We start from the raw sequence: 54,260 nt of genomic DNA on the forward strand, positions 1-54,260 counted from the left end.
GAGCCCACCGACCGGATAGGCACCGGCTACAGGCGATGCCTGCGCATCGATGAAGAAGGGGGCGACCCGCTGGAGCCCGCGCGCCTGGGCGATCGCGGTGACATCGCGGGAATACCAGCGATCGGCGGCAGGGTCGTTGCTGCGCAGGAAGCCGCCGCCCGGCTCGCTCATCCGCAGCAGCCCGGTCACGGTGGTCGGGCCAGCGGGGCCGGAGCGCGCGGCATCGCGTTTTTCGGGGGGGACGAAGCCACGATTGACGAGCGTGATGGCGTCTCCGGTATCGAGCGGCGTCATCACCCAATAGCCCGCACCGAGATCGGTCGTCGCGCGGACCAGCGTGGCGCGGTCGTGCAGGAAGCGGCCGGTCACGCGTATCCGGCGATAGGCGTCGTCCGTGGCGTTGACGCTGGCCCAGCGCGCGGGCGAGGGGGCCGGCACCGGCGCGGCGTGGACGCGGCTCTCGACCGCCGCGATCAGGGCATGCTTCCAGCTGCGCCGCTCGACCTGCCAGATGCCGAGCGCCAGGAACAGCGCCACGAACACCAATGCGCCGGACGCCATGATCGCCCGTGCCGCCCCGGATCGGGCGCGGCGCCGGGCGACCGGATGTCCGGCTGGGTTCAAGGCATCTGGCTCATGTCATGCATCGTCGGCATCATATTGGTGTTCAGATGATACATGACCCAGATCGATCCGGTAAGCATGATCGCGACAAGGATGATCGTGAAGATCAGCGCCATCGCCGTCCAGCCATTCTCCACCTTGCCGCTCATGTGCAGGAAGTAGATGACATGGACGATCATCTGCACCGCAGCCAGCGCCACGACGATGGCGATGGTCGGGCCGACGGCGATCGGCCGCGCCATCACCAGCCAGAAGGGGATGGCGGTCAGGATCACCGACAGGATGAAACCGATCGCATAGTCGCGTAGGGACCCGTGATGGCTTTCTTCGCCATGGTGCGCGCCGGTGCCATGCGTGCCGATGCCGTGCGTATCAGTGCTCATCGCAGCATTCCCATCAGATAGACGAAAGTGAAGACGCCGATCCAGATGACGTCCAGAAAGTGCCAGAACAGGCTGAGGCACATCAGGCGGCGCTGGTTGGCCGCGATCAGCCCCTTGCGCGCGACCTGCACCATCAGCGTCACCAGCCAGATGGACCCGAAGGTGACGTGCAGGCCGTGGGTGCCGACCAAGGTGAAGAAGGCGGAGAGGAAGGCGCTGCGCTGCGGCGTTGCGCCTTCATGGATCAGATGCACGAATTCGTACATTTCCACCGAGAGGAAGGCGAGGCCGAACAGGCCGGTGATCGCCAGCCAGCCCAGCGTCTGCCCCTTGTTCCCGCGATGCATGGCCAGCATCGCAAAGCCATAGGTGATCGACGAGAACAGCAGGAACGAAGTGTTGAGCGCCACCAGCGGCAGCTCGAACAGTTCGCGTGGGCCGGGCCCCGCGGCATAATTGCCGCCCAGCACCGCATAGCAGGCGAACAGGATCGCGAAGATGAGGCAATCGCTCATCAGGTAGATCCAGAAGCCCAGCATGGTGCTGCCCCCTTCGGGGTGGTCATGCTCGTCCAGGTCGTAGAAACGCAGCGTGTCTGCGCTTGCTGTCATGGCGGTGCCCATGCTCATGCTCCTGCCGCCGCGAGTGTCCGCGTCCGCTCGGCCTCGGTGGCCGTCACCGTTTCGGCGGGGATGTGGAAGTCGCGCTTGTAGTTGAAGGTGTGGCCGATCGCGACGGCGATCAGGCCGAACAGGCTGAGGCCCGCGAGCCACCAGATGTACCAGATCAGGGCGAAGCCGCAGACCGTGGCAAGACCCGCCAGGATGATGCCGGTGCCGGTGTTGCTCGGCATGTGGATCGGGCGGAAGCCGGAGAGGGGGCGTTCGGCGCCGTTCGTCTTCATGTCATGCCACGCATCCAGCGAATGGATGACCGGCGTGAAGGCGAAATTATACTCCGGCGGGGGCGAGGATGTCGCCCATTCCAGCGTGCGCCCGCCCCACGGATCGCCCGTGGTGTCGCGCAGTTCCTCACGCTTCCAGATGCTGACCGCAAACTGCACCAGCATGGCCCCGATGCCCGCCGCGATGATCGCGGCGCCGACGCCGGCGACGATGAACCAGATCTGCAGCGAGGGATCGTCGAACACCCGCATGCGCCGGGTCACGCCCATCAGGCCCAGGACGTAGAGCGGCATGAAGGCGAGCCAGAAGCCCACGACCCAGCACCAGAAGCTGACCTTGCCCCAGAATTCGTTGAGCTTGAAGCCGAACGCCTTGGGCCACCAGTAGTTGATCGCCGCGAACAGGCCGAACAGCACGCCGCCGATGATCACATTGTGGAAGTGCGCGATCAGGAACAGCGAATTGTGCAGCACGAAGTCGGCAGGCGGCACGGCCAGCAGCACGCCGGTCATGCCGCCGATGGTGAAGGTCATCATGAAGGCGACCGTCCACATCATCGGCAGTTCGAAGCGGATGCGGCCGCGATACATGGTGAACAGCCAGTTGAACAGCTTGGCGCCCGTCGGGATGGAGATGACCATCGTCGTGATGCCGAAGAAGCTGTTGACGCTGGCGCCCGATCCCATGGTGAAGAAGTGGTGCAGCCACACGAGGTAGGACAGGATGGTGATGCACACCGTGGCGTAGACCATCGAGGTGTAGCCGAACAGCTTCTTGCCCGAGAAGGTCGAGGTGACTTCGGAGAAGACGCCGAACAGCGGCAGGATGAGGATGTAGACCTCTGGGTGGCCCCAGATCCAGATCAGGTTCACGTACATCATCGGGTTGCCGCCCGCCGTGTTCGTGAAGAAGTTGGTGCCGATGTAGCGATCGGCGCTGAGCAGGGCGAGCACCGCCGTCAGCACCGGGAAGGATGCGACGATCAGCACGTTGGTGCAGAGCGACGTCCAGGTGAAGACCGGCATCCTCATCATCGACATGCCCGGCGCGCGCATCTTCAGGATGGTCACGATCAGGTTGATGCCCGACAATGTTGTGCCGACACCGGCGATCTGCAGCGCCCAGATATAATAGTCGACACCCGAGGCCGGACTATAGGCGATGCCGGACAGCGGCGGATAGGCGAGCCAGCCGGTCTGCGCGAATTCGCCGACGAACAGCGACGCCATCACCAGCACCGCGCCCGATGTCGTCATCCAGAAGCTGAAATTGTTGAGGAAGGGGAAGGACACGTCGCGCGCGCCGATCTGCAGCGGCACGACATAGTTCATCAGGCCGGTGACGAACGGCATCGCCACGAAGAAGATCATGATCACGCCATGGGCGGTGAAGACCTGGTCGTAATGATGGGCGTTCAGATAGCCTTCGGAGCCGTTGAAGGCCATCGCCTGCTGCAGGCGCATCATCACCGCGTCGGCAAAACCGCGCAGGAACATGATGAGGCCCAGGATCATGTACATGATGCCGATCTTCTTGTGATCGACGCTGGTGAACCATTCGGTCCACAGATAGCCCCAGAGCCTGAATTTCGTGATCAGTCCGACGACGGCGAGGCCGCCGAGCACGACGGCGCAGAAGGTGGCGACGACGATCGGTTCGTGCAGCGGCAGCGCATCGAGCGTGAGCCGCCCGAAGATCGGGCTTATCGGGGTGGGCGTATAGGCGGACATGACGGTCTGTGCCTCTTAGGAACGGGGGCGCTGCGGCAGGTCGTCTGCGGCGGCGATTGCAAGCGACGGCGACTGCGCATCGGGGCGCAGCAGCCCTGCGCCGATCAGCGGCGCGGGATTGGGGGCGTGCAGCAGCGGCGGCCGGGCGGCCCGGCCCGCCTTGGGCGCGCACAGCGCGGCGACCATCTTTTGCGCCGCGTCCGGACTGACGCCGCGCGCCATGGCCTTGTCATAGGCAAGCTGGCTGGCGTCACGCGACGGCATCATGGACATTTCGCCCTGTTTGCCGTCATGTTCGCCGCTGTGCCCGCCGCCCTGCTGGTCGATCGCCATCATGTCCTTCATGCACATCGCACCCGGTGCGACGCACATGTTGACCACGGCATCGAACAGGCCGGCATCCACATTGGCAAAGCGCCGCACGGGCTCCTTCTCGCTGGGCTTTTCCAGCTTCAGATAGGCGGCACGGTCCAGCGTCGCGCTGCTGGTGCGCGCAGTGTCGATCCAGGTGGCGAAATCGGTGTCGGACAGGCCCTTCGCCTGGAAGCGCATGTGCGAGAAGCCGGCGCCGCTGAAGTTCGCGGAGAAGCCTTCATAGGTGCCGGGGCGGTTCAGCACCGCATGCAGCTTCGTTTCCATGCCGGGCATGGCGTAGACTTGGCCGGCGAGCGCGGGGATATAGAAGGAGTTCATCACCGAGGAGGCGGAGATGCTGAACCGGATCGGCCGGCCGACGGGCGTTGCCAGCTCGTTGACGGTCGCGATGCCATATTCGGGGTAGATGAACAGCCATTTCCAGTCGAGCGCGACGACCTTCACGTCCAACGGCCGGGCGGCGGCCGTCACCGGCTGGCCGGGCGCGGTGCGCGCGATGGGGCGGTAGGGATCGAGCAGATGGGTGCTGACCCAGGTCAATGCGCCCAGGCAGATGACGATGATGAGCGGGGCGGCCCAGATCACCAGTTCCAGCTGGGTCGAATGGTCCCAGTCGGGCTCGTAGCGCGCATCCCTGTTCGCGGCGCGATAACGCCAGGCGAACAGCAATGTCAGCACCATGACCGGCACGATGATGAGCAGCATCAGCAGGGTGGACATGACCACCAGATCGCCTTGCTGCTGGGCCACGTCGCCCGCTGGATGAAGGACCACCATGTTGCATCCGCTAACAAGCGGAAGTGCAGCCAGTGAGGCGACAAGCCGCTTGAGCGGCCGGATTCGGCGTGCGATCTGAAGCATGGCGCACCGCTAGTCCCGCACCTGCGAAGCGGACATAGGACATTTTGTCCAATCCCTTTGTGCTGGATCAATGACAAAGGGGAAAGATCACCCGTGACCCAAGGTCGCGGGTCGCCTATCCTATGGACAGGAGCCGCAGGGCTCCGGGAGCCGAGACAAATGAGTGCGCAGCTGGTGAGTTCAACGACAGCCCAACGGGACGCCCGCAACCTTCACGGCGGCGGGCATGATGGCGGGCACAAGGTGCATCCCGGCGAGATCGCCATTGGCGTGATCATCGGCCGCACGTCGGAATTTTTCGACTTCTTCGTCTATGCCATCGCTTCGGTGCTGGTGTTTCCCAAGCTGGTCTTCCCCTATGTCGATCCGCTGACAGGCACGCTCTATTGCTTCGGCATCTTCGCGCTGGCCTTTCTGGCGCGGCCGGTGGGGACGTTGGCGTTCACGACGATCGACCGGCTCTATGGCCGGGGTGCCAAGCTCACCATCGCGCTGTTCCTGCTGGGCGGATCGACGGCGGCCATCGCCTTCCTGCCCGGCTATGCGACGATCGGCACCACCTCCGCGCTGCTGCTCGCGCTGTTCCGCATGGGGCAGGGCGTGGCGCTTGGCGGGTCGTGGGACGGCCTTGCCTCTCTGCTCGCGCTGAACGCGCCGGACAAGCAGCGCGGCTGGTATGCGATGATCCCCCAACTGGGCGCGCCGCTGGGCCTGATCGTCGCCAGCCTGCTCTTCACCTTCCTGATTTCCGTGATGCCGGCGGAGGATTTCCTCGACTGGGGCTGGCGCTATCCCTTCTTCGTGGCGTTCGCGATCAACGTGGTCGCCCTGTTCGCCCGCCTGCGCATCGTCGTGACGCCCGAATATGCCCAGCTGTTCGAAAGCCGCGAGCTGCAGCCGGCGCCCGTCACCGACACGGTGCGGTCGGAATGGCAGACGATTGCGATGGGCGCCTTCGCCCCGCTTGCCAGCTTCGCCATGTTCCATATGGTGACGGTGTTTCCGCTGTCCTGGGTGTTCCTGTTCACAAAGGAAAGCCCGACGAGCTTCCTGGTGATCGAGGCGGTCGCCGCGGTGTTCGGCATCGGCGCGATCATCGCTTCGGGCTATCTGGCCGATCGCTTCGGCCGCCGCACCCTGCTGGGCAGCCTGGCCGCAGCCATCGCCGTGTTCAGCGGTTTCGCGCCGCAGCTGTTGGATGGCGGCGCCGTGGGCGAAGTCGTGTTCATGCTGATCGGCTTCGTGCTTCTGGGCCTGTCTTTCGGCCAGTCGTCCGGCGCGCTTTCCTCCAGCTTCTCGTTGCGGCATCGGTATACGGGGTCGGCGTTGACATCCGATCTCGCCTGGCTGTTCGGCGCCGGTTTCGCGCCCTTTGCCGCGCTGCTGCTGTCGAGCCATTTCGGGCTGATTTCGGCCGGTGCCTATCTGCTCTCGGGCGCCTGCGGTACGCTGCTCGCGCTCTGGCTCAACCGTGAGCTGGCCCGCGCCATCGAGTGACATCCGCCCGCCGCGCCCTCTTCCGGGGGCGAGGGGTGCCTTATATCTATGCTTCGCCTGCCGCGCCGGAACATCCTTCCGGCGCGGCATTGTTTTTGGGCGTTTCCCGCCGATTTTGGCAGATGGGCAGCCATGCGCTATGGGAGGGCGCGAAAGGCCGGGGCAGTTGTCGTGCGGCGTGGGAGTGTTCGGGCGGTGTGGTTTGGAAGGTCGGCGAAGCGCGTGCTGGAATGTCCGGCAACCCAGCCGGGCATGCGCGTCTATGCGATTGGCGACATTCACGGGCGATTCGATCTGCTGACCGACCTGCTCGAACGCATCGAGCAGCATGCGTTCGCGCAGCCCGATCCCGCCGATACCCGCATCGTCATCCTGGGCGACATGATCGACCGCGGGCCGGATTCGGCGGCAGTGGTCGCACATCTCCATGCCATGCAGCAGCAGGACGACCGGTTGGTCGTGCTGCTGGGCAATCATGAAGAGCTGATGTTGCGGGCGATGACGGACGAACCGGGGGTGATGCGCGCCTGGGTGCGGGCCGGCGGCGATGCCACGCTGCTCAGCTTCGGGGTCGCGCCGCCGCATGATGCCGACGATATCGACCGCTGTGCCGCCGATCTTCGTCAGGCGGTGCCGATGGACCGGATCGAATGGATGGGCGGCCTGCCGCTCACGGCGCGATCGGGCGACTATCTCTTCTGCCATGCGGGTATCAGGCCGGGGGTTGCGATCAAACGGCAGCGGCGCGGCGACCTGCTGTGGATTCGCGACGAGTTCCTGGAGGACGAGCGGGACCATGGCGTCGTCGTCGTCCATGGCCACAGCATCTCGGAAGGCGTCGAGGACAGGGGCAACCGCATCGGCATCGATACCGGCGCCTATCGCAGCGGGATGTTGACCGGCCTTTATCTTGAAGGCGGGACGCGGGAAGTGTTGACGGTCAATGGACCGGGCGAAAGCGACGTGATGCCGGGCATCCGCCGGGCATGAATCACGGGGGCTGGCGATTGGTCGCATGGCGTTTGCGCCGCCTGTCCTCTACAGCGATGCCATGACGTCACAGCATGCCCATGATTTTCAACCCCGCGTCCGGATGACCCTCGAGTCGCTTGCGGATTTTCTCGACAGCGCCTTTCCGGTGGAGGCGCGCGCCACCCTGGGGCAACTGGTCAGCATCGGCGATGGCCATGCCCATATGCGGCTGGACCCGCTGCCGTCCATGATCCGGCCCGGTGGCATCATTTCGGGGCCGACGCAGATGGGGTTCATCGATGTCGCCGCCTATGCCGTGGTGCTGGCGCATATCGGGCCGGTCGGCATGGCGGTGACGAACAGCCTGTCCGTCAGCTTCCTTCGCCCCTGCCGGCAGGAGCCTCTTTTTGCCGACGCGCGGCTGCTCAAGCTGGGGCGGAAACTGGCGAGCGTGGACGTGCGGCTGTGGCAGTCGGACGAGAGCCGCCTGATCGCGCAATCGACAGTGGGATATGCGCTGCCCGCCTGATCAGCGCGGGTGGGGGTTCGCCAGCGACGACAGCACGCCGCGCAGGGTGCGCACTTCCAGATGGTTCCAGCCCGGCTTCGTCAGCAGGTTGCGCAGGGTGCGGCGGGTCGCCGTCGCGCGGTCCGGCGGATGGAAATAGCCGGCCTCTTCCAGCATCCCGTCCAGCTGGGCGATCATGCCATCCAGCTCTTCCTGCGGCGCGGGCACGCCCAGGTCGGTGATGGTGGGGGATGTGAGCGCGTCGCTCTCGTCCCCGGACGGTGCGCCCTTTTTCGACCATTCATAGGCGCACAGGATCACCGCCTGCGCCAGGTTGAGCGATCCGAATTCCGGGTTGATCGGCACGGTGATGATGGTGCGCGCCACGGCGACGTCGTCGGTTTCCAGCCCGGATCGTTCCGGCCCGAAGATGATGGCGCTGCGGCCCGGCGCGCGGACGATCTGGGTCGCGGCTTCCTCCGGCGTCATCACCGGCTTGGTCACGCCGCGCTTGCGCACCGTGGTTGCATAGACATGGGAGCAGTCGGCAATCGCGTCGGCCAGCGTGTCGAACACCACCGCCTTTTCTAGCACGATGTCGGCGCCTGCCGCCGCCGGCCCGGCACCGGGATTGGGCCAGCCGTCGCGCGGCGACACCATGCGCATTTCGGTCAGCCCGAAATTCAGCATCGCCCGCGCGGCCTTGCCGATATTCTCACCCAGTTGCGGACGGACGAGGACGATCAGCGGCGGCGCCCCGCGCCCCTCACTCACGCCCCACTTCCTTCACCGTGCTCGCGAAATCCTCGAAATCGCGGGCCTCGCCGAAATCCTTGTAGACGCTGGCGAAGCGGATATAGGCGACGCTGTCGAGCCCTTTCAGGCCCTCCATCACCAGCTCGCCGATCTGCTTGGCGGTCACTTCCGTCTCGCCGCTGGTTTCCAGCTGGCGCTGGATGCCGGAAATCAGCTTTTCCAGGCGCACGGAATCCACCGGCCGCTTGCGACAGGCAAGGGCGAGCGAGCGGGCCAGCTTGTCCCGCTCGAACGCCTCGCGCCGCCCCTCGCTCTTGAGCACCCAGACCTCGCGAAGCTGGATGCGCTCGAACGTCGTGAAGCGCGCGCCGCAAGCCTCGCACTGCCGGCGGCGGCGGATCGCCGCGCCGTCGTCCGTCGGGCGGCTATCCTTGACCTGGCTGTCTTCGTGGCTGCAAAAGGGGCACCGCAATCCGGCTTATCCCTCGTAGATCGGGAAACGGGCGCACAGGGCGGTCACGCGCTCACGCACATTGGCCTCGACCGCCGCGTCGCCTTCCGGGCCGTTGTCGCGCACTGCGGCCAACACGTCGGCGATCATGTCGCCGATCGCCTGGAACTCCGCGATGCCGAAGCCGCGTGTCGTGCCGGCGGGCGAGCCCACGCGGATGCCGCTGGTCTTGGTCGGCGGCAGCGGGTCGCCCGGCACGCCATTCTTGTTGCAGGTGATGAAGCTGCGCTCCAGCGCCTCGTCCGCGTCCTTGCCCGAAATGCCATAGGGGCGCAGGTCGATGAGGGCGAGATGCGTGTCCGTGCCGCCGGAGACGACGGCAAGGCCGCGCTGCTCCAGCTTTGCGGCCAGCGCCTGCGCATTGACGACGACGGCCTTGGCATAGGCCTTGAACTCGGGCGTCAGCGCTTCGCCGAAGGCCACGGCCTTGGCGGCGATGACATGCATCAGCGGGCCGCCCTGAAGGCCGGGGAACACTGCCGAATTGATCTTCTTCGCGATCGCCTCGTCATCGGTTAGGATCATGCCGCCGCGCGGGCCGCGCAGGGTCTTGTGCGTGGTGGTGGTCACGACATGGGCGTGGCCGAAGGGGGTGGGGTGGACGCCGCCGGCGACGAGGCCGGCGAAATGTGCCATGTCGACCATGAAGATCGCGCCGACCTGATCCGCGATCGCGCGGAAGCGGGCGAAATCGATATGGCGGGGATAGGCGCTGCCGCCCGCGATGATCAGGGTGGGCTTGTGCTCTTTCGCCAGCGCCTCGACCTGATCGTAATCGATCAGGTGGGTGTCTTCGCGCACGCCATATTGCACGGCGTTGAACCATTTGCCCGACATGGCGGGCTTGGCGCCATGGGTCAGGTGGCCGCCGGCATCGAGGCTGAGGCCCATGATCGTGTCGCCCGGCTTGGTCAGCGCCAGCATCACGCCGCCATTGGCCTGCGCGCCCGAATGCGGCTGGACGTTGACGAAGCCGCAACCGAAGAGCTGCTTGGCGCGGTCGATGGCGATCTGCTCCACCTCGTCCGACGGCGCGCAGCCCTGATAATAGCGCTTGCCCGGATAGCCTTCGGCATATTTGTTGGTGAAGACGCTGCCCTGCGCCTCCAGCACGGCCTGGCTGACGATGTTTTCAGAAGCGATCAGCTCGATCTGGTTCTGCTCGCGCTTCAGCTCATGGCCGATGGCGGCGGCGACGGCCGGGTCGGCTTCGCCCACGCCGCGGGTGAAGAAACCGTCGGAACGGATGTCATTTGCGGCGGAGACTGCGGGGCTGCTGGTCATGGGCGGTCCTTTCAGCAGGAGGGGTTGGAGAGCTTGTCGACACGGCCGGCATGGCGCCCGCCTTCGAATTGCGTGGCAAGGAAGGCGTCGAGCGTGGCCTTGGCCATGTCCTCGCCGATCAGGCGGGCGCCCATGGCGATGACATTGGCGTCATTATGCTCGCGCGAAAGCTGCGCCGTGAAAGGATTGTCGACCAGCGCGCAGCGGCAGGCCGGGTTGCGGTTCACCGCGATGGAAATGCCGATGCCCGATCCGCACAGCGCCACGCCGCGTTCGGCGGTGCCATCGGCAATGGCGGCGGCCAGCTTATAGCCATAATCGGGATAATCGACACGGTCGGCGGTGGCCGGGCCAAGGTCGTTCACCTCATGCCCCTGCGCGCGCAGCCAGTCGGCAAGGAGCGCCTTCAGCGCGACGGCGGCATGGTCGGAGGCGATGGCGATACGCATGGTCGGTGGCGGTTCCCTGGCCGATTCGGGGTCAGCGCCTCTCTAGGCGCGATGTCACATAATTGCCACCGGCCAAATCGCCGGGTAAGCCACGCATCGCAAAGTGGACCGGGGCGATATGAGCGGAATGAGTGGAACGATATTGTCGCTGCTGATGCTGGCGGGCCTGGCTCTGGGCGCGGGGGGCACCTACCTGATCGTGCGGCGTGGCGAGCGGAAGCAGGGCTGGCTGATGATCGTCGCGGCGGCGGTGATGTTCGGCAATGTCGCGATCTGGGCGATCCCGGTCAACTGAACGCAGGACGGGAGGGAGGTTGCCATGGCCGTGATGTCTTATGCCACGGTCGGTTCGAACCGGCTGGAGGGGGCGAAGGCCTTTTACGACGCCCTGCTGGGCGGCGTGGGCATGACACCCATGTTCGAGCATCCCTCCGGCGGCCGGGTCTATGGCCGCGAGGGCACGATCAACTTTGCCGTGCTCGGGCCGTTTGACAGGGCACCGGCCACCGTGGGCAACGGCGCCATGTTCGCCTTTGGTTGCGACACGCGGGCGGAGGTCGATGCCTTTCATGCGCACGCCCTGCAACTGGGCGGCACGGATGAAGGGGCGCCGGGCGCGCGCGGCCCGGACTGGTATTTCTGCTATGTCCGCGATCTGGACGGCAACAAGCTCTGCGCCTTCTGCATGGGCTGAAGGGGGCAGGGCAGACTACCGTCCCGTACGATCCCGTCCGCTCAGCGAATGGGCGAATCCGGCGCGAGGCGCATGTCGAGATAATTGTCGACCGACTTCATCAGCTGATCCAGCTCATGCTCGAAAAAGTGGTTGGCGCCACGGATTTCGTCATGATGGATGGTGATGCCCTTCTGCGTGCGCAGCTTGTCCACCAGCTTCTGTACGGCGCTGGCCGTCACCACATCGTCATTCGTGCCCTGGACGAAGATGCCCGATGACGGGCAGGGCGCGAGGAACGAGAAGTCGTACATATTGGCCGGCGGGGCCACCGAGATGAAGCCGCGGATTTCCGGACGGCGCATCAGCAGCTGCATGCCGATCCACGCGCCGAAGCTGAAGCCGGCGATCCAGGTGGTCTGCGCCTCGGGATGGAAGCTCTGCACCCAGTCGAGCGCGGCGGCGGCGTCGGACAGTTCGCCCACGCCATTGTCGAACGTGCCCTGGCTGCGGCCCACGCCGCGGAAGTTGAAGCGCAAGGTCGCGAAGCCGCGCTTCACGAAGGTCTTGTAGAGCGCCTGGGTGATGCGGTCGTTCATGGTGCCGCCGCTCGCGGGATGCGGGTGCAGGATCATGGCGACAGGTGCGCGGGGGCGCGGCGGCGGGCTGAAACGACCTTCGAGGCGGCCTTCGGGTCCGGGGAAAATGACGTCTGGCATGGCGCGGCGAAATGCTTTCTGGTCTGGTCGGTCGACACATGCGATCTGAGGGAAAGCATGGCCGGCGCTTTCGCGATGGCGATGGATGATGGGAGGGCTATATAGAAGCCGGTGCCCTTTTCGCAATCTTTGTGAGTGATCATCCCATTTTGGCCGTTTTAGACCGTCTCTATCTGGACCATGCGGCAACCACGCCGATGCTGCCGCAGGCATGCGCGGCGATGATGCGGGAGATGGCGCACTGGGCCAATCCATCCTCTCCCCATGCCGAAGGCCGCGCGGCGCGCGCCCGGCTGGAGGAGGCGCGCGCACGGATCGCGGCGGCGCTCGGCTGGGGCGGCGAGATATTGTTCACATCGGGCGCGAGCGAGGCGATTGCCATCGCGCTGGGCCGCGCCAAGGCGGAGCGCATCATGACATCGCCGGTCGAGCATGACGCGGTGCTGCGGGTGACGCCCGGCCGGCCGCGGCTGGCGGTGAACGCGCAGGGCGTGCTTGTCCTTCAAGGGCATGAACAGCAGGGCGAGGGGCGGCTCCTCCTCGCCATCCAGCATGTGAACAATGAGACCGGCGTCATCCAGCCGCTCGAAACGCTCGTGCCGGAAGGCGCGATCCTGTTCGCCGATTGCGCGCAGAGCGCCGGCAAGCTGGCGCTGCCGCAGGCCGATCTGATCGCGGTGAGCGCCCATAAATTCGGCGGGCCGCCCGGTGTCGGCGCGCTGCTGGTGCGCGATCTGGCGTTGTTGGAAGCGACCGGCGGGCAGGAACGGGGCTATCGCGCGGGCACGGAAAATGCCCCCGCCATCCTCGCCATGGCCGCCGCGCTGGAGGCGCCGCGCGACTGGCTGGACCATGCCGCCGAACTGCGCGGCTGGCTGGATGCCGCCATCGTGCAGGAAGGGGGAGAGGTGGTCGCCGCCGGCGCCGCGCGCATCCCGACCATCGCCTCCTATCGCATGCCCGGCGTGTCCGCGCGGGCGCAGCTGATCCGGTTCGACATGGCCGGCATCGCCGTTTCCGCCGGCAGCGCCTGCTCGTCGGGCACGCTGAAGGCCAGCCATGTGCTGACTGCCATGGGCTGGGACGAGGCGGTGGCGGGCGAGGTCGTGCGGGTGAGCTTCGGCCCGTCCACCGCCCGCGCCGATCTGGAACGCTTCCTTGCGGCATGGCGGGATATCGCCAAAGGCGCGGCGCGGTGAAGAAGACGGCGATCTATCTCGACTATCAGGCGACGACGCCGCTCGCGCCCGAAGCCTTCGACGCGATGCTGCCATGGCTGCGCGACCAGTTCGCCAACCCGCACAGCGCCCATGCCCCGGGTCGCGCGGCGGCGGCGGCGGTCGAGGTCGCGCGGGCCGATGTGGTGCGCGCGCTTGGGCTGGAGGGCGGCCGGCTGGTCTTCACCTCCGGCGCGACGGAGGCGCTCAACATCGCGATCCAGGGCGCGCCGCCGGGCGGCATCGTCACCATCGCGACCGAGCATGCCGCCGTTCTCGATACTGTGGAGGCGTTGCACAGGGCGGGCCGTTCCGTGACCGTCCTGCCGGTGGCATCCGACGGGCTGGTGGACATGGGCGCGGCGGCGCGGGCGATCGTGCCCGGCGTGTCGCTGGTGGTCGCCATGCTGGTGAATAATGAAATCGGCGTGATCCAGCCGATCGATCGCCTGATCGCGCTCGCTCATGCGGCGGGCGCGACCTTCCTGTGCGACGCCGTGCAGGGCTATGGCCGCGTGCCGATCCCGGCGGGATGCGATATGGTCGCGATCAGCGGGCACAAGGTCCATGGCCCCAAGGGTATAGGGGCGCTGTGGGTGCGCGATGGCGTCACGCTCTCCCCCGTCATCCATGGCGGCGGGCAGGAAGGGGGGCTTCGGTCCGGCACCCTGTCGCCGGCGCTGTGCGCGGGCTTTGGCGCGGCGGCGCGGTTGCTGGTCGCCCGGCGCGAGGCCGATGCCGCCCATGTCGTGGCGCTCCGGGCGCAGGCGGCACGGCTGTTTTCCGGCTGGACGCTCAATGGCAGCGAAACGCAGCGCTATCAGGGCAATCTCAACATCCGGCGCGAGGGGCTGGACGGTGCGCGGCTGTTGTCGGAATGCCGCAATGTGGCTTTTTCGCTCGGCAGTGCTTGCGCCAGTGGCTCGGGTCGGCCTAGCCATGTGTTGAGGGCGCTGGGGCTGACGGAAGCACAGGCGCGCGGATCGGTGCGAATCGGCTTTGGCCGGTACACGACGCCGGACGAACTGGAAGAGGCTGCCAGGGCGATCAACGAAGCGGCAAGCCGGCAGGGCCTGTCGTGACCGCAATGTCGTGACTGAAAACCGTGACTGGGAGCCTCGCATCATGATCCGCGTCACCTTCATCAGCGCCGATGGCGAGACCAGGCGGGAGGTCACGGCCCCGGCGGGGACGACCCTGCTCGATATCGCGCAGGCCGACGGCCAGCCGCTGGAAGGGACATGCGAGGGGCAGATGGCCTGTTCCACCTGCCATGTGATCGTGTGCGCGGACGATTTCGCCAGGCTGCCCAGGGCGAGCGAGAGCGAGGAGGACATGCTGGACCTGGCCGCCTTCGCCACGCGCACCAGCCGTCTCGCCTGCCAGATCGTGCTCGACGAGTCGCTGGATTCGCTGACCGTGCGCATCCCGGCGGGCGCGCATAATATGCAGGGCATGTAGGGGAAGACGATGCGTTTGATCGGGGCGGGACCGATGGCGGCGGGGTTGATGGCGGCTGGGCTGATGGTGGCTGGGCTGGCGCTTTTGCCGGGCGCGTCCGCCGCGCAGGACGCCATGCAGGATGGGGCGCGGCCACGCCTGCGGCTCGATTATCTGGAAGCGCCGGTGAAGGCGAGCGGGCGGAACCCGGCCGCCATCGAGCAGGATTCGGGCGGGCGGCTGGGCATCGCGCTGGTCGATGCGCAGGGCAAGCTGCTGCTGGGCTTCAACCGCGAGGAACGCTTCGCGATGTGCTCGACGTTCAAGGCGCCGCTGGCCGCCGCTGTGCTGATGGGGGCCGAGAAGGGACGCTACGGGCTGGAGGGCACTCTGCCGATCCGCAAGGAAGATGTGCTGGACTATGCGCCGGCGGTGAAGGCGAACCTGAAGGCAGGCCGCATGGCGATCGGCGACCTTGCCAAGGCGGCGGTGCAGCTGAGCGACAACAGCGCGGCCAACATGCTGCTGCCGCTGACCGGCGGGCCGGAAGGGCTGACCGGCTTCATCCGCGCCCATGGCGACGAGGTGACGCGGCTGGATCGCACCGAACCTATGCTCAATGAAAATGCGCAGGGCGATCCGCGCGACACCACCAGTCCGCAGGCGATGGCGATCCTGATGGCGCGGCTGCTGTTCCAGGACATGCCACAGGGCGCGGCGGCGACGCTGCGCGGTTGGATGGACGGCACCACCATGGGCAACCGCCGCATCCGCGCCGGCCTGCCCGACGGGTGGAGCGCGGGGCACAAGATGGGCACCTGTACCAATGCCTGGAACGATGTCGCGGTGCTGCGTTCGCCGGAGGGGCAGGATTATGTGCTGGCCATCTATCTCGACCGGCCGAAGGCGACGGGCGAGGCGGCCGAAGCGGTGATCGCCGAGGCCGCCTCCGCCGCCATCGGCACCCTGGCCAATATCCACAACCGCCCGGCGCAATAGCCCGCCCCTTGCGCTGGCGGGGATGATCCGCCATATGCCCGCCCGGGAGTCGGGCGGACGTGGTCGTCGCCAACTTGGTCAGGTCCTGACGGAAGCAGCCACAACGATTTTGCCGCGGGTCGTTCCGGCTCCCACCTTGTCTCTTCCCGCCTTCGACATGTTCGGGCGGAACGGCGAGAGCATTTTCGGCAATGACTGTGGAGCGGTCATTCGGTTCGAAAATGCGACCACAAAAGAAAGAGCGTTTCCGCTCGATGTGGAAAGGCTCTAGACCGGCTCCATGTCCGATTCACCGCAGCCCTATCGCGTCCTTGCGCGCAAATATCGCCCGCAGACCTTCGCCGAACTGATCGGCCAGGATGCGATGGTGCGCACGCTGGGCAACGCCATCCAGCGCGGCCGGCTGGCCCATGCCTTCCTGATGACCGGCGTGCGCGGGGTGGGCAAGACATCGACCGCGCGGCTGATCGCCAAGGCGCTGAACTGCATCGGCCCGGACGGGCAGGGCGGGCCGACCATCGACCCCTGCGGCGTCTGCGAGCCCTGCCGCGCGATCGCCGAGGGCCGCCATATCGACGTGATCGAGATGGACGCCGCCAGCCATACCGGCGTGGACGATGTGCGCGAGATCATCGAGGCGGTGCGCTATGCCGCGGTGTCGGCGCGCTATAAGGTCTACATCATCGACGAAGTCCACATGCTGTCGAAGAATGCGTTCAATGCGCTTCTCAAGACCCTGGAAGAACCCCCTGAACATGTGAAGTTCCTGTTCGCCACGACAGAGGTGAACAAGGTGCCGGTGACGGTGCTGTCCCGCTGCCAGCGCTTCGACCTGCGACGCATTTCGGCCGAGCAGCTTGCCGCGCATTTCGCCCATGTGGTGGGGGCCGAGGGTGTGCAGGCGGAGGAGGAGGCGCTGGCGCTGATCGCGCAGGCGGCCGAAGGCTCCGCGCGCGATGGCCTGTCGATCCTGGACCAGGCCATCGCCCATGCCGAAGGCGGCGGCGAGGCCGCTTTGGTGACGGCGGCGCAGGTGCGCGAGATGCTGGGCCTGTCGGATCGCGGCGCGGTGCGGCGGCTGATGGGGCTGATCCTGGAAGGGCAGGCCGGGCCGGTGCTGGCGGCGGTGCGCGACCATCATGACCTGGGCGTGGAGCCGCTGGCGTTGATGCGCGGGCTGCTGGAAATGGTCCATGCGATCACCGTGGCCAAGGCCGGGCGGACCGACAGCAATCCCGCCCAGTCCGCCGAGGAGCGCGAACAGATCGCCGAGTGGGCGAGCGCGATGGGCTTCGCGCCGCTCCATCGGCTGTGGCAGCTGCTGCTCAAGGGGCATGACGAGGTGGCGAGCGCCGCCATGCCGATCGAGGCGTGCGAGATGGCGCTGCTGCGCGTCGTGCATGCCGCGACCCTGCCTGACCCGGGCGAACTGGCGCGGCTGCTGCGCGAGGGCGGCGGCCTGCCGCAGGAGCAGGCGTCGCAGGCCGCGCCGCCCGAGCCGGATATGTTCGCACCGCAGGCCGTAGCAGCGCCGCAGGCCGCCACGCCGCAAGACATGGCGCCGCCGGAACCATCGGGTCCGACGCCCCCCGCCGATTTCCCCGCGCTCATCGAAAAGCTGTGGGAAGTGGGCAAGGGGCAGATGGCGCAGAACCTGCACGATTGTGTCGGGCTGGTGCGCTATGCGCCGCCGGAACTGCATATCCGCCCGGTCCAGCCGCTCTCCGCCGATTTCAATCGCGAGCTGACGCAGGCCCTCAGGGAACTGACAGGCACGGGCTGGCAGGTGGGTGCCGGTGACGGCCCGGCGGCCCCGACATTGCTGGAGCAGGAGCGCGACCGCGAGGCGCAGGCGCGCGATGCCATTCTTCAAACCCCCATCGTCCGCGCCGCATTGGGCGCCTTTCCCGGCGCTGAACTGCTGGAGGTGGACGCAACTGAACAGTGGAGTGCAAGTGCATGAAAGACCTCAATGAAATCCTTGGCATGGCAAGCCGTGTGCAGGAAGAGCTGACCAAGGCGCAGGACAATCTCGACAAGATCGAGGTCGAGGGCGTTTCGGGCGGCGGCATCGTGAAGGTGCGGGCGACAGCCAAGGGCCGGATCGTCGGCGTCGACATCGATGAATCGCTGCTCCAGCCGTCCGAAAAGCAGATGGTCGAGGATCTGGTCGCCGCCGCGTTCAACGATGCGCGCAAGAAGGCGGACGAAGTCAGCCAGGCCGAAATGAGCAAGATGACCAGCGGCCTGCCGCTTCCCCCCGGCTTCAAGCTGCCGTTCTGATCGTTAAAAAGGCCGGTCAGAAAAGGCCGGGCAGGAATCGCGGGACGCGCGCGGCATAGGCATCATAGCTGGCGCCGAAATGCGCGCGTAGCAGCGCCTCCTCGCGCCGGACGCGGATGGCCGTGCCGATGGCGTAGAGCGGCAGGGCGATGACCAGCGCCTGAAGATGGCCGGTGGCGACGGCCATCGCCAGCATGAAGGCGAACAGCGCGACATAGATGGGGTTGCGCATCATCGCGAATGGGCCGCCCGTGACCAGTTGGTGATCCGCGCGGGTGCGGGCGACGATGGCCCAGTTCCGTCCCATCGCCCGCGTGGCCCAGCCGAACAGGCCGACGGTCAGCAGCATCAGCGCCGCGACGGCGACCAGCCTTGGCGCCTGCGCCCTGGGCAGGAAGGGGCCGGCAATCCTGAGCGGACCGCTGCACAGCGCGATGGCGAGTCCCTGCGCGGCGACCCCCAGCATGGATGTCCAGTCCCGCGTTTCGCCGCCCCCGGACGATCCTCCCCGGCGCAGGCGGGTGACGATCAGAAGGGTGACGAACAATGCCGCGCCGGACAGAAAGACGATCATCACCGCCGGCGCGACCGGGCTGGGCGCCCATATATGCAATGGAAGCAATGGCATGGCGATCTTCCTTCTGTATTGCATATATAGTACGGTAACGATCTACCTGCTGCAACCGTCCGGCGGGACATTGATCGTTAATCTCGTTCGTCCCATATAGGCTTCGAACGGTCCTATGATGGCCGTATGGAGATAAGATGATTATCAGTTACCCCCTGCTGCCGCTGCGCGACATCGTCGTGTTCCCGCAGATGATCGTCCCCCTCTTCGTGGGGCGCGACAAGAGCGTCGCCGCGCTCGAAAAGGCCATGGAAGCCGACAAGGACATCTTCCTCGTGTCGCAGCTCGACCCGGCCGAGGACGATCCCGATCGCGATGCGCTGTACGACACCGGCGTCATCGCCACCGTGCTGCAGTTGCTGAAGCTGCCCGACGGCACCGTGCGCGTGCTGGTGGAAGGCAAGCAGCGCGCGAAGCTGGAAGCGGTGGTGACGGAGCCCGATCATCTCGTCGCCCAGATCGGCCTGCTGAAGGAAGGCGAGGCCGAGGGGCCGGAGGCCGAGGCGCTGATGCGCTCGGTGGCCGAGCAGTTCGAAAATTACGCGAAGCTCAACAAGAAGCTGCCGGCCGAAACGCCGGTGCAGCTGCGCGAGATCGAGGATGCCTCGAAGCTGGCCGATGCGGTCGCCGCGAACATCAACGTCAAGGTTGCCGACAAGCAGGCGCTGCTGGTCGAGATCGATCCGATCAAGCGGCTGGAAATGGTCTTTGCCTTCATGGAAGGGCAGCTGGGTGTCCTGCAGGTCGAAAAGAAGATCCGCGGCCGCGTGAAGCGCCAGATGGAGAAGACCCAGCGCGAATATTATCTGAACGAGCAGCTGAAGGCGATCCAGCGCGAACTGGGCAATGGCGAAGGCGAGGACGCCGACGAGCTGGCCGAGCTGACGCAGAAGATCGCCAAGCTCAAGCTCAGCAAGGAGGCGCGCGCCAAGGCGACGGGCGAGCTGAAGAAGCTCAAGACCATGCAGCCCATGTCCGCCGAGGCGACCGTGGTGCGCAACTATCTCGACGTGCTGCTCGGCCTGCCCTGGGGCAAGAAGGGGAAGGTGAAGACCGACCTCAAGCGCGCGCAGGAAATCCTGGATGCGGATCATTTCGCGCTGGAAAAGGTCAAGGACCGGATCATCGAATATCTCGCGGTCCAGGCGCGCACCAACAAGCTGAAGGGGCCGATCCTGTGCCTCGTCGGCCCTCCGGGCGTGGGCAAGACCTCGCTCGGCCGCAGCATCGCAAAAGCCACGGGCCGCGAATTCGTGCGCCAGTCGCTGGGCGGCGTGCGCGACGAAGCGGAAATCCGTGGCCACAGGCGCACCTATATCGGCTCGCTGCCGGGCAAGATCGTCACCAACCTGAAAAAGGCGGGGACGATGAACCCGCTGTTCCTGCTGGATGAGATCGACAAGCTGGGCCAGGATTTCCGCGGCGATCCGGCGTCGGCGCTGCTCGAAGTGCTCGACCCGGAACAGAATGCCAAGTTCCAGGACCATTATCTGGAGATCGACGTCGATCTTTCGGACGTGATGTTCGTGACCACCGCGAACAGCCTCAACCTGCCGCAGCCGCTGCTCGACCGCATGGAGATCATCCGGCTGGAAGGCTATACCGAGGACGAAAAGGTCGAGATCGCCCAGCGCCACCTGCTGCCCAAGCAGATCGAGGCGCATGGCCTGAAGGATGAGGAGTTCGTCGTCACCGAAGGCGCCGTGCGCGACCTCATCCGCTATTATACCCGCGAGGCGGGCGTCCGCACGCTGGAGCGCGAGATTGCGCGTCTCGCCCGCAAGGCGCTGCGCAAGATCCTTGAAGGCGTCTATAAGCAGGTGACGATCACGCCGGAGAATCTGGCCGACTATGCCGGCGTGCGCAAGTTCCGCCACGGCATGGGCGAGGAGGAGAACCAGATCGGCGCCGTGACCGGCCTTGCCTGGACGGAAGTGGGCGGCGAGTTGCTGACCATCGAGTCGGTGACGGTGCCCGGCAAGGGCGCGATCCGCACGACCGGCAAGCTGGGCGATGTGATGACCGAATCGATCCAGGCCGCATGGTCCTATGTGAAGGCGCGCTCGCCCGGCTATGGCATCAAGCCGAGCCTGTTCAACCGCAAGGATATCCACATCCACCTGCCCGAAGGCGCGGTGCCCAAGGACGGTCCGTCGGCGGGCATCGGCATGGTGACGTCCATCGTCAGCACGCTGACCGGCATCCCCGTTCACAAGGATGTGGCGATGACGGGCGAAGTGACCCTGCGCGGCCGGGTATTGCCGATCGGGGGCCTGAAGGAGAAGCTGCTGGCCGCGTTGCGCGGTGGCATCAAGACCGTGCTGATCCCGCAGGAAAATGAAAAGGACCTGGCGGAAATCCCGGCCAATGTCCGCGAAGGGCTGGAAATCATCCCGGTCGAGCATGTCGACCAGGTGCTGGCGCGGGCGCTCGTCGCCCCGCTGGAAGCGATCGCTTGGACGGAGGAAGATGATCTGGCGGCCCAGCCCAGACCTGGGCACAGCCCGGAAAATGATGCTGCTTTGCGGCATTAACCAAGGATTTCCGGACATATAGCGCAAAAGTGGTATTGTCAGGCCACTTTTGTCGCTTTCCCTTTGACAGCGCAAAATTTCCACGCCTTTATTGCCCGCCTTACGCCGCGATTCCTATTAGCAACAACAAACAAGGGGGTTCCCAAGGCATGAACAAACAGGATTTGATTAGCGCAGTCGCGGATGGCAGCGGCCTCAGCAAGAGCGACGCCACCAAGGCCGTTGAGAGCGTTTTCGATTCGATCACGGGCGCGCTGAAGAAGGGCGACGAAGTGCGTCTGGTCGGTTTCGGTACTTTTTCGGTTTCCAAGCGCAAGGCGTCCACCGGCCGCAACCCGCGTACCGGCGAGACCATGACGATCAAGGCGTCCAGCCAGCCGAAGTTCAAGGCCGGCAAGGGCCTGAAGGACGCTGTCAACTGACAGCTTGATCCATCGCGGTCCGGTTTGCCGGGCCAGCGGATGAAATCGAAAAGGGCGGGGCCGGTGGGCCTCGCCCTTTTCCTTTGCGCGACCGGCGGCTTTCTTTGCGCGCCCTTCATGGGGGGATGGCGCTCATGGCCTTCCCGGGGCTTTGTCCGGCAGCTTTGTCCGCAACCGCAAAAAGGATGCTTGACGCTGGGGTGCGGCCCGCCTTATGTGCCGCCTTCCGCGCGGAAAGCGTGGCATGGCGATCGTAGCTCAGTTGGTTAGAGCGCTGGTTTGTGGTACCAGAGGTCGGGGGTTCAAGACCCCTCGATCGCCCCATTTCCTCCCTTCCATCATGCGGAAATCCCCCGATGGGCGGCCAATCATGGCCGGCACGGGCATTGTTGCCGCTTTGGGCTGGAAAATCCCGGCAAGGCATATTATTACCGATTCTCGTAATTATATTTCGAGAGTGCCATGACGACTCCCTGGGATCTCCCCGACTTCGATGACCATGAGGATGTTCACCTGTTCCGCGATCGCGCGAGCGGGCTGACGGCGCTGGTCGCGGTGCATTCGACCGCCCTGGGGCCGGGCGCGGGCGGCGTGCGCTTCTGGCATTATGGCGACACGGCGGACGCCATCACCGATGCCCTGCGCCTGTCGCGCGGCATGAGCTATAAGAATGCGATGGCGGGCCTGCCGATGGGCGGCGCCAAGGGCGTGATCCTCGCGGATGCCGGTCGCACCAAGACGCCGCAGATGCTGGAGGCCTTTGGCCGCTGCGTCGAATCGCTTGGCGGGCGCTATGTCACGGCCGAGGATGTCGGAATCTCCGAATCGGATATGATGACGATTGCCAGGGCGACTCGGCATGTCTCCGGCCTGCCGGTCGCGGCGGGCAGCGCCGGTGGCGATCCGGGGCCTTTCACGGCCTATGGTGTCTATCTGGGCGTCAAGGCAGCCGTGAAGCAGGCCATGGGGCGCGACGACATGGCCGGCGTGCATGTCGCCATCCAGGGCGTGGGCAGCGTCGGCGGCGGGTTGGCGCGGCATCTGGCGAAGGATGGTGCGCGGCTGACGCTGGCGGACGTCAATATCGACCGGGCAAAGGCGCTTGCGGCCGAGCTGGGCGCGCAGCTGGCCGATACGGACAGCATCGTCGGCGTCGAAGCGGATGTGTTCAGCCCCAATGCGCTGGGCGCGGTGCTCAATCGCCATTCCATTCCGCTGCTGGGCGCGCCGGTCGTGGCGGGTGGCGCCAACAACCAGATCGCGACCCCGCAGGACGCGGCGCTGCTGCACGAACGCGGCATCCTCTACGCGCCGGACTATGTCATCAACGCCGGCGGCATCATCAATGTCGCGCTGGAATATCTGGGGCAGGGCGACCGGGATGAGGTCTATGGCCGCATCGCCCGCATCCCCGAGCGGCTTTTCGCGATCTGGCAGGAAAGCAAGGTGAGCGGACGCCCGGCCGCCGATGTCGCCGACGCCATGGCGCAGGCATTGATCGGTCGCGGCTGACGGATCGCGGCACCGGTGCCGGTGCCGGTGCCGGCGCTGGTGCCGCGCCGCGCAGCGCTTTCTTCGGGTATCGGCGAGCAGGGACTGTTTCCGCAGGCGCGTGCGTCACCCGGCCTGTGGCCGTCCTGTAGCGGTCGACCGTCCGGGACGGGCACTCGACGCCGGGGAGTTGCGCGGGCGGGTGGAACCTCTCGCGCGGCATGAACTAGGGCGGATCGACATTCAGAAGAGGGTAGGTTGGCTACGGCCAGGACCATCGTCATGCTGAACGTGTTTCAGCATCCATTCCTCCACATGCGTGATGGCTTCAGGAGGCGCGATAGATCCTGAAACACGTTCAGCATGACGAATTGGAATAAACATAGCTCAATCATTCAAGAGAGTTGAATGTCGATCCGCCCTACAGGAATGCGATGGCGGGCCTTCCGATGGGCGGCGCCAGGGGCGTGATCCTCGCGGATGCCGATCGCATCAAGGCGCCGCGCATGCTCGAAGCTCGGCAATGGATGCCGGCAGGAACGCGGACCGTAGCCGTTCATGGGGAGCGTTGCAGGCCCCTGTCATAATCCGACGCAGATGCCGCCGGGCGATCGGCAGGTCGCAAGGCCCGCCAGGGCGCGGTTTCGGTCTGCGAGAAGCATCTCAGCCGAGGAGGAGCACCACGGCCGGCCGGGAAGGTCTCAATCGACGGCGAGCAGGGTCACGCCGGCATATTTTTCCTCTTCGGCGTTGAAGACCTCTGACTTGTCGAAGGCGATGGGGGTCAGTTCGCGCACGGCCAGGCCCGCCAGCTTGAATGTGCCGAGCTTCAACTCACGCGGGGGCTCGCCTTCCCGCTCCACCGTCACCGCGTCGATGAACAGCTCGTCATGGCGGGTGTAGAGAATATGCGGTGCCAGTTTCACCGTCATCTTGTTGTACGTCGCCTCGATGCAGCGGCGGGTGACGATGGCTTCCATGATGGTCCGATGTTGAGTCATGACGTTCCACTGAAGATGCTGCACTGCAATGTCCATTGCAATCAATGCAACAGCCATTGTTTTGCAAGGCAGGTTGGCTAGGCTTTACACCTGTCCATTTCCCCTTCGCAACGGGCATCGGCCATTCTATAGCCTCACCATGGAACAGGCACGCGATACCGGGCTGGCGCTCGATCCGAAATATGACGGTGACGGGCTGGTGACGGCGGTCGTGACCGATGCCGGCGACGGCACGGTGCTGATGCTGGCGCATATGAATGCGCTGGCGCTGGCGCTGACCATCGAAACCCGGATCGCCCATTTCTGGTCGCGCAGCCGCCAGTCGCTGTGGAAGAAAGGCGAAACCTCCGGCAACATGCTGCATGTCGAGGATATCCGCATCGATTGCGACCAGGACGCGGTCTGGCTGATCGCGCGCGCGGACGGGCCGGCCTGCCATACCGGGGAGCGCAGCTGTTTCTTCCGTCGGGTCCTCCCCGATGGGCTGGAAAGGGTCGATGGCGAGGGCTGACCGGTTCATCCTTCTGCCCATGCTCGCCGCGTTGGCGGCATGCGGCGGCGGGGATGCCGCCGCGCCCGGCGATCACGGCACGCCGCCCCCGCAAGCCTCCGCGCTGGAGCGGGCGGCGATCGCAAGCGGCGCGATTGCCGATCCGCGCGCAATCTCCCCCGTCGGCCTTTATCAGCGACCCCATGAGGCTGGCCGCGACCTGCTGTGCCTGATCCCGGGGCCGGCGCAGAAGCCATATCGTTTCGGCATGGAGGCGGTGTTCGGGACGGAACAGTCCTGTCGGGGCGAGGGCACGGCCCGGCGTGCGGGCGACAAGCTGATCCTCCATTTCTCCGGCCGATCCGGCTGCATCGTCGTGGCCGATTATGAAGGGGATCGGATCGCGTTGCCCGGCGTTGTGGACATGGCATGCGATGCGCTGTGCAGCGGCCGGGGATCGCTGGCGGGCGTGTCGCTGCCCCGGATCGGCAATGATCCGCGCGCGGCAGCCGTGGCGACCGATCGTCGTGGCGGCACGCTCTGCGGCGGATAGAAGGTGGACGACTTGACGTGAACGTAAACGTCAAATAGAAAAACAGGCATGAACCGTGCTGTCCAGATTGCGGGCGTCGAGATGCCCGACCTTTCCGACCGGGAAAGCTACACGATTTCCGATCTTTCGGAGGAATTCGGCGTCACTGCCCGCGCCCTGCGCTTCTACGAGGATGAAGGGCTGATCTCCCCCCGGCGGCAAGGGCTGGCGCGCATCTATTCGCGTCGCGACCGGGCGCGCCTGGCCTGGATATTGCGCGGCAAGCGGGTCGGGTTCAGCCTGGCCGAGATCCGCGAGATGATCGACCTTTACGATCTGGACGATGGCCGGGAAGCGCAGCGGCGCGTCACGATCGAGAAATGCCGCGCGCGTATCGACCTGCTGACCCGGCAAAGGGCCGATATCGAAGCCGCGATTGCGGAATTGTCGTCCTTCGTCGCCCTGGTCGAATCAGGCAATTGATCGGGCTGCGCCGCGCATCCTGCGCGGCCAGCCGCAAGACATCATAAGAAACGGAGAGTCCCATGCCCCGCTATACCGCCCCCGTCCGTGATACGCTGTTCGTCATCGAGCATGTCGTGGGTCTGGACCGCTATGCCAACATGCCCGGCTTTGAAGGCGTCACGTCCGATCTGGTGGGCGCGGTGCTGGAGGAAGGCGGCAAGTTTGCCGCGGAGGTGCTGTTTCCGCTCAATCAGGTCGGCGATCAGGTCGGCTGCGTGCGCAACCCGGACGGTTCCGTCACCACCCCGCCGGGCTTCAAGGATGCGTTCGACAAATATGTGGACGCCGGCTGGACGACGCTGCACGCGCCGGTGGAATTTGGCGGGCAGGGGATGCCCTCCATCCTCTCCACCGCCTTTGCCGAATATGTGCTGTCGGCCAATCAGGGCTTCGAACTGTATCACGGCCTGACCAATGGCGCGATTTCGGCGCTGATCGCGAAGGGCAGCCCGCAGCAGCAGCAGACCTATGTTCCCAACATGGTGTTGGGCAAATGGACCGGCACGATGAACCTGACGGAGCCGCAATGCGGCACCGACCTGGGCCTTATCAAGACCCGCGCGGTGCCCAATGCCGATGGCAGCTATGCGATCACGGGCACGAAGATCTTCATCTCCTCGGGCGAGCAGGACCTGACGGAGAACATCATCCACCTCGTCCTCGCCAAGACGCCGGGCGCGCCGGAAAGCAGCAAGGGGATCTCGCTGTTCGTGGTGCCCAAGGTGCTGGTGAACGATGACGGATCGCTCGGCACGCGCAATGCCCTGTCCTGCGGTTCCATCGAGCACAAGATGGGCCTGCATGGCAATTCCACCTGCGTCATGAACTATGACGGCGCGACCGGATGGATGGTGGGCGAGGAGAATAAGGGCCTCGCCGCCATGTTCATCATGATGAACGCCGCGCGCCTGGGCGTGGGCCTGCAGGGGCTTGGCCAGGCCGAGGTCGCCTATCAGAACGCCGTCCACTATGCGCATGACCGCCGCCAGGGCAGGGCGCTGACCGGCCCGGCCGAACCGCAGGAAAAGGCGGACACGCTGTTCGTCCATCCCGACGTCCGCCGGATGCTGATGGAAGGCAAGGCGCTGACCGAGGGTTTGCGCGCCCTGTGCCTGTGGAGCGCGATGCAGGTCGACCTGTCGGAAAACGCCCAGACCGAGGAGGAGCGCCAGAGCGCGGAAGACATGGTCTCGCTGCTCACGCCGGTGGTGAAGGGCTATACGACCGACAAGGGCTTCGATGTCACCGTGACCGCGCAGCAGGTCTTTGGCGGTCATGGCTATATCCGGGAATGGGGCATGGAGCAGTATGTGCGCGATGCCCGCATCGCCCAGATCTATGAAGGCACCAACGGCATCCAGGCGATGGACCTGGTGGGCCGCAAGCTGCCGATGAATGGCGGCCGGGCGATCCGCGCCTTCTTCGCGACGGTGGCGCAAGAGGTGACGGCGGCGAAGGCCAATCCGAAGCTCGCGAGCTTTGCCGAGGCGCTGGAGAAGGCGAACGGCCAGTTGCAGGCCGCGACCATGTGGCTGATGCAGAATGCGATGCAGAACCCCAATAATGCCGGCGCGGGCGCCTATGCCTATATGCACATCATGGGCATCGTCGCGGTGGGGCTGATGTGGCTGCGGATGGCCGATGCCGCCGCGCGCCTGCTGGCGGCGGGGGAAGGCGACGCCAAATATCTGGAGGCCAAGCTGGTGACGGCGCGCTTCTATGCCGAGCGGATCATGCCGGACGCCGGCGCGCTCCGCCGCAAGATCGAGGGCGGGGCGGAAGCGCTGATGGCGCTTGATCCGGAGATGTTCGCTACCGCTGCCTGACGGGACATTCGTCTGACAGGAACAGCCGGTGCGCGATCAGCGTATCGGTTGTTCCTGTTTCTGCGGCGGCGCGGCGGGAGAGATCGTCACCTGCTCATAGCGTCCACGTCGCACGCCGGTCATCATGGGCGGTAGCGCTGACGCGCCGGGCTTGAGAACCGGCGTCGCGACGGGCTGCGGTATGCGCGCGCGCATGCATTCGGCGGGGTTGAGGCGCGGGAACTGCGTGCAGTTCCACAGCGCGCGGGCTAGGCCGCTGTCCGCCAGCTGGATATAGCTGAAGCTCATGTCCGCCAGCAACGTCCTGTCGACCGGGAATGCCCTGGGCGCGCGGCTGGCGTCGCGCCAGGCAAGGATGCGGCATTTCGCCCGGCCCGCGCAGAAGATGCGAGCGAGCGAGGGCATGGCGTCGGGCTGCGCGCCGGTCGGCAGCGTCACGGCAAAGCCGGTGCCGTCAGGCTCGACGGCGGCAAGCCGGGCCTCGCCGAACTGCGTGCCGACCTTGTCCGCGCCGATGGCTTGCTGCGGCGCCGCGGCAAGGGTTGCCGCGGCATCCAAGGCCGGGGTCAGCGGATCGGGGGGCATTGCTTCCGCCAGCGCGGCATGGGCGCTGGAGAGGCGGGCGATCTGCGCGACGACCGGCTCGTCGCTGTCCACGGCGCGGTGGAAGGCGGGCGGCGTGCCCCACCAGCCTGCCCAGCGGAAGAAAAGATGGCTGCCCACCGCCGTGATCTTCTCCAGGCTGGCGCTCCAATAGGGCACCACCCAGTCGGTATGATAATGGGTCGCATAGCCGACCGCGCGATAGACGCTGCCGCTCAGCGCCGCGCGGGCGATCTGCCGGGCGCGGTCCCACGCCTCATGCGAGGGCGTGCGCGCAAGCGCCCCGTCGCAGGTGAAGGTGAACTGGCAGCCGGTGCTGCGTTCCGCCCCCTGGAACACCACGCCGCAGACCGTCTTGGGGAATGCGGGATGGCGCAGGCGGTTGAGCACCACCTGCGCGACGGCGCGTTCGCCCGTGGGATCGTCCCCCGCTTCATACCATTGCGCCGCTGCCAGGCAGTCTACCGCCCGTTCCCGCGCAAATTCGCCGCCGGCAAAGTTGAACGGTTGCGCGGCGGGATTGCGAAGCGCCGAGAAGGGCGTCGCCGCGTTGATCGCACGCGCCCGGTCGCGGTCCAGCGCGAGCAGTTCCAGGGGCTCCACCGGCGGCGGTGTCGCCCCGGAGCCGCCATGCAATTGCCCGCGATCGACGGCATGCGCGCCATCGCCGGAGGCAAGGACCGGCGCACGCCCTTCCTGCGCGGCGATCATCGCCGGCAGGCCGATAAAGGCCAGCCCCCAGAAGAGCCGCACGGCGACATCGCCGGCCTTCATCTTCCATATAGCTTCCATGGTGCCTGTACCGATCACCGCAAGATCATCGCTTTCCGTCGCCTGCCTGTATAGCGGGCGAGGGCCTCGCGGTGAAGCGCCCGGCAAGGCAAGGCGCGCCGGCCCGCGCCCTTATTCCGGCAGGAAGTCGGGCACAGACAGATAACGCTCGCCGGTGTCATAGTTGAAGCCCAGCACCTTTGCGCCGGCGGGCAGGTCCGGCAGCTTCTGCGCGATCGCCGCCAGCGTGGCACCCGAGGAGATGCCGACCAGCATGCCTTCCTCGCGCGCGGCGCGGCGGGCATAGTCCTTGGCATCGGCCGGATCGACCTGGATCACGCCATCCAGCAGCTGGGTGTGCAGGTTCGCCGGGATGAAGCCGGCGCCGATGCCCTGGATCGGATGCGGGCCGGGCTGGCCGCCGCTGATGACGGGCGAGAGCGTGGGCTCCACCGCATAGACCTTCAGCGCGGGCCACGCCTTTTTCAGCACCTGCGCCGTGCCGGTGATGTGGCCGCCGGTGCCGACGCCGGTGATCAGCGCATCCAGCGGCGTATCGGCGAAATCGGCCAGGATTTCCTGCGCGGTCGTGCGCACATGCACGTCGATATTGGCGCTGTTCTCGAACTGCTGGGGCATCCAGCTGCCCGGCGTCTGCGACACCAGCTCCAGCGCCCGCTCGATTGCGCCCTTCATGCCCTTTTCGCGCGGCGTCAGGTCGAAGCTCGCGCCATAGGCCAGCATCAGGCGGCGGCGCTCGATCGACATGCTTTCGGGCATGACGAGGATCAGCTTATAGCCCTTCACTGCCGCCACCATGGCCAGGCCGACGCCGGTATTGCCCGATGTCGGCTCGATGATCGTGCCGCCGGGGGTGAGCGCGCCCGATGCCTCGGCCGCCTCGATCATCGCGAGGGCGATACGGTCCTTGATCGACCCGCCGGGATTGGTCCGCTCCGACTTGATCCAGACCTCCGCATCGGGGAACAGCCGGCTGACGCGGATATGGGGGGTATTGCCGATCGTTTCGAGAATGTTGGACGCTTTCATGCCTTCTTCTCCTCAGATGGGTCGTCCGTCCGCATGTCGGGTAGGGCGAAGGTGCGTGCAAGCCTGAGTTCGGGGAAAAGTTTCGCCCAGGCAAGCGTAATGACGATGGCGCCGATGCCGCCGGCGACGACGGCCGCCACCGGGCCGATCAGCGCGGCGAGAAAACCCGACTCCGCCTCGCCCAGTTCGTTGGACGCGGAGATGGTGAGTTGCGACACGCTGGAGACCCGGCCGCGCATCTCGTCGGGCGTGTGCAGCTGGATCAGCGACTGGCGGACATAGACCGAAATCATGTCCGCGCTGCCCCACACCAGCATCGCGCCCAGCGCGACCGGCATGGCAAGGACATGCGGCAGGAAGGCGGTCGCGCCGAAGGTCGCGGTGGCGAGCCCGAAGACGACGACCGCGATCAGCATCTTCAGCCCGACCTCGTTGCGCATCGGCCGCACCGAGAGGATGAGCGCGGTCAGGCCCGCGCCGATGGCGGGCGAGGCGGCGAGATGGCCCAGCCCCGCCGAGCCGACATGCAGGATGTCGCGCGCATAGACCGGCAGCAGGGCCGTGGTGCCCGCCAGCAGCACCGCGAACAGATCGAGCGTGATCGCGGCAAGCACCAGCCGGTTGCGGCGGACATAGGACAGGCCGTCGATCATCTGGGCGATGGGCTTGCGGCTGGTGTCGCGCGGAGGCTGCGGCACCTTGCCGATGAACATCAGGAAGACGAGCGAGACGATGAACAGGCCGGTCGCCAGCGCATAGGCGCCCCAGGGGGCGATGGCATAGGCATAGCCGCCCGCCGCCGGCCCGATGATCATGCCGGATTGCCACGCCACGCTGGAAATCGCGATGGCGTTGGGCAGAACCTCCTTGGGCACCAGATTGGGGGCGAGCGCGCTCAGCGCCGGGCCGTTGAACGCGCGCGCCACGCCCAGGAACATCGCGACGCCGAAGATCATCGGCAGGCTGACCCAGCCTTCATAGGTGGCGACGCCCAGCATCGTTGCGGCGCCGATCTGCAGCAGCAGCGTGGAGCGGGCGATGAAGCGCCGGTCGAAATGATCCGCGACCCAGCCCGTCACCGGCGTCAGCAGGAAGAGCGGCACGAATTGCGAAAGGCCGATCAGGCCAAGCTGCGCGGCCGCGGCCTGCGGCCCCATGGTTTCGCGGGCGATATTATAGGCTTGCCATCCGATCACGATCATCATCGCGAACTGGGCGAGGACGGCGCACAGGCGCCCGACCAGATAGGACCGGAAATTGGCGAAGCGCAGCGGATGGCGTGATGGTTGGGGAGGCATGTGTGCCAGTCTTTAGTCCCGACCGTCGCACGTTCGCAACCGCTCGCCCGGGGAATATTCGCTTGGGCCTTCAATAGCCGACATAGCGGCCGGGGCGGTGGTTGACGATCAGCACCAGGCTGATCGCGAGCGCGGAGACCGCGGACAAAGCGAAACGGTTGAATTCCAGCACCGGGAAGGACAGCCCCAGGATGACGGCATCGGCCATCAGCTGCGTGCGCCCCGCATTCCAGCCGCGCGCGCGGTGCAGGCCCAATGCCACCACGCCGATGCCGCCCACGCCCGCGCCATGCCGCGCCAGCGCCAATATGCCAAAGCCGATGATGGTGCCGCCGAACACGGCCGCATAAAGCGGGCTGAGCCAGCCGATCGCCATCACATGCGGCATGCCCGCCGCCATCAGGGTGATGGCGACATTGGCGATGATGGTCTTGATCGCGAAGCTGCGGCCCATCCACCGCCAGGCCAGCAGGAAGAAGGGCAGGTTGACCAGCGTGAACAGCGTACCGGGCGACAGCGGGACGAAATAGGACAGCAGCAGCGCCACGCCCGCCATGCCGCCCGTCACCAGATCGGCCTGATGCAGCAACGTCAGCCCGAGCGCGATGAACGAGGCGCCAAGGACGATCGCATAAAGGTCCTCCGGCCAGCTATGGGGGCGGGGATTGGGGACGATATGGGAAAGGGCGGGGCGTTCTGGCATGGCTGTCCTGTCGATGACGCCTCGGCTCTCATCCCCCGATGGAGCCTGTTTGGCCCTTCTGTGGCTGCTCTAGCGCCGCCGCGCCGGGATGGCCAGATGTCTCCTAGGACGGATCGACATTCAACTCTCTTGAATGATTGGGCTATATTTATTCCAATTCGTCATGCTGAACGTGTTTCAGCATCCATCGCGCCTCCTGAAACCATCACGCATGTGGAGGAATGGATGCTGAAACACGTTCAGCATGACGATGGTCCTGGCTGTAACCAGCCTGCCTCTTTGTGAATGTCGATCCATCCTTGCCCGGCATGGTCCATGCCCGGCATCGCTCCCCCGGCAAGGGGCAGGCAGGCCGCGCCTCAGGCGCCGGTCGTCCGTACGCCTGAAAGGTCCATCATCCGGCCATTGGTCACGATCACCCGGTCGCCGAGTTTCGCCTGTGCAAACAAAAGCTTGGCGAAGGCTGTGGGTACGCCGATGCAACCATGGGTGGCCTTGTCCCGCGCCACCTGGCTGCCGTGGATGGCGACGCCGTCATTGGTGAGGCGCAGCGTATAGGGCATCGGCGCGTCATAGAGGCTGGACCAGTGATCGGCATCCTTCTGGAGGATGGGAAAGACGCCCAGCGGCGTCGGCATTTCGTCCGCGCCATAGGCGATCACGGCCGCGCCGATCTCATAGCCGCCACGGAAGACCGAGAGCGTCTGCGCCTTGAGGTCCACCGTGATGACCAGCGGGCCGGCCGGCACGCCCTTGTCGTCCCACAGCCAGTCGCCATGGCGGAACGGGCCGGTGATGGTCAGCACCCGCTTGATGACCAGGGGATTGTCCTGCCGGGCGGCGACGGCGGTCGGCGCGGGGGCCGCGGCTTTGGCGAGCGTCGCCGCCTTGGCGTGCTTTGCCACGGCTGCCGTCCGCGGCGCGCCGGGCACGTCGGAAGGCGCCCGTGCGGCAAGCCCTGTCGCTATGCCAGCGACCGCCACCAGCACCAATCCACCTGTCAGTTTCATTGTCGCCGTTCCTGATTCCCGCAGTGCCTGTTCACCGCATCCTCCCTGCCAAAAAGCCGGGAAAACAGCCAGATGCCTATTTTCGCTGTGCCGCTGCGGGACGATAGGGGGTGCGCGGGTTAACGACGGAGGAAGTCTCTATCGGCCCCCTGTAGGCCCCAGTTCAAGGCCCCAGTTCAAGGCCCATGTTCAGGCATGCGCGATGTCGGTCCGGCGCAGGGCCCAGTCGCGCGCATGGCCCTCTTCGGCGCGGGTGAACACCTCATAGGCAATGCCGGGCAGCAGCTTGCTCTCGATCTTCGCCGCCGTGCGTATCCAGCTTTCATCCGCGATCAGGGCAACCCGGTCCAGCGCCTTCATGATGCGGAACAGGGCGGGCAGATGCTTCAATTCCTCCAGGAACAGCGACAGATGGAGGTCTGGCGCGCCGCGCACATCGGCGATCATGTCCAGCCGGTCCGTGCCCTCCAGCACCGCAACGACATCAGCGATGACGCGCGGGATATCCTCGCGGGCAAGGGCACCGTCGACGATGATCTCGACGGCATTGGGGGTGAGCGGGCGGGTGGTGATCATGGGACCTCTCCCTTCATCCCGGCGACACGAAACTGTCCATCACGCGCTTGCGCCCGGCGGTTTCGAAGTCGATTTCCAGCTTGTTGCCCTCGATCTCGGCAATCGCGCCATAGCCGAATTTCTGGTGGAAGACGCGCATGCCGATGGACAGGTCGCTGCGCCCCTTGTTGCCCAGGCTGACGGCGGATTGCCGCGCCTCGACAATGCGGGTGGGTTCGCGGACGAACTGGCCGGATGTCTGCGCGCGCTGCCAGCCCGGACCGCGCCCGGTGCCGCGCCCGACATCGGCGAAGGGATCGGCGCGTTCCGACCAGTTGGCGCGCCAGAGCGAGGCGCCGCCGGCCATGCTCGATTGCGTTTCCACATGGGCGGGGGGCAGTTCGCCCACGAAGCGGCTGGGGATGGAGCTGGTCCACTGGCCGTAGATGCGGCGATTGGCGGCATGCAGGATGATGCAGCGCCGCCGCGCGCGGGTGATGGCGACATAGGCAAGCCGCCGTTCCTCCTCCAGCGCGGACAGGCCGCCTTCGTCCAGCGCGCGTTGCGAGGGGAAGATGCCTTCTTCCCAGCCGGCCAGGAACACGGTGTCGAATTCCAGCCCCTTGGCAGCGTGGATGGTCATGATCGTGACCTTGCGCTCGTCCCGCTGCGCCTCATTGTCCATGACGAGGGAGACATGCTCCAGGAAGGCGCCCAGCGTCTCATATTCCTCCATGGCGCGGACGAGTTCGTTGAGGTTTTCAAGGCGCCCCGTCGCTTCCGTGGAGCGTTCGGCCTGCAGCGCGGCGGTATAGCCGCTTTCGTCCAGGATCTGCCGGGCGAGTTCCGCATGGGGCAGGTCCTTCGCGCGGTCGCGCCAGCGGGCAAGGTCGGCGACGAAATTGCCCAGCGCCCGGCGGGCCTGCGGGGTCAGCTCGTCGCTGTCGAGGATGCGCGCGGCGGCCAGCGTGAGCGGCGTGCCCTCGGCACGGGCGAGGCGATGGATCTTCTCCACCGCCTTGTCGCCAAGGCCGCGCTTGGGCACGTTGACGATCCGTTCGAAGGCAAGGTCGTCGGCGGGCTGGTTGACGAGGCGCAGATAGGCGAGCGCATCCCGGATTTCCGCCCGCTCGTAGAAGCGGAAGCCGCCGACGATGCGATAGGGCATGCCGATGGCGATGAAGCGGTCTTCGAACTCGCGGGTCTGGTGCTGCGCCCGCACGAGGATGGCGACATCGTCCAGGCTGCCGCCGCGATGCTGGATCGTCTCGATCTCGTCGCCGACGCGGCGGGCCTCCTCCGGCCCGTCCCACACGCCCAGCACCTGAACCTTTTCGCCCTCGCTCTCCTGCGTCCACAGCGTCTTGCCCAGCCGCCCGCCATTTTCGGCGATCACGCCGGAGGCCGCGGCCAGGATATGCGGGGTGGAGCGGTAATTCTGTTCCAGCCGCACGATCTTCGCGCCGGGGAAATCCTTTTCGAAGCGCAGGATATTGGCGACTTCCGCCCCGCGCCATGAGTAGATCGACTGGTCGTCATCCCCAACGCAGCAGATATTCCTGTGGCTTTGCGCGAGCAGGCGCAGCCAGAGATACTGGCTGGAATTGGTGTCCTGATATTCGTCCACCATCACATATTTGAAGCGCTGCTGGTAATGCGCCAAGACTTCGCGGTCCTTGCGCAGCAGGGTCAGCACATGCAGCAGCAGGTCGCCGAAATCGCAGGCGTTGAGCGCCAGCAGCCGCGCCTGATAGGCGGCGTAAAGCTGTTTGCCCTTGCCATTGGCATAATGCTCGCTCTCGCCGGCATCGACATCCTCGGGGTTCATGCCCCGGTTCTTCCAGCGGTCGATCAGGCCGCCCAGTTGGCGCGCGGGCCAGCGCTTCTCGTCGATCCCCTCGGCTTGGATCAGCTGCTTCATCACGCGCAGCTGGTCGTCGGTGTCGAGGATGGTGAAATTGCTCTGCAGGCCGATCAGCTCGGCATGGCGGCGCAGCATCTTCGCGCCGATCGCGTGGAAGGTGCCCAGCCACGGCATGCCCTCCACCGCCGGGCCGATCATCCGGCCGACCCGCTCCTTCATCTCGCGTGCGGCCTTGTTGGTGAAGGTGACGCACAGGATTTCCGACGGCCAGGCCCGGCGGGTCGCCACCAGATGGGCAAGGCGGGCGGTGAGCGCCGCCGTCTTGCCCGTGCCGGCGCCGGCCAGCACCAGCAGCGGCCCCTCGGTGGTGAGCACCGCCTCGCGCTGCGGGCTGTTCAGCCCCTGCAGATAGGGCGGATCATCGGGCGAGGGCGCGGGCAGGGGGACGGAAGCTGACATGATGTTGAACAATTAGGGAACGCTGGCCTCCGGGGCAAGGGCGATGCTGTGGGGCGATGGTGTCTGCCCGGCAATTGCTGTAATGAGAACAAAAGGCGAATCGATCATGGGAGGATATGACATGCCGTCTGGAGGATGCCATTGCGGCGCCATCCGCTACACTGTGGAGGGCGAAGCCGAGCACAGCGCGCTGTGCCATTGCAGCGACTGCCGCAAGAGCGCGGGCGCGCCGATGGTCGGCTGGGCGCTGTTTCCCGCGGACAAGGTGCGCATCACGGGCGATCCGGTGCGCTATCGCTCGTCCGAACATGCGACCCGCTCATTCTGCGGCACATGCGGCACGGGGCTGTTCTACACCAGCGATGCGATCTTCCAGGGGAAGATCGACATCCAGACGGCGACGCTGGACGATCCCGATGCCTATCCGCCCACCGCATGCATCCAGGTGGCGGAAGCGGCGCACTGGATGGAAAAGCTCCCCGCCTTGCCCAGGTTCGCGCGTTTTCCGGGATAGTTCCGGCCGGGATGATGCTGGTGGGCGCCGATCGGTTGGCGTCAGCGGAGGCACGCCCGGTCGCGGGCGGAACGGCGGCGGCGGAACGCAGGGCTGTGCCGCCACGTTGGCGCGGTTCCATCAGGGGGTGACAAGATAAGGAGTAGAACCTGATGAAAGCCGCAATTCTCTCTGGCATCGCGATTCTGGCATGGCCCGCAATCGCCTTTGCCCAGACGGACCCGCAGACGGCCACGCCCAACGACATGAGCGCGCAACAAATGCCCCAGTCGGGCCAGTTGCCGCCGCCTCCGCCGCCGCCCGCCGACCCCAATGCCGGTGTGCCCGAGGGGCAGGTGCCGCCGGCGCCCGCTATGGTTCCCGCCGATCCCAATGCGCCGAAAAGCCCGGCTGCGCCGGTCGGCAGCGCGGCCAATCCCGTCATGGTCGGCGGCAACGCCACGCCGCCGCCCGAAGCCAGGGCCGACTATCCCCTGTGCAGCAGGACGGTGCAGGACAGTTGCATCAACCCAGGTGAAGCAAAGGGGAAGATGCGCCGCAAGCGCTGACCTCTGCGGGCACGGGGCGGGGCATGGCGGCGATCAGGGCCGCCAGCCCCGCCTTGTCCCGCACGGCATCGGCCAGGCTGTGTTCGTCCAGCACGGCCATGAATGCCGCCATCGCCTTGCTGAAAATGCCCGACAGGCCACAGGCGCTCCGGATGGCGCAGACCGCGCAATCGGCGGGCCGCATATCCGGCTCGGTCGTGCGCACGACAGTGCCGAGCATGATCTCTTCCGCCGGTCTGGCAAGGGCGAAGCCGCCGCCGCGCCCGCGCTGCGTCGCCAGGAATCCGTCCCTCGCGAGTTGGTTGACGACCTTCATCAGGTGATTGCGCGACAGGTCGTGACCGGCGGCCACATCCGCGATCGTGGCGCGCCCGTCCGGGCTGGCCGCGAGGTGGATCAACAGGCGCAGAGCATAATCGGTGTGAAGGGTCAGCCGCATCGCCCGATCCTAGCCTGCCGGACCTTCAACATCAAAACATATATTACAATTGCATCTTTCTGATGGCGCATATAGATGTATTTCATATGCACATTAAAAGGAGCCAAGCATGACCGCGAATCTGAGCCCTGAAACCATCGCCATCGTCAAATCCACCGGCCCGGCCCTGCAAAAGCATGGCGTGGAGATCACCACGCGCATGTATGCCCGGCTGTTCGAGGATGCGCAGGTCAAGGCTCTGTTCGATCAGGCCGCGCAGGAAAGTGGAGAACAGCCCCGCCGCTTGGCCGCCGCGATCCTTGGCTATGCGCAGAATATCGATCGGCTGCAGGCGCTGGACGGCGCGGTCGCCCGCATGGTCGCGCGCCATGTCGAGACCGGGGTGCGGGCGGAGCATTATCCCAAGGTGGGCGAAGCGCTGCTGCCCGCCATCCGCGATGTGCTGGGCGAAGAGGTCGCGACCGACGCCGTGCTGGCGGCCTGGGGAGAGGCCTATTGGTTCCTCGCCAACCTGCTGATCGGCAAGGAAGCCGAAGCCTATGCCGTGGCGGCCTAGCGTGATTTCGAGCCAGATGGCCTCATCTGGCGACTCGGAAATCACGGAAAAAGCTCCAATCCGCTGCCTGGCTTCAGGCGGCGGCCATCACTCCGCGCGCAGGATGTGCAGGCGGGCCTTGCCGATGTCGCGGACGGTATCGGCGACAAAGCCCTTCACCGCCACATCCTCGCCCCGGCCGGTTTCGATGCTGACCCAGGTGGCGGGCCCGGTCCAGCCGAGGCGCGCCAGCTTGTCGAGCGCGACCGAGCCGGCGCCCGTCGCATAGGGCGGGTCCATCAGGATCAGGTCGAGCGGCGCGGGGGCCGTGCCGAGCGACAATACCGAGCTTTGGCGGACATCGGGGCGCGCAAGGCCCAGTTTCGCGGCGTTGGCGCGCAGCGTGTCGGCCGCCGCCTTGTCCTGCTCCACGAAGATGCAGCTTGCCGCGCCGCGCGACAGGGCTTCAAAGCCCAGCGCGCCCGATCCGGCGAACAGGTCGGCGATGGCGAGCCCTTCGAAGCTCCCCAGCCGACTGGTCAGCATGGAGAACAATGCCTCGCGCACGCGATCTGCCGTGGGGCGCGTGCTGTCCCCCTTTGGCGAGGCGATGGTGCGCCCGCGCCATTGGCCTGAAATGATCCTCATGACGCGTCGCGATCTCCGTCATATTTCCCTTTTTTCAAGGTGTTGCGGAAGACGGTCAGGTCATGCTCGCGCACCTCGAACACCGCGCCCACCGGCAGGTCGTCCAGCGCGAAGGGGCCGTAGCTGGTGCGGATCAGGCGGTTCACCTTCAGCCCCAGATGTTCCAGCACGCGGCGCACTTCGCGGTTCTTGCCTTCGGTCAGCGACATTTCGATCCACTGGTTGCGGCCCGTGCGGCGCTCCAGATTGGCGTGGATGCGGCCATAGCGCACCCCTTCGATCTCCACGCCCATGACCAGTTCCTCCAGCTGCGCCTGGCTCACCTCGCCAAAGGCGCGGGCGCGGTAGCTGCGCGTCACGCCGGTCGCGGGCAGTTCCAGCTGGCGCTTGAGTTCGCCGTCGGTGGTCAGCAGCAGCAGCCCCTCGGTCGACATGTCCAGCCGGCCGACGGGCATCACCCGGGGCAGGTCGGCGGGCAGGCGGTCGTAGATGGTCGGGCGGCCCTGCGGATCGCGCTCGGTGGTGAGATAGCCGACCGGTTTGTGGAACAGGAACAGGCGGGCGGGCGCCGGGGCGGCGACGGCGATGCTATCCACGGTCACGCCATGGAGCGAGGGGAGCAGGGTGGCCGGCGTCGTGAGAATGTCACCGTTCAGCGCGACACGGCCTTCGGTGATCATCCGTTCGACTTCGCGGCGCGACGCGATGCCGGCGCGGGCGAGCAGCTTGGCGATGCGCTGCGGTTCCTTGCCTTCGGCCGCGGCGGCATGGGCCGGATGCGGATTGATATTCGCTGCAGGCCCCTTGCCGCGCGGCGCCTTGGGCGGAAAGCGGCGGGATGCTTTTGCCAAAGCGCCGGTGTCGGTCGAGAGGCGCCGGGCTGCATCGTCCCGCGCTTTGGTCGTGCGGAGGGGGCGTGCGGCGCGCGGGGCGGTGTCATCCCCTGCGCTGGCGTTGCGGGCGGGGCGCTGGGGGAAATCGTCCCGCTCGCCGTCCCTGCGCGGCGCGCGTCGGGTTGTATCGTCCCTTGTCCCGGTCTTGCGCGCGGGGCGCGGGGGTGCGTCGTTCCTTGCGCCGGTCGTGCGTGCAGGGCGCGGGGCGGTGTCATCCCTTGCGCTGGCGTTGCGGGCGGGGCGTTGGGGGAAATCGTCCCGTTCGCCGTCCCTGCGCGGGGCGCGCCGGGTTGCGTCGTCCCTCGTCCCGGTCTTGCGCGCGGGGCGCGGGGGGGCATCGTTCCTTGCGCCGGCCTTGGGCGCGGGGCGTGGTCCCGCCTTTGCGCCAGCGGCCGCCTTGGGCCGTTCGGCGCGCGGCTGGGCGGGATCGGCGGGCTTGCCCTGAATCTTGTCGATCATCTTGTCCAGCATCTTGCCCCTGGCGGGCCCGGACGCGCCGCGTCCGCCCCCGGCCCGTGGGTCGGGCCGGCCTGATTGCGGTCGTCGGTTGTTTTTCTTGGGCGGTTGCAGAAACAGCTTCCTTTCATCGGCGTGGCGAACGTGCGATTTATGGCACGGAGCAACCCCGTTTGTGGCATAATTCAGGGCAATTGGTCGCGGGCGGGCGACCCGGCGCGCCCTGTTGGCGTTTGGCTGGGGGTGATGGCGCAAACAGGGCGGAACGGCAATGTTTTTCGGACGGGCAAGCAAGGCGATCAGGCGGATTCTCGTCGTGGAGGACGAACCGATCGTCGCCTTCGACATCGAGCATTTCCTGACGGTTGCCGGTTATGGCGTGGCGGACACGGTCGACAGCTACGATCATGCGCGCGATGTCATCCTTCAGGGCGGGATCGACCTTGTCGTTGCGGACGTGAACCTGGCCGGGCAGGAGAAAGGCCAGCGCGACGGCATCGCCGTGGCCCGGCTGGCGCAGGAAAAGGACATCGCCGTGCTGTTCGTCACCGGTGCCTGCCCCATGGATGCGCAGCACCTGGCCCATGGCTGCCTCTCCAAGCCCTATGCCCAGCGCGACCTGCTGGCCGCGATCGAGGTGATCGACGCGGTATTGCGCGGCGCGAAGCTGCCCCGCATGCCGCATGGGCTGAGCCTCTTCAAACGCGCGCTGGACGACGACGCGGCGGCCTGAAGGCTGAGGATGGCCGCATCGCATCATTGCGCCCTTGCCAGCGCCGCGCCACCGCATATGGTGCGGGCGACATGAGTGACGGGGGCGTAGATGGCGACGAGTGAGGGTACGAAAAGCTGGCTGGATGCCGTCGTCCCCTATGTGAAGCCCGGTCCGCTTTCCGCCTTTTTTCTGGGGATTTCCTCCGGTTTTCCCTATGCGATGATCGGCGCGACGCTGACCACGCGGCTGGCGCAGGACGGTATCGACAAGAAGGCGGTGACGGCCTTCACGCTCGCCTTCCTCGTCTACAACCTCAAGCCGCTCTGGGCCTGGGTGGTCGACGGCGTGCATATCCCGGTGCTCGGCCGGCTGGGGCAGCGGGTGTCCTGGCTGCTGCTGGCGGGTGTGATGGTGATGGCGGCGGTGGCCAACCTGGCCCTCATCGACCCTTCGGACAGCTTGATGGCGACGGCCTATGCCGCGATCCTCGTCGGCTTTGCGGGGGCGACCTATGACATCGTGATCGACGCCTATCGCATCGAGCTGTTGAAGCCGGAGGAGATGGGCATCGGTTCCGGCATGACGCAATATGGCTGGCGCATCGGGTCGGTCGCGGCGGGTGCGCTGGCGCTGGTGCTGGCGGCGCGGATCGGCTGGCACGCGGCCTATCTCGCCTGCGCGGCCTTTGCCCTGCCGGCGATGCTGACCGGCCTTGTCATGGGCGAGCCCCCGCGGCATCGGGACACGACCACCCGCCGAGGCATGGGCGAATTGTGGCAGTCCATCGCCGGGCCGCTGGTGGAATTCTTCCAGCGCAAGGGTGCCGGCCTCGTCCTGCTGTTCATCCTGCTGCACAAGATCGGCGACACGCTCGCCAACCTGACCTTCCGCCTGCTGTTCGACGATCTTGGCTACAGCAATGACGAGATCGCGATCTACGACGTCGGCATCGGTTTCTGGGCCTATCTGATCGGCATTTTCGTGGGCGGCATCCTGTATGCGCGGATGGGGATGAAGCGATCCGTGCTGGTCAGCCTGATCCTCATGGCCGTTTCCAACTTCAGTTTCGCCGCGCTGGCTGCGGCCGGGCACAGCAACTGGGGCATGGCGGGCGCCATCGGGTTCGAGAATTTCGCGAGCGGCATCGGCGGCGTCACCGTGATCGCCTATTTCTCCGCGCTATGCGACCTGCGCTTTACCGCCGCGCAATATGCGCTGATTTCGGCGGCGTCCAGCATCGTGGGGCGGTTTGTCACCGGCACGACGGCGGGCGCGCTGATCGAGGCGATGGGCTATGTGAACTTCTACCTGATGACGACCGCGGCCGCCGTGCCGGGCATCCTGCTGTTCTGGCTGATGATGCGCGCGGGCCTGATCGACGCCAGCGTCGGCACGGCCGGTACGGAGGAGGGCGCGCCTGCATGATCTGGCTGGTTGCGTCGATCTGCATCCAGATCATCTGCGCGGTCCATGTCGTTCGCACGGGCCGCAACCAGATCTGGATGCTGTTCATCTTCCTCTTCTCGATCATGGGCTGCCTTGCCTATCTGATCCTTGAAGTGCTGCCCGGCTATTGGGGCAACCGCCATGTGCGGACCGTGCGCAGCCAGGCGATCGGCAGGATCGACCCGGAGCGCAGGCTGCGCGCCGCGCAGGATCAGGTCGCGCTTGCAGACACTGCCGCCAATCATATCGCGCTGGGGGATGCGCTGGCGGAGCTTGGCCGGCATCGCGAGGCGATCGTCGCCTATCGGGACGGGCTGGCGCGGTGGCCGGGGGAGGACTGGTCGACCAGCGCCAGGCTCGCGCAATCATTGTTCGAAACGGGTGCCAGCAGCGAGGCGCTGGCCTTGCTCGACGGGATGCCGGCGGCCGAAGCCGCGAGCGAAGAGGATCGGCGGCATTTGCTGCGCGCGCGCATTCTTGCCGACCTGGGGCAGGATGCGCAGGCGCGGCTGCTGTTCGAGGAGGCGATGAGCCGCATTCCCGGCGAGCAGGCGCGCTGCCATTATGCGGCCTTCCTGATCGCGCGCGGCGATCGGTTCCGTGCGCGGCAGATATTGGAGGAGGTCGAGCAGCGCGCGCGCCGGCTTGACCGGACCCAGCGCGCGGCGGAAGCCGAAATGTATCGCTGGGCCAGCGAACAGCTGAGCGCATTGCGTGCCGGCTAAATTGCGCGTCGGTTAATAAGCCTCGTAGATCGCCAGTGGCCGGCCAAGGTCGGCAAAGCTCTGCGCCACCGCCTGGATGCAGGTGAAGGCGCCGAGCGCGTTGTCCACGCCCATCAGGCCGGACACTCGCCGATGCGCGCCGGGCAGGTCCTCCAGCGCTTGCGCCGTCGCCAGGATCAGCGTCGCCTCGTCCGCCGTCATCCGCGCGCAGCAACAGGGCGCGACGACGATCTTGCGGAAGGATGCGCGGGCGATTTCCAGCATCATCGCGCGCATCAGCACCAGCGGCCGGCGATAGCTCTTGCCAAAACTGCCGAGCAGGGCGTTGGCGGCATGGGCGTCATTCACGCCACCCGCGGCCATGCGGCGCAAGACGAAGAGGAACAGGCGATGGCCCTGTCCTTCGGGCACGGGTTGATCGGCGATCCTGTCCGGGGTGGGACTCTTCGGGGTAGGACTGCGGGGGGACTGGCTCTTCTGCATTGCGGCGCTCCTTCACCTGTGCGGACAGGTGTAGCACCACGCTATTGCGAGTCAATCGCAATAATTAACGAGTCAGTCGGGAAGCTGATTATTGAGGCGAAGCACCTCTCCGGCAAGGTAGAGCGAGCCGCAGATCAACACCGGCGCGCCCGCGGGTGAGGCGGGGTCGGAAGGCGGGCCGTCGGCTATGGCAATGGCGCCGATCGCCTGCGCCGGCTGTTCATATGCCGTGCAGCCAATGCCCCAGCGCGCCGCGATCTGGGCGAAACGCGCGAGCGGGTGATGGGCATGGCCGGGCACGGGCAGGCAATGGATATGCGCGACCTTGCCCTCCAGCGGGGTAAGGAAATCGTCGATATCCTTGTTCTCCAGCATGCCGATGACAAGCTGAAGGCGCTGGCCGGCAAGCCGTTCGGCATCGAAGAATGCGCCCAGCATCTCCCCCGCGCCCGCATTATGCCCGCCGTCCAGCCAGACAAGGCGGGTCAGCACGCCATCCGCATCGGCCAGCGGGGCGAGTAGCGGGCCATTGTCCATCCGTTGCAGGCGCGCGGGCCAGTGCGCCCAGAGCGGCGCCGCGCGCAGTGCCGCTTCATGCACCGGAATGACCTGTTGATGGCGCAGCATGGCGATGGCCAGGGCAAGGTTCATCGGCTGGTGCTGCCCTGGCAGGCGCGGCAGGGGCAGGTCGATCCGCCCATCCGCGTCGCGATAATGCAGCCGCTCGCGATAGACCGCCGCATCCCAGCCCGATCCCATGGGCAGCCACTGCGCGCCTGCGCGGGCGGCGGTTTCGCGCACGGCGGCGCCTGCCTCACGGCCATAGCGCATGGTGACGAGCGGCACGCCCGGCTTGGCGATGCCCGCCTTTTCGGCGGCGATCTGCACCAGCGTGTCGCCCAGAAAAGCCTGATGGTCGATGCCGAGCTGGGCAATGCCGCAGACGGCGGGCGCGGGCAGCACATTGGTCGCGTCCAGCCGGCCGCCCAGCCCGACCTCGACGATGCAGGCATCCGCCGGCGTTTCGGCAAAGGCAAGGAAGGTGGCGGCGGTCGTCACCTCGAAAAAGCTGGCGTTCACATCCTCGGCCACATCCAGCACGCGGGCGAGCAGAAGCGCGAGCGCGTCATCCTCGATCAGCTTGCCGGCGATCCTGATCCGCTCGTTGAAGCGCACCAGATGGGGGGAGGTGAAGACATGCACCGTCCGGCCGTCTGCCTCCAGCGCGGCCCGCAGGAAGGCGCAGGTCGATCCCTTGCCGTTGGTGCCCGCGACATGGAAGACCGGCGGCAGCGCCAGATGCGGGTCGCCCAGACGCGCGAGCAGGATGGCGATCCGCTCCAGCCCCAATATGTCGGCGCCGGGCGAAAGCGACCACAGCCGGTCGAGCTGCGCCTGGACGGCGGCGTCGGTGGAAACGGCATGATCGGCCATGGGCTTATGCTATCCCCGATTCATGTCGGTTTTGTAGCCATGGGGCGTTGTGGCCCGTCCGAACGGCCTGTCCCGCTGGCCCATCCCCGCTGGCAAGGCCCCCGTCGTCATGGCGCCTAAGCCGCCGTCCGGCTCGCCATCAGATAACCGATGACCGTCGTCAGCCGCGCCTTCAGCTCATGGCGATGCACGACCATGTCGATCATGCCATGTTCCAGCAGATATTCGGCGCGCTGGAACCCTTCGGGCAGCTTCTCGCGGATGGTGCTTTCGATCACGCGCTGGCCGGCAAAGCCGATCAGGGCATTGGGCTCGGCGATCTGGATGTCGCCCAGCATCGCATAGCTGGCGGTCACGCCGCCGGTGGTGGGATCGGTGAGGATGACGATATAGGGCAAGCCGGCGGCATGCAGCTTCTGGATCGCCACGGTGGCCCGGGGCATCTGCATCAGGCTCAAAATGCCTTCCTGCATGCGCGCGCCGCCGGCGGCGGTCAGGATGACATAGGGTGCCCTGTCGGCGATCGCCGCTTCCACGCCCTGGATGAAGGCCGCGCCCACGCCCATGCCCATGGAGCCGCCCATATAGGCGAAATCCTGCACGCCCAGCACGGCGCGCGCGCCGTCGATGGTGCCGCGTGCGTTGATCAAGGCATCCGTCTCGCCGGTGGCGCTGCGCGCGGCCTTGATGCGGTCGGTATATTTCTTGGAGTCGCGGAAGCGCAGCGGGTCTTCCCTGACCTGCGGCGTGGGCAGGATGGCGAAGCCTTCATCCAGCAGCTGTTCGAAGCGCGCCTTCGGCCCGATGCGGCCATGATGATCGCATTTCGGGCAGACGGAGAGATTGTCTTCCCACTCCTTGGTGAACACCATCTGCCCGCAGCTGGCGCATTTGTGCCACAGATTGTCCGGCCCTTCGCTGCGCTTGGCGATGAAGGGGATGGCGTTGCGGACGCGGTTGATCCAGCTCATGAAACCTTCTCCTTCGCGACGAGGGCCTGGGCCAGCGACGCGACGAATTCCTTGATGAAGGGCGCGGCGGCATCGCCATGCGAACCCACGATATCGACAATGGCGGAGCCCACGACCACGCCGTCGGCCACCCGGCTGATGGCGGCGGCCTGATCCGGCCCGCGCACACCGAAACCGACGGCGACGGGCAGGGCGGTGGCGGCCTTCAGCTTGCCGACGGCGTTCTCGATTGTCGCCTGCGCGGCCTGCTGCTTGCCGGTCACGCCGGCGACGGCGACATGATAGAGGAAGCCGCTGGCGCCATCGAGCACCCTGGGCAGCCGTGCCGCGTCCGTGGTGGGGGTGGCCAGCCGGATCAGGTGGATGGCGGCGGCGCGCAGGGCGGGGCCGAGTTCGGGGTCTTCCTCGGGCGGCAGGTCGACACAGATCACGCCGTCCACGCCGGCGGAGACGCATTGCGCGGCAAACCACTCCGGCCCGCGCACCAGCATCGGGTTGGCATAGCCCATCAGGATCAGCGGCACCTGCGGATGGCGGGCACGAAAGGCGGTAGCGATGGCGAAGATGTCCTTCGTCTTCGTGCCCGACCCAAGGCTGCGCAGATTGGCGAGTTCGATCGCGGGGCCATCGGCCATCGGATCGGTGAAGGGCATGCCCAGTTCGATGATGTCCGCCCCCCCTTCGACCAGCGCGTCCAGGATGGCGGCGCTGTCGGCGGGCGTGGGATCGCCGGCGGTCACGAAGGTGATGAGCGCGGCGCGCCCTTCGGCACGGCAGGCGGCGAAGCGGGTGGAGAGACGGTCACTCATATTTCGACCCCCAACGCCTTGGCGACGGTGAAGATGTCCTTGTCGCCCCGGCCGGAAAGATTGACGACGATGATCTTGTCCGCATCCATGGTGGGCGCGACCTGCTCGGCGGCTGCGACGGCATGGGCGCTTTCCAGCGCGGGGATGATGCCTTCCAGCTTCGACAGGCTCTGGAAGCTCGCCATCGCCTCATCGTCGGTGATCGGCAGATATTGCACCCGGCCGATGTCGTGCAGCCAGCTATGTTCCGGGCCGATGCCGGGATAGTCGAGCCCCGCCGAAATGCTGTGGGCCTCGGTGATCTGCCCGTCCTCGTCCTGCAGCAGATAGGTGCGGTTGCCGTGCAGGATGCCGGAGACGCCGCCGTTGAGGCTGGCGGCATGCTTGCCCTGCAGCCCTTCGCCCGCCGCCTCGACGCCGATCATCGCCACGTCGGGATCGTCAAGGAAGGGGTGGAACATGCCGATGGCGTTGGAGCCGCCGCCCACGGGCGCGATCAGCAGGTCGGGCAGGCGGCCTTCCGCCTCCATGATCTGCTCCCGCGTCTCGCGGCCGATCACCGACTGGAAATCGCGCACCAGTTCGGGATAGGGGTGCGGGCCGGCGGCGGTGCCGATGATGTAGAAGGTGTCGTGGACGTTCGACACCCAGTAGCGCAGCGCCTCGTTCATCGCATCCTTGAGCGTCTGCGATCCCGAGGTGACGGACACCACCTCCGCGCCCAGCAGCTTCATGCGGAACACATTGGGCTGCTGTCGCTCGACATCCTTGGCACCCATGAAGATGGTGCAGGGCAGGCCGAAGCGCGCCGCGACTGTGGCGGTGGCGACGCCATGCTGGCCCGCGCCGGTCTCCGCGATGATCCGCGCCTTGCCCATGCGTCGGGCGAGCAGGATCTGGCCGATGCAGTTGTTGATCTTGTGCGCGCCGGTGTGGTTCAGCTCCTCGCGCTTCAGATAGATTTTCGCGCCTTTGCCTTCGGGCGCGCCTTCGCGCAGCGCATCGGTCAACCGTTCGGCATAATAAAGCGGGTTGGGGCGGCCGACATAATATTTCAGCAGAAACTGGAATTCGGCGTCGAAGGCCGGGTCCTGCCGGGCGGCGCGATATTCCTTTTCCAGCTCAAGGATCAGGGGCATCAGCGTTTCGGCGACATAGCGGCCGCCGAACGGGCCGAAATGGCCGCGCGCGTCGGGTTGGGTGCGCAGGCTGTTGGGCAAGGTGACAGTATCGGTCATGGTCGCTTCAATCTCTTTGGGCATGTTGGTCCGGTCGCTTCGATCAAAAGAGAAGCGTTCAGCGCCATCGTTTCCCGATGCGTGCGACTGTGGCGGGCGGCGTTACCATAGCGAAGCCGCATTGCAGAAGGCGGCGATCTTGTCCACATCCTTGATGCCCGGCGCGCTTTCGATGCCGGACGAGACATCGACCAGCGGCGCGCCGGTGACGGTGATCGCCTGCGCCACATTGGCGGGATCGAGCCCTCCCGAAAGGCCCCAGGGCATGGGTGGCCGGAAGTCGCGCAGCAATGTCCAGTCGAAGCGCAGGCCCATGCCGCCGGGCAGGTCCGCGCCCTTGGGCGTCTTCGCGTCGTAAAGCAGCAGGTCGGCCGCGCCCACATAGGCGGCGCCCGCGTCCAGATCCGGGCGGGTCTTGACCGCAATCGCTTTCCACACCGGAATGCCGAGGCGGCGGCGGATGGTGGCCACCCGTTCGGGCGTCTCCTGCCCATGCAGTTGGATGGCGGTCAGCCCGGCGGCGCGCACGATGGTGTCCAGCAGCGCGTCGTCGGGGTCGACCGTCACGCCCACCCGCTCGACATGCGCGGGCACCCGCATCGCGAGCGCGCCGGCGCGCTCGGCCTCCACATGGCGCGGGCTTTTCGGGAAGAACACGAAGCCGACATGGCTGGCACCGGCGCCGATGGCCGCATCCACCGTTTCGGGCGTCGAAAGGCCGCAGGTCTTGATGGCGAGTCGGGTCATGGCGGCGCTTTAGCCCCAAATCGCGGTCAAGGATATGCAGGAGCGCCCTCCGCCGGGGGCGTCAGGCCATGGCGACGTCGAGCGCTTCCGATGCTTCCACCCAGGTCGCCTCCGCCGCTTCCAGGCGCGATTCCACCTCGGCGCGGCGGCGCATCAGTTCGGTCATGGTCTTGCCCGCTTCCTCCGGCCCGGCGGAGGAAGGATCGAACATCGCCTTGTCGATGCGGGAGCGTTCCGCCGTCAGCGCGGTCATCGCCTTTTCTGCCTTGGTCACGGCATCGCGCAGGGCCTTGGCCTTTTCGCGCGCTTCGGCGGCGGCGCGCTTTTCCGCCTTGCGGTCGGCCTTGGGCGCATCGCCGCCCGAACCCGAACCATTGCTGCTGCGGCCCAGCACGAAGTCGGTATAATCCTCCATCGAGCCGGAAAATTCCCTGGCCGTGCCGCCATCGACCAGCATCAGCCGGTCGGCGACCAGCTCGATCATGTGCCGGTCATGGCTGACCACCACGACCGCGCCGGTATAGGCGTTGAGCGCCTGCACCAGCGCTTCGCGGCTGTCGACGTCGAGATGGTTGGTCGGTTCGTCCAGGATCAGCAGGCTGGGCGCATCGCGGGTGATGAGGGCCAGTGCCAGCCGCGCGCGCTCGCCGCCCGAAAGGCTGCCGACCTTCTGGATCGCCCGGTCGCCCGAAAAACCGAAACGGCCAAGCTGCGCGCGCACCGCGCCCGGCGTCGCGCCCTTCATCTGGCGGGTCATATGGTCGAGCGGCGAATCCGTGACGTCCAGTTCCTCCACCTGATATTGGGTGAAATAGCCGACCGTCATCTTGTTCGACGTCGTCATGCCGCCTTCCATCGCGGGCAGCTGCGCGGCGATCAGGCGGGCGAGGGTCGTCTTGCCATTGCCGTTGCGGCCGAGCAGCGCGACGCGGTCGTCCGGGTCGATCCGCATGTTGAGCCGGCGCAGGATCGGCGTTTCGTCATAGCCCACCGCTGCCATGTCCAGCGTGATCAGCGGCGGGCGCAGCTCGGCCGGATTGGGGAAGGTGAAGGCGAGGGTGGGGTCTTCCATCGCGGCGGCGATGGGCTGCATCCGGGCGAGCGCCTTGGCGCGCGATTGCGCTTGCTTGGCGGTGCTGGCGCGGGCGGAGTTGCGGGCGATATAGTCCTGCAGCTTCTCGCGCTCGGCCTGCTGCTTGGTGCGCTGCGCCTCCTGCTGCGCCAGCCGCTCGGCCCGCTGCCGCTCGAACGCGTCATAGCCGCCGGGGTAGAGCATCACCTTGCCCTGTTCCAGATGCAGGATATGGTCGACCACATTGTTCAAAAGGTCGCGCTCATGGCTGATGACGACCACGGTCGCGCGATAGCTTTTGAGGAAATTTTCCAGCCACAGCGTCGCTTCCAGGTCGAGATGGTTGGAAGGCTCGTCCAGCAGCAGCAGGTCAGGTTGCGAAAAGAGCAGCGCGGCCAGCGCCACGCGCATCTTCCACCCGCCCGAATAGCTGTCCAGCGGACGCCCCTGCATCTCCTCGTCAAAGCCGAGGCCGACGAGGATGCGGGCGGCGCGGGCCGGGGCGGTATAGGCGTCGATGGCGTTCAGCCGCTCGTGGATCTCGCCCAGCCGGTCGGGATCTTCGCAGGTCTCGCTTTCGGCGGTCAGCGCCTCGCGCTCCTTGTCCGCCGCCAGCACCGTCTCGAACGGCGTCGCGGTGCCGGAGGGCGCTTCCTGCGCGATATAGCCCAACTTCGTGCCGCGCGGCATGTCGACGGAGCCGTCATCCGGGTCGATCAGGCCGATCATCGCCTTCATCAGCGTGGACTTGCCCGCGCCATTGCGGCCGATCAGGCCCACACGGCTGCGCGGGGGCAGGGCGACAGTCGCACGATCAAGGATGACGCGTCCGCCAAGGCGGACGGTGACAGCATTCAGGTTCAGCATAGGCGCGCCGATAGCATCATCTGCGGGCGAGCGTAACGGGAAATGCAGCAATCGCGTTCATGGCGGTTGACCATGCGCCCGGCGTCGCCATCTTTGGCACCCAACAGGAGCCCGCTCATGACGATCACCGTGTCCTATACCCAGCATTATATCGACGGCGCATGGGTCGACAGCGATGGCGGCACGCCGCATCAGGTGATCGACCCCGCGACGCAGGCGCCCTGCACCAACATCACGCTGGGCACCGCGGCCGATGTGGATCGCGCGGTGGCTGCGGCGCGCCGGGCCTTTGAGGGATTCTCCGGCGCTAGCCGTGAGGATCGGCTGGCGCTGCTCGACCGGATCATTGCCGAATATAAGGCGCGAATGCCGGAGATTGCGCAGGCGATCTCGACGGAAATGGGCGCGCCGATCGATTTCGCCCGCACCGCGCAGGTGCAATCGGGGCTCGGCCATCTGCTCGCCGCGCGCGCGGTGCTGGAGACGTTCGATGTCGAGGAACGGCTGGGCCAGGCGCTGGTGCTACAGGAGCCGATGGGCGTCGTCGCCATGATCACGCCCTGGAACTGGCCGATCAACCAGATCACGGTGAAGGTTGCCTATGCGCTGGCCGCCGGCTGCACGATGATCCTCAAGCCTTCGGAGGAAAGCCCCGCTTGCGCTGCGATCTTTGCCGAGGCGATGGATGCCGCCGGGGTGCCGCCGGGCGTGTTCAACCTGGTGCAGGGCGACGGTCCGACCGTGGGCGCGGCGCTGGCCGCCCATCCCGATATCGACATGGTGAGCTTCACCGGATCGACGCGGGCCGGCATCGCCGTGGCGAAGGCGGCGGCCGACAGTGTGAAGCGCGTGGCGCAGGAGCTGGGCGGGAAGTCGCCCTTCATCGTGCTGCCGGGCGCGCCGCTGGCCGAGGCCATGCGCAATGTCGTGGGCCGCATCCTCTCCAATAGCGGGCAAAGCTGCATCGCGCCGACCCGGCTGCTCGTTCATGCGCCGGACCATGATGCCGCCGCCCAGCAGGCAGCGGCGCTGATGGCGGCGGCGCAGGTCGGCGATCCAGCCTCGCCCGGCCGCCATATCGGCCCGGTCGTCAATGCCGGCCAGTGGCACAGGATTCAGGGGCTGATCGAAAGCGGGATCAAGGCCGGCGCGACGCTGATGACCGGCGGCCCCGGGCGGCCCGACGGGCTCGACCAGGGCTATTATGTCCGTCCGACGCTGTTCGCCGGTGCGGACAACGATATGGAGATCGCGCGGGAGGAAATCTTCGGTCCGGTGCTCACCATGATCCCCTATGCCGATCTGGACGATGCCGTGCGGATCGCCAATGACACGCCCTATGGCCTTGCCGCCTATGTCGCCGGCGACCCGCAGGAGGCCGCCGCCATCGTGCGCCGCCTGCGCGCGGGCGCGGTCTATGTGAACAAGGCGGGCATGGAGACGCTGGCGCCCTTCGGCGGCTACAAGCGCTCGGGCAATGGCCGCGAATTCGGGCGCTACGGGCTTGAGGAATTTATGGAGCGCAAGGCGGTGACGGGGCTGCCCCTGTCATAGGTGGTTTTGTATCTCGTTTTTTGTGTTCCTGCGAAGGCAGGAACCTAGGAATGCCCCTGAACCAAGTTCAGGGTGACGACCTGCCGATGGCATGACCTTCATTGCGATCATACGAACCCCTTGTCGCAGCCCTTTTCTCATGGGTCGCCGCCATTTTCCGCACCCTATGAACGTCGACCCACTGTCTTGATCGGCAGCGCCGTGTCCTAAATCCTGGCGACCAGTGCCTGTGTCGGCGTGCTGATCGCCAGCGTCGCCGCGCCGTCGATCAGCCAGCATTCGCTGCCCGACCAGGGCTGTCCGTCGATCAGGCCCGTGCCGCTCAGCGGGATGAACCAGCTCTGGCCCGCCTCTATCGTCACCTGCTGCCCGGCATCCCATGCCATCATGTCGAGCGTGAAGGGCTTGCCGACGCCATCGACCAGCCGTTCCTCGCTGCCCAGGGGGATGGTGCGCTCGGGCAGCGCATAGGGCTCCGCCTTGCTGACCGCCACGCCATCGTCCAGATGCAGTTCGCGCGGCCGGCCATAATCGTAGAGGCGATAGGTCACGTCGTTGTTCTGCTGCACTTCGACCAGAGTCACGCCCGCGCCGATGGCATGCACCGTGCCGGCGGGAATGTAGAAGAAGGCGCCGGGCGCAACCCGCTTCCAGTCCATCTTCGCCTCGATCGATCCGTCGAGCGCGGACGCCCGCAGCATGTCGCCGTCCAGCGGTGCAAGCGTACCGATGCCCAGCCGCGCATCGGGCTCCGCATCGAGGATATACCAGCATTCCGATTTGCCGCCCTGCAACCCGCGCTGCGCCGCTTCCGCGTCGTCCGGGTGCACCTGGATGGACAGATTCTCGCTGGTGAAGATATATTTGACCAGCAAGGGCGGGTGGCGCCCCTGCGGCCCGTCGAACCAGATTTCGCCGATCTTCCGGCCGTCCGTCGGCGGGAAGACGGACGGGATGCCGGTTCTTCCCCAAGGTTTTTCAACCAGTTTGGTGTCGAGTCTGATCGCGGTCATGACAAAGGGCTCTACAGGCTGACAGAAGCCGATGCGAGGTCCATCTGGCGCATAATCGCTCCGAAACGGGGCATGAAAAGCTTCTGCATGGAAAGAGGGGAAAGGTTACTCTAGGCTGTGTGCAGTGCAGCATAAGAATCCGTGATTCGCCAGCGTCTTGAATCGCCCGGAGCCTTGCGCCGTAACGTGCCTTGTGCGTCGCCTGATGCACGAAACGCTTGTAGAAGAGGGATGGAACCCAGCTGTGAACATCGAGCAGACCGAAATACCCGATGTTGTACGCATCACCCCCCGGCGATTTGGCGACGATCGCGGTTATTTTTCCGAAGTCTTCAAAGAGCAGTGGTTCCGCGAGACTGTTTCGGATGTCGGCTTCATCCAGGACAATCAGTCCCTGTCGGCCAAGGTCGGCACGATCCGCGGCCTGCATTTCCAGACCGATCCCTTCGCCCAGGGCAAGCTGGTGCGCTGCCTTGCCGGTGCGTTGTTCGACGTCGCGGTGGATATCCGCCATGGCTCGCCGACCTTCGGCAAATGGGTCGGTTTCGAGCTGACGCCGGAAAATGGCGAGCAGCTGTGGGTGCCGCCCGGCTTCGCGCATGGCTTTGCGACGCTGAAGCCCGATACCGTCATCCTCTACAAGGTGACGGCGCCCTACAGCCCCGATAACGACGCCGGCCTGATCTGGAACGATCCCGATATCGGCGTCGTCTGGCCGGTCGATCCGGTCGATGTCACGCTTTCCGACAAGGATGTGAAGCTGCCCGGCCTGGCGGAAATGCCGGCCCATTTTGTCTATTCGGCCTGAGATAAGAGGTGAACATGCGGATTATCGTAACTGGCGGCGCTGGCTTCATCGGCTCGGCCCTTGTGCGCCATCTGGTGAGCGACGTGGGGGCGGACGTCCTCAACATCGACAAGCTGACCTATGCCGGCAACCTCGCCTCGCTGAGCCTGATCGAGGATCAGCCCCATTATCGCTTCCTGCAGGCGGATATCTGCGATCGGGAGGCGATGACCAGGGCAATCGAGGATTTCCAGCCCGACCGGATCATGCATTTGGCGGCGGAAAGCCATGTCGACCGCTCGATCACCGGCGCGGCCGACTTCATCCAGACCAATGTCGTGGGCACCTTCACCCTGCTGGAGGCGGCGCGCGCCTATTGGAACGACCTGCCCGCCGACCGGAAGGAGGCATTCCGCTT

Annotated in this window: 56 protein-coding genes, 1 tRNA gene, 1 other RNA gene and 1 pseudogene (2 of these 59 only partly in view); 29 read left to right on the forward strand and 30 right to left on the reverse strand. The window is 66.2% G+C overall.

The genetic code is table 11. The annotated features are described in order from the left end of the window. The 5 genes in view from WFP78_RS15495 to cyoA are tightly spaced (at most 15 nt apart) and all read right to left on the reverse strand, a layout consistent with a single transcriptional unit that may run on beyond the window. Positions 1-624: the 5' portion of an SURF1 family protein gene (locus WFP78_RS15495; RefSeq protein WP_419722979.1), read on the reverse strand. The gene continues 129 nt to the left of window position 1, outside the view; 624 of the gene's 753 nt are visible here — the first part of the coding sequence; it begins with the start codon at positions 622-624; its stop codon lies off the left edge, out of view. Then, complete coding sequence (gene cyoD, locus WFP78_RS15500; protein ID WP_336964191.1) at positions 621-1,007, reverse strand: cytochrome o ubiquinol oxidase subunit IV; 387 nt, start codon at positions 1,005-1,007, stop codon at positions 621-623. Before cyoD ends, WFP78_RS15495 begins: the two co-directional genes overlap by 4 nt. Then, the gene (gene cyoC, locus WFP78_RS15505) at positions 1,004-1,618 is read right to left on the reverse strand and encodes a cytochrome o ubiquinol oxidase subunit III (RefSeq protein ID WP_336964194.1); all 615 of its coding nucleotides are present in this window, start codon (positions 1,616-1,618) and stop codon (positions 1,004-1,006) included. The genes cyoD and cyoC overlap by 4 nt, the downstream gene beginning before the upstream one ends. 14 nt (positions 1,619-1,632) lie before the next feature. Further along, positions 1,633-3,642, reverse strand: a complete 2,010-nt coding sequence (gene cyoB, locus WFP78_RS15510; RefSeq protein ID WP_336964196.1) for a cytochrome o ubiquinol oxidase subunit I — start codon at positions 3,640-3,642, stop codon at positions 1,633-1,635. 15 nt (positions 3,643-3,657) lie between these two features. Continuing rightward, positions 3,658-4,878 (reverse strand): ubiquinol oxidase subunit II, encoded by a 1,221-nt coding sequence (cyoA, locus tag WFP78_RS15515; protein ID WP_336964198.1) that lies wholly within the window; start codon positions 4,876-4,878, stop codon positions 3,658-3,660. 159 nt (positions 4,879-5,037) lie between these two features. Here cyoA and WFP78_RS15520 point away from each other — a divergent pair, with 159 nt between their 5' ends. From WFP78_RS15520 to WFP78_RS15530, 3 genes are all read left to right on the forward strand, one after another. After that, positions 5,038-6,375: an MFS transporter gene (locus tag WFP78_RS15520; RefSeq protein WP_336964201.1), complete on the forward strand. Its 1,338-nt coding sequence runs from the start codon at positions 5,038-5,040 to the stop codon at positions 6,373-6,375. Between the two features lie 195 nt (positions 6,376-6,570). Beyond that, on the forward strand, positions 6,571-7,365 hold the full coding sequence (locus tag WFP78_RS15525; RefSeq protein ID WP_336964203.1) for a metallophosphoesterase family protein: 795 nt from the start codon (positions 6,571-6,573) through the stop codon (positions 7,363-7,365). Positions 7,366-7,468: 103 nt separating this feature from the next. Beyond that, positions 7,469-7,876, forward strand: a complete 408-nt coding sequence (locus tag WFP78_RS15530) for a PaaI family thioesterase (protein ID WP_336964206.1) — start codon at positions 7,469-7,471, stop codon at positions 7,874-7,876. Here the strand turns inward: WFP78_RS15530 and WFP78_RS15535 are convergent. From WFP78_RS15535 to rpiB, 4 genes and pseudogenes are all read right to left on the reverse strand, one after another. Continuing rightward, positions 7,877-8,608, reverse strand: a pseudogene (locus WFP78_RS15535) (RNA methyltransferase); the annotation flags it as partial. 13 nt (positions 8,609-8,621) lie between these two features. Then, positions 8,622-9,083: a transcriptional regulator NrdR gene (gene nrdR / locus WFP78_RS15540; RefSeq protein ID WP_336964209.1), complete on the reverse strand. Its 462-nt coding sequence runs from the start codon at positions 9,081-9,083 to the stop codon at positions 8,622-8,624. 6 nt (positions 9,084-9,089) lie between these two features. Beyond that, the gene (gene glyA, locus WFP78_RS15545; RefSeq protein ID WP_336964211.1) at positions 9,090-10,406 is read right to left on the reverse strand and encodes a serine hydroxymethyltransferase; all 1,317 of its coding nucleotides are present in this window, start codon (positions 10,404-10,406) and stop codon (positions 9,090-9,092) included. An 11-nt stretch (positions 10,407-10,417) separates the two neighbouring features. Beyond that, positions 10,418-10,855 carry a ribose 5-phosphate isomerase B gene (rpiB, locus tag WFP78_RS15550; RefSeq protein ID WP_336964215.1) on the reverse strand — a complete coding sequence of 146 codons (438 nt, stop codon included), beginning with the start codon at positions 10,853-10,855 and terminating at the stop codon, positions 10,418-10,420. 118 nt (positions 10,856-10,973) lie between these two features. Between rpiB and WFP78_RS15555 the strand changes: the two genes are divergently transcribed. Continuing rightward, positions 10,974-11,150, forward strand: coding sequence for a hypothetical protein (locus WFP78_RS15555; protein ID WP_336964426.1), 177 nt, complete (start codon positions 10,974-10,976; stop codon positions 11,148-11,150). A 24-nt stretch (positions 11,151-11,174) separates the two neighbouring features. Beyond that, the gene (locus WFP78_RS15560; RefSeq protein WP_336964218.1) at positions 11,175-11,549 is read left to right on the forward strand and encodes a VOC family protein; all 375 of its coding nucleotides are present in this window, start codon (positions 11,175-11,177) and stop codon (positions 11,547-11,549) included. A 41-nt stretch (positions 11,550-11,590) separates the two neighbouring features. Here the strand turns inward: WFP78_RS15560 and WFP78_RS15565 are convergent, their stop codons facing one another. Then, the gene (locus WFP78_RS15565; RefSeq protein WP_336964220.1) at positions 11,591-12,247 is read right to left on the reverse strand and encodes an alpha/beta hydrolase; all 657 of its coding nucleotides are present in this window, start codon (positions 12,245-12,247) and stop codon (positions 11,591-11,593) included. 197 nt (positions 12,248-12,444) lie between these two features. On the opposite strand from WFP78_RS15565, the gene WFP78_RS15570 reads away from it, so the two are divergent. From WFP78_RS15570 to WFP78_RS15600, 7 genes are all read left to right on the forward strand, one after another. Then, complete coding sequence (locus tag WFP78_RS15570) at positions 12,445-13,446, forward strand: cysteine desulfurase family protein (protein ID WP_419722983.1); 1,002 nt, start codon at positions 12,445-12,447, stop codon at positions 13,444-13,446. Then, positions 13,413-14,546, forward strand: a complete 1,134-nt coding sequence (locus WFP78_RS15575; RefSeq protein WP_419722980.1) for a cysteine desulfurase family protein — start codon at positions 13,413-13,415, stop codon at positions 14,544-14,546. Before WFP78_RS15570 ends, WFP78_RS15575 begins: the two co-directional genes overlap by 34 nt. 43 nt (positions 14,547-14,589) lie before the next feature. Further along, a complete protein-coding gene (locus WFP78_RS15580) occupies positions 14,590-14,925 on the forward strand; it encodes a 2Fe-2S iron-sulfur cluster-binding protein (RefSeq protein ID WP_336964229.1) in 336 nt (111 codons plus the stop codon). A 9-nt stretch (positions 14,926-14,934) separates the two neighbouring features. After that, a complete protein-coding gene (bla, locus tag WFP78_RS15585) occupies positions 14,935-15,903 on the forward strand; it encodes a class A beta-lactamase (protein ID WP_336964232.1) in 969 nt (322 codons plus the stop codon). Between the two features lie 41 nt (positions 15,904-15,944). Continuing rightward, an RNA gene (gene ffs, locus WFP78_RS15590) (signal recognition particle sRNA small type) lies at positions 15,945-16,042 on the forward strand. Positions 16,043-16,183: 141 nt separating this feature from the next. Beyond that, the gene (locus tag WFP78_RS15595) at positions 16,184-17,866 is read left to right on the forward strand and encodes a DNA polymerase III subunit gamma/tau (RefSeq protein WP_336964234.1); all 1,683 of its coding nucleotides are present in this window, start codon (positions 16,184-16,186) and stop codon (positions 17,864-17,866) included. Beyond that, entirely contained in the window at positions 17,863-18,186 is a 324-nt protein-coding gene (locus WFP78_RS15600) for a YbaB/EbfC family nucleoid-associated protein (RefSeq protein ID WP_336964237.1), read from the forward strand. Before WFP78_RS15595 ends, WFP78_RS15600 begins: the two co-directional genes overlap by 4 nt. A 16-nt stretch (positions 18,187-18,202) precedes the next feature. Here the strand turns inward: WFP78_RS15600 and WFP78_RS15605 are convergent, their stop codons facing one another. After that, the gene (locus tag WFP78_RS15605) at positions 18,203-18,814 is read right to left on the reverse strand and encodes a methyltransferase family protein (protein WP_336964240.1); all 612 of its coding nucleotides are present in this window, start codon (positions 18,812-18,814) and stop codon (positions 18,203-18,205) included. A gap of 137 nt (positions 18,815-18,951) precedes the next feature. Here WFP78_RS15605 and lon point away from each other — a divergent pair, with 137 nt between their 5' ends. From lon to WFP78_RS15625, 4 genes are all read left to right on the forward strand, one after another. Beyond that, on the forward strand, positions 18,952-21,348 hold the full coding sequence (gene lon / locus WFP78_RS15610; protein ID WP_336964243.1) for an endopeptidase La: 2,397 nt from the start codon (positions 18,952-18,954) through the stop codon (positions 21,346-21,348). A gap of 149 nt (positions 21,349-21,497) precedes the next feature. After that, positions 21,498-21,770, forward strand: a complete 273-nt coding sequence (locus tag WFP78_RS15615; protein WP_336964246.1) for an HU family DNA-binding protein — start codon at positions 21,498-21,500, stop codon at positions 21,768-21,770. A gap of 247 nt (positions 21,771-22,017) precedes the next feature. After that, positions 22,018-22,094, forward strand: a tRNA-His gene (locus tag WFP78_RS15620). 138 nt (positions 22,095-22,232) lie between these two features. Continuing rightward, positions 22,233-23,282 (forward strand): Glu/Leu/Phe/Val family dehydrogenase, encoded by a 1,050-nt coding sequence (locus tag WFP78_RS15625; protein ID WP_336964248.1) that lies wholly within the window; start codon positions 22,233-22,235, stop codon positions 23,280-23,282. 680 nt (positions 23,283-23,962) lie between these two features. Here WFP78_RS15625 and WFP78_RS15630 read toward each other — a convergent pair. After that, entirely contained in the window at positions 23,963-24,262 is a 300-nt protein-coding gene (locus tag WFP78_RS15630; RefSeq protein WP_336964251.1) for a hypothetical protein, read from the reverse strand. A gap of 139 nt (positions 24,263-24,401) precedes the next feature. Between WFP78_RS15630 and hisI the strand changes: the two genes are divergently transcribed. The 4 genes from hisI (at position 24,402) to WFP78_RS15650 (ending at position 27,635) form a co-directional block, all read left to right on the forward strand. Next, on the forward strand, positions 24,402-24,773 hold the full coding sequence (hisI, locus tag WFP78_RS15635; RefSeq protein WP_336964253.1) for a phosphoribosyl-AMP cyclohydrolase: 372 nt from the start codon (positions 24,402-24,404) through the stop codon (positions 24,771-24,773). After that, entirely contained in the window at positions 24,760-25,305 is a 546-nt protein-coding gene (locus tag WFP78_RS15640) for a hypothetical protein (RefSeq protein ID WP_336964255.1), read from the forward strand. Before hisI ends, WFP78_RS15640 begins: the two co-directional genes overlap by 14 nt. A 48-nt stretch (positions 25,306-25,353) precedes the next feature. After that, a complete protein-coding gene (locus WFP78_RS15645) occupies positions 25,354-25,767 on the forward strand; it encodes a MerR family transcriptional regulator (RefSeq protein WP_336964257.1) in 414 nt (137 codons plus the stop codon). A 62-nt stretch (positions 25,768-25,829) separates the two neighbouring features. After that, positions 25,830-27,635: an acyl-CoA dehydrogenase C-terminal domain-containing protein gene (locus tag WFP78_RS15650; protein ID WP_336964260.1), complete on the forward strand. Its 1,806-nt coding sequence runs from the start codon at positions 25,830-25,832 to the stop codon at positions 27,633-27,635. Between the two features lie 36 nt (positions 27,636-27,671). On the opposite strand, the gene WFP78_RS15655 is transcribed toward WFP78_RS15650, so the two are convergent. The 7 genes from WFP78_RS15655 to WFP78_RS15685 form a co-directional block, all read right to left on the reverse strand. Further along, positions 27,672-29,012, reverse strand: coding sequence for a cell wall hydrolase (locus tag WFP78_RS15655; RefSeq protein WP_336964263.1), 1,341 nt, complete (start codon positions 29,010-29,012; stop codon positions 27,672-27,674). Between the two features lie 129 nt (positions 29,013-29,141). After that, positions 29,142-30,059: a cysteine synthase A gene (gene cysK / locus WFP78_RS15660; RefSeq protein WP_336964266.1), complete on the reverse strand. Its 918-nt coding sequence runs from the start codon at positions 30,057-30,059 to the stop codon at positions 29,142-29,144. Continuing rightward, positions 30,056-31,357, reverse strand: a complete 1,302-nt coding sequence (locus WFP78_RS15665; RefSeq protein WP_336964269.1) for an MFS transporter — start codon at positions 31,355-31,357, stop codon at positions 30,056-30,058. Before WFP78_RS15665 ends, cysK begins: the two co-directional genes overlap by 4 nt. Positions 31,358-31,427: 70 nt before the next feature. Continuing rightward, positions 31,428-32,060 carry a YitT family protein gene (locus WFP78_RS15670; protein WP_336964272.1) on the reverse strand — a complete coding sequence of 211 codons (633 nt, stop codon included), beginning with the start codon at positions 32,058-32,060 and terminating at the stop codon, positions 31,428-31,430. Between the two features lie 359 nt (positions 32,061-32,419). Beyond that, positions 32,420-33,070: a L,D-transpeptidase family protein gene (locus WFP78_RS15675; RefSeq protein WP_336964275.1), complete on the reverse strand. Its 651-nt coding sequence runs from the start codon at positions 33,068-33,070 to the stop codon at positions 32,420-32,422. 189 nt (positions 33,071-33,259) lie between these two features. Next, positions 33,260-33,646, reverse strand: a complete 387-nt coding sequence (locus WFP78_RS15680; RefSeq protein ID WP_336964278.1) for a SpoIIAA family protein — start codon at positions 33,644-33,646, stop codon at positions 33,260-33,262. Positions 33,647-33,659: 13 nt separating this feature from the next. Beyond that, positions 33,660-35,948 carry an ATP-dependent helicase gene (locus tag WFP78_RS15685; RefSeq protein ID WP_336964281.1) on the reverse strand — a complete coding sequence of 763 codons (2,289 nt, stop codon included), beginning with the start codon at positions 35,946-35,948 and terminating at the stop codon, positions 33,660-33,662. A gap of 121 nt (positions 35,949-36,069) precedes the next feature. Here WFP78_RS15685 and WFP78_RS15690 point away from each other — a divergent pair, with 121 nt between their 5' ends. Beyond that, positions 36,070-36,462 carry a GFA family protein gene (locus WFP78_RS15690; RefSeq protein WP_336964285.1) on the forward strand — a complete coding sequence of 131 codons (393 nt, stop codon included), beginning with the start codon at positions 36,070-36,072 and terminating at the stop codon, positions 36,460-36,462. Between the two features lie 152 nt (positions 36,463-36,614). Beyond that, positions 36,615-37,010, forward strand: a complete 396-nt coding sequence (locus WFP78_RS15695) for a Fe-S oxidoreductase (protein WP_336964287.1) — start codon at positions 36,615-36,617, stop codon at positions 37,008-37,010. On the opposite strand, the gene WFP78_RS15700 is transcribed toward WFP78_RS15695, so the two are convergent. Beyond that, a complete protein-coding gene (locus tag WFP78_RS15700; protein WP_336964289.1) occupies positions 36,967-37,449 on the reverse strand; it encodes an Rrf2 family transcriptional regulator in 483 nt (160 codons plus the stop codon). The genes WFP78_RS15695 and WFP78_RS15700 overlap by 44 nt on opposite strands. A 109-nt stretch (positions 37,450-37,558) precedes the next feature. Between WFP78_RS15700 and WFP78_RS15705 the strand changes: the two genes are divergently transcribed. Continuing rightward, positions 37,559-38,005 carry a globin domain-containing protein gene (locus tag WFP78_RS15705; RefSeq protein WP_336964292.1) on the forward strand — a complete coding sequence of 149 codons (447 nt, stop codon included), beginning with the start codon at positions 37,559-37,561 and terminating at the stop codon, positions 38,003-38,005. An 87-nt stretch (positions 38,006-38,092) separates the two neighbouring features. Here WFP78_RS15705 and rsmD read toward each other — a convergent pair whose 3' ends face one another. Both rsmD and WFP78_RS23455 read right to left on the reverse strand, forming a co-directional pair. Further along, entirely contained in the window at positions 38,093-38,632 is a 540-nt protein-coding gene (rsmD, locus tag WFP78_RS15710; RefSeq protein ID WP_336964295.1) for a 16S rRNA (guanine(966)-N(2))-methyltransferase RsmD, read from the reverse strand. Beyond that, a complete protein-coding gene (locus tag WFP78_RS23455) occupies positions 38,629-39,984 on the reverse strand; it encodes a pseudouridine synthase (RefSeq protein WP_419722981.1) in 1,356 nt (451 codons plus the stop codon). The genes rsmD and WFP78_RS23455 overlap by 4 nt, the downstream gene beginning before the upstream one ends. A gap of 268 nt (positions 39,985-40,252) precedes the next feature. Here WFP78_RS23455 and WFP78_RS15720 point away from each other — a divergent pair, with 268 nt between their 5' ends. The 3 genes from WFP78_RS15720 (at position 40,253) to WFP78_RS15730 (ending at position 42,867) form a co-directional block, all read left to right on the forward strand. Beyond that, a complete protein-coding gene (locus WFP78_RS15720) occupies positions 40,253-40,714 on the forward strand; it encodes a response regulator (protein ID WP_336964299.1) in 462 nt (153 codons plus the stop codon). Between the two features lie 90 nt (positions 40,715-40,804). Continuing rightward, positions 40,805-42,121, forward strand: a complete 1,317-nt coding sequence (locus WFP78_RS15725) for an AmpG family muropeptide MFS transporter (protein ID WP_336964302.1) — start codon at positions 40,805-40,807, stop codon at positions 42,119-42,121. After that, positions 42,118-42,867, forward strand: a complete 750-nt coding sequence (locus WFP78_RS15730; protein ID WP_336964304.1) for a tetratricopeptide repeat protein — start codon at positions 42,118-42,120, stop codon at positions 42,865-42,867. The genes WFP78_RS15725 and WFP78_RS15730 overlap by 4 nt, the downstream gene beginning before the upstream one ends. A 12-nt stretch (positions 42,868-42,879) precedes the next feature. Here WFP78_RS15730 and WFP78_RS15735 read toward each other — a convergent pair whose 3' ends face one another. The 7 genes from WFP78_RS15735 to WFP78_RS15765 all read right to left on the reverse strand — a co-directional run bounded on the left by WFP78_RS15735 (position 42,880) and on the right by WFP78_RS15765 (position 50,488). Beyond that, positions 42,880-43,350, reverse strand: coding sequence for a DUF6628 family protein (locus tag WFP78_RS15735; RefSeq protein WP_336964306.1), 471 nt, complete (start codon positions 43,348-43,350; stop codon positions 42,880-42,882). A gap of 72 nt (positions 43,351-43,422) precedes the next feature. Further along, positions 43,423-44,784 carry a bifunctional folylpolyglutamate synthase/dihydrofolate synthase gene (locus WFP78_RS15740; RefSeq protein ID WP_336964309.1) on the reverse strand — a complete coding sequence of 454 codons (1,362 nt, stop codon included), beginning with the start codon at positions 44,782-44,784 and terminating at the stop codon, positions 43,423-43,425. 116 nt (positions 44,785-44,900) lie between these two features. After that, positions 44,901-45,755, reverse strand: a complete 855-nt coding sequence (accD, locus tag WFP78_RS15745; RefSeq protein ID WP_336964312.1) for an acetyl-CoA carboxylase, carboxyltransferase subunit beta — start codon at positions 45,753-45,755, stop codon at positions 44,901-44,903. Beyond that, positions 45,752-46,564: a tryptophan synthase subunit alpha gene (trpA, locus tag WFP78_RS15750; RefSeq protein ID WP_336964314.1), complete on the reverse strand. Its 813-nt coding sequence runs from the start codon at positions 46,562-46,564 to the stop codon at positions 45,752-45,754. The genes accD and trpA overlap by 4 nt, the downstream gene beginning before the upstream one ends. Beyond that, on the reverse strand, positions 46,561-47,802 hold the full coding sequence (trpB, locus tag WFP78_RS15755) for a tryptophan synthase subunit beta (protein ID WP_336964317.1): 1,242 nt from the start codon (positions 47,800-47,802) through the stop codon (positions 46,561-46,563). Before trpB ends, trpA begins: the two co-directional genes overlap by 4 nt. A gap of 102 nt (positions 47,803-47,904) precedes the next feature. Continuing rightward, positions 47,905-48,549: a phosphoribosylanthranilate isomerase gene (locus WFP78_RS15760; protein ID WP_336964319.1), complete on the reverse strand. Its 645-nt coding sequence runs from the start codon at positions 48,547-48,549 to the stop codon at positions 47,905-47,907. A 61-nt stretch (positions 48,550-48,610) separates the two neighbouring features. After that, the gene (locus WFP78_RS15765) at positions 48,611-50,488 is read right to left on the reverse strand and encodes an ABC-F family ATP-binding cassette domain-containing protein (protein ID WP_336964322.1); all 1,878 of its coding nucleotides are present in this window, start codon (positions 50,486-50,488) and stop codon (positions 48,611-48,613) included. A gap of 117 nt (positions 50,489-50,605) precedes the next feature. On the opposite strand from WFP78_RS15765, the gene WFP78_RS15770 reads away from it, so the two are divergent. Further along, complete coding sequence (locus tag WFP78_RS15770; RefSeq protein ID WP_336964325.1) at positions 50,606-52,042, forward strand: aldehyde dehydrogenase family protein; 1,437 nt, start codon at positions 50,606-50,608, stop codon at positions 52,040-52,042. Positions 52,043-52,248: 206 nt separating this feature from the next. On the opposite strand, the gene WFP78_RS15775 is transcribed toward WFP78_RS15770, so the two are convergent. Beyond that, on the reverse strand, positions 52,249-53,055 hold the full coding sequence (locus WFP78_RS15775) for a class I mannose-6-phosphate isomerase (protein ID WP_336964328.1): 807 nt from the start codon (positions 53,053-53,055) through the stop codon (positions 52,249-52,251). Positions 53,056-53,299: 244 nt separating this feature from the next. On the opposite strand from WFP78_RS15775, the gene rfbC reads away from it, so the two are divergent. Then, positions 53,300-53,863, forward strand: a complete 564-nt coding sequence (rfbC, locus tag WFP78_RS15780) for a dTDP-4-dehydrorhamnose 3,5-epimerase (RefSeq protein ID WP_336964333.1) — start codon at positions 53,300-53,302, stop codon at positions 53,861-53,863. A 14-nt stretch (positions 53,864-53,877) separates the two neighbouring features. Next, on the forward strand, positions 53,878-54,260 hold the 5' portion of the coding sequence (gene rfbB / locus WFP78_RS15785; protein ID WP_336964336.1) for a dTDP-glucose 4,6-dehydratase. Its footprint extends 673 nt past the window's final position; 383 of the gene's 1,056 nt are visible here — the first part of the coding sequence; the start codon lies at positions 53,878-53,880; its stop codon lies beyond the right edge, outside the window.

Origin of the sequence: Sphingobium aquiterrae (assembly GCF_037154135.1) — a bacterium.
Taxonomy (GTDB): Bacteria; Pseudomonadota; Alphaproteobacteria; order Sphingomonadales; family Sphingomonadaceae; genus Sphingobium; species Sphingobium aquiterrae.

What these genes read in the sequence shown, in the direction of transcription:
- cyoA (WP_336964198.1), bottom strand. Translation starts at nt 4,878, where the DNA reads ATGCTTCAGATCGCACGCCGAATCCGGCCGCTCAAGCGGCTTGTCGCC.
- WFP78_RS15600 (WP_336964237.1), top strand. Translation starts at nt 17,863, where the DNA reads ATGAAAGACCTCAATGAAATCCTTGGCATGGCAAGCCGTGTGCAGGAA.
- WFP78_RS15565 (WP_336964220.1), bottom strand. Translation starts at nt 12,247, where the DNA reads ATGCCAGACGTCATTTTCCCCGGACCCGAAGGCCGCCTCGAAGGTCGT.
- lon (WP_336964243.1), top strand. Translation starts at nt 18,952, where the DNA reads ATGATTATCAGTTACCCCCTGCTGCCGCTGCGCGACATCGTCGTGTTC.
- cyoC (WP_336964194.1), bottom strand. Translation starts at nt 1,618, where the DNA reads ATGACAGCAAGCGCAGACACGCTGCGTTTCTACGACCTGGACGAGCAT.
- WFP78_RS15530 (WP_336964206.1), top strand. Translation starts at nt 7,469, where the DNA reads ATGACCCTCGAGTCGCTTGCGGATTTTCTCGACAGCGCCTTTCCGGTG.
- hisI (WP_336964253.1), top strand. Translation starts at nt 24,402, where the DNA reads ATGGAACAGGCACGCGATACCGGGCTGGCGCTCGATCCGAAATATGAC.
- rsmD (WP_336964295.1), bottom strand. Translation starts at nt 38,632, where the DNA reads ATGAGGATCATTTCAGGCCAATGGCGCGGGCGCACCATCGCCTCGCCA.
- WFP78_RS15725 (WP_336964302.1), top strand. Translation starts at nt 40,805, where the DNA reads ATGGCGACGAGTGAGGGTACGAAAAGCTGGCTGGATGCCGTCGTCCCC.
- WFP78_RS15640 (WP_336964255.1), top strand. Translation starts at nt 24,760, where the DNA reads ATGGCGAGGGCTGACCGGTTCATCCTTCTGCCCATGCTCGCCGCGTTG.
- WFP78_RS15705 (WP_336964292.1), top strand. Translation starts at nt 37,559, where the DNA reads ATGACCGCGAATCTGAGCCCTGAAACCATCGCCATCGTCAAATCCACC.
- WFP78_RS15765 (WP_336964322.1), bottom strand. Translation starts at nt 50,488, where the DNA reads ATGCTGAACCTGAATGCTGTCACCGTCCGCCTTGGCGGACGCGTCATC.
- rpiB (WP_336964215.1), bottom strand. Translation starts at nt 10,855, where the DNA reads ATGCGTATCGCCATCGCCTCCGACCATGCCGCCGTCGCGCTGAAGGCG.
- trpB (WP_336964317.1), bottom strand. Translation starts at nt 47,802, where the DNA reads ATGACCGATACTGTCACCTTGCCCAACAGCCTGCGCACCCAACCCGAC.
- accD (WP_336964312.1), bottom strand. Translation starts at nt 45,755, where the DNA reads ATGAGCTGGATCAACCGCGTCCGCAACGCCATCCCCTTCATCGCCAAG.
- bla (WP_336964232.1), top strand. Translation starts at nt 14,935, where the DNA reads ATGCGTTTGATCGGGGCGGGACCGATGGCGGCGGGGTTGATGGCGGCT.
- glyA (WP_336964211.1), bottom strand. Translation starts at nt 10,406, where the DNA reads ATGACCAGCAGCCCCGCAGTCTCCGCCGCAAATGACATCCGTTCCGAC.
- WFP78_RS15730 (WP_336964304.1), top strand. Translation starts at nt 42,118, where the DNA reads ATGATCTGGCTGGTTGCGTCGATCTGCATCCAGATCATCTGCGCGGTC.
- WFP78_RS15695 (WP_336964287.1), top strand. Translation starts at nt 36,615, where the DNA reads ATGAAAGCCGCAATTCTCTCTGGCATCGCGATTCTGGCATGGCCCGCA.
- WFP78_RS15690 (WP_336964285.1), top strand. Translation starts at nt 36,070, where the DNA reads ATGCCGTCTGGAGGATGCCATTGCGGCGCCATCCGCTACACTGTGGAG.
- WFP78_RS15720 (WP_336964299.1), top strand. Translation starts at nt 40,253, where the DNA reads ATGTTTTTCGGACGGGCAAGCAAGGCGATCAGGCGGATTCTCGTCGTG.
- WFP78_RS15650 (WP_336964260.1), top strand. Translation starts at nt 25,830, where the DNA reads ATGCCCCGCTATACCGCCCCCGTCCGTGATACGCTGTTCGTCATCGAG.
- WFP78_RS15555 (WP_336964426.1), top strand. Translation starts at nt 10,974, where the DNA reads ATGAGCGGAATGAGTGGAACGATATTGTCGCTGCTGATGCTGGCGGGC.
- cyoD (WP_336964191.1), bottom strand. Translation starts at nt 1,007, where the DNA reads ATGAGCACTGATACGCACGGCATCGGCACGCATGGCACCGGCGCGCAC.
- WFP78_RS15670 (WP_336964272.1), bottom strand. Translation starts at nt 32,060, where the DNA reads ATGCCAGAACGCCCCGCCCTTTCCCATATCGTCCCCAATCCCCGCCCC.
- WFP78_RS15575 (WP_419722980.1), top strand. Translation starts at nt 13,413, where the DNA reads ATGGCGGGATATCGCCAAAGGCGCGGCGCGGTGAAGAAGACGGCGATC.
- WFP78_RS15675 (WP_336964275.1), bottom strand. Translation starts at nt 33,070, where the DNA reads ATGAAACTGACAGGTGGATTGGTGCTGGTGGCGGTCGCTGGCATAGCG.
- WFP78_RS15520 (WP_336964201.1), top strand. Translation starts at nt 5,038, where the DNA reads ATGAGTGCGCAGCTGGTGAGTTCAACGACAGCCCAACGGGACGCCCGC.
- WFP78_RS23455 (WP_419722981.1), bottom strand. Translation starts at nt 39,984, where the DNA reads ATGATCGACAAGATTCAGGGCAAGCCCGCCGATCCCGCCCAGCCGCGC.
- WFP78_RS15645 (WP_336964257.1), top strand. Translation starts at nt 25,354, where the DNA reads ATGAACCGTGCTGTCCAGATTGCGGGCGTCGAGATGCCCGACCTTTCC.
- cysK (WP_336964266.1), bottom strand. Translation starts at nt 30,059, where the DNA reads ATGAAAGCGTCCAACATTCTCGAAACGATCGGCAATACCCCCCATATC.
- WFP78_RS15775 (WP_336964328.1), bottom strand. Translation starts at nt 53,055, where the DNA reads ATGACCGCGATCAGACTCGACACCAAACTGGTTGAAAAACCTTGGGGA.
- WFP78_RS15735 (WP_336964306.1), bottom strand. Translation starts at nt 43,350, where the DNA reads ATGCAGAAGAGCCAGTCCCCCCGCAGTCCTACCCCGAAGAGTCCCACC.
- WFP78_RS15655 (WP_336964263.1), bottom strand. Translation starts at nt 29,012, where the DNA reads ATGAAGGCCGGCGATGTCGCCGTGCGGCTCTTCTGGGGGCTGGCCTTT.
- WFP78_RS15615 (WP_336964246.1), top strand. Translation starts at nt 21,498, where the DNA reads ATGAACAAACAGGATTTGATTAGCGCAGTCGCGGATGGCAGCGGCCTC.
- WFP78_RS15680 (WP_336964278.1), bottom strand. Translation starts at nt 33,646, where the DNA reads ATGATCACCACCCGCCCGCTCACCCCCAATGCCGTCGAGATCATCGTC.
- WFP78_RS15605 (WP_336964240.1), bottom strand. Translation starts at nt 18,814, where the DNA reads ATGCCATTGCTTCCATTGCATATATGGGCGCCCAGCCCGGTCGCGCCG.
- WFP78_RS15625 (WP_336964248.1), top strand. Translation starts at nt 22,233, where the DNA reads ATGACGACTCCCTGGGATCTCCCCGACTTCGATGACCATGAGGATGTT.
- WFP78_RS15665 (WP_336964269.1), bottom strand. Translation starts at nt 31,357, where the DNA reads ATGCCTCCCCAACCATCACGCCATCCGCTGCGCTTCGCCAATTTCCGG.
- WFP78_RS15740 (WP_336964309.1), bottom strand. Translation starts at nt 44,784, where the DNA reads ATGGCCGATCATGCCGTTTCCACCGACGCCGCCGTCCAGGCGCAGCTC.
- WFP78_RS15700 (WP_336964289.1), bottom strand. Translation starts at nt 37,449, where the DNA reads ATGCGGCTGACCCTTCACACCGATTATGCTCTGCGCCTGTTGATCCAC.
- trpA (WP_336964314.1), bottom strand. Translation starts at nt 46,564, where the DNA reads ATGAGTGACCGTCTCTCCACCCGCTTCGCCGCCTGCCGTGCCGAAGGG.
- WFP78_RS15560 (WP_336964218.1), top strand. Translation starts at nt 11,175, where the DNA reads ATGGCCGTGATGTCTTATGCCACGGTCGGTTCGAACCGGCTGGAGGGG.
- WFP78_RS15630 (WP_336964251.1), bottom strand. Translation starts at nt 24,262, where the DNA reads ATGACTCAACATCGGACCATCATGGAAGCCATCGTCACCCGCCGCTGC.
- WFP78_RS15770 (WP_336964325.1), top strand. Translation starts at nt 50,606, where the DNA reads ATGACGATCACCGTGTCCTATACCCAGCATTATATCGACGGCGCATGG.
- WFP78_RS15580 (WP_336964229.1), top strand. Translation starts at nt 14,590, where the DNA reads ATGATCCGCGTCACCTTCATCAGCGCCGATGGCGAGACCAGGCGGGAG.
- WFP78_RS15595 (WP_336964234.1), top strand. Translation starts at nt 16,184, where the DNA reads ATGTCCGATTCACCGCAGCCCTATCGCGTCCTTGCGCGCAAATATCGC.
- WFP78_RS15685 (WP_336964281.1), bottom strand. Translation starts at nt 35,948, where the DNA reads ATGTCAGCTTCCGTCCCCCTGCCCGCGCCCTCGCCCGATGATCCGCCC.
- WFP78_RS15760 (WP_336964319.1), bottom strand. Translation starts at nt 48,549, where the DNA reads ATGACCCGACTCGCCATCAAGACCTGCGGCCTTTCGACGCCCGAAACG.
- WFP78_RS15570 (WP_419722983.1), top strand. Translation starts at nt 12,445, where the DNA reads ATGCTGCCGCAGGCATGCGCGGCGATGATGCGGGAGATGGCGCACTGG.
- cyoB (WP_336964196.1), bottom strand. Translation starts at nt 3,642, where the DNA reads ATGTCCGCCTATACGCCCACCCCGATAAGCCCGATCTTCGGGCGGCTC.